Source organism: Micromonospora sp. NPDC047740, from assembly GCF_043204735.1.
Taxonomy (GTDB): domain Bacteria; phylum Actinomycetota; class Actinomycetes; order Mycobacteriales; family Micromonosporaceae; genus Micromonospora.
In genome coordinates this window covers 1-55,732 of record NZ_JBIDCT010000031.1, presented here as the reverse complement: position 1 = coordinate 55,732, position 55,732 = coordinate 1, and the positions used below count along the sequence as shown (strand labels likewise).

The 55,732-nt window shown below is 72.4% G+C and carries 51 protein-coding genes; 34 read left to right on the top strand and 17 right to left on the bottom strand.

Translation table 11 applies throughout. The annotated features are described in order from the left end of the window. Positions 1–160: 160 nt before the first annotated feature. Complete coding sequence (gene recQ / locus ACGF4F_RS35245; RefSeq protein WP_393084587.1) at positions 161–2,014, bottom strand: DNA helicase RecQ; 1,854 nt, start codon at positions 2,012–2,014, stop codon at positions 161–163. 384 nt (positions 2,015–2,398) lie between these two features. On the opposite strand from recQ, the gene rapZ reads away from it, so the two are divergent. From rapZ to ACGF4F_RS35205, 8 genes are all read left to right on the top strand, one after another. Next, entirely contained in the window at positions 2,399–3,307 is a 909-nt protein-coding gene (gene rapZ, locus ACGF4F_RS35240) for an RNase adapter RapZ (protein WP_357445516.1), read from the top strand. Continuing rightward, positions 3,304–4,278 (top strand): uridine diphosphate-N-acetylglucosamine-binding protein YvcK, encoded by a 975-nt coding sequence (gene yvcK, locus ACGF4F_RS35235; protein ID WP_357445513.1) that lies wholly within the window; start codon positions 3,304–3,306, stop codon positions 4,276–4,278. Before rapZ ends, yvcK begins: the two co-directional genes overlap by 4 nt. Before the next feature lie 54 nt (positions 4,279–4,332). Then, complete coding sequence (gene whiA, locus ACGF4F_RS35230) at positions 4,333–5,313, top strand: DNA-binding protein WhiA (protein WP_073837989.1); 981 nt, start codon at positions 4,333–4,335, stop codon at positions 5,311–5,313. Between the two features lie 261 nt (positions 5,314–5,574). Continuing rightward, a complete protein-coding gene (gene gap / locus ACGF4F_RS35225) occupies positions 5,575–6,579 on the top strand; it encodes a type I glyceraldehyde-3-phosphate dehydrogenase (RefSeq protein ID WP_073837988.1) in 1,005 nt (334 codons plus the stop codon). A 52-nt stretch (positions 6,580–6,631) separates the two neighbouring features. Further along, complete coding sequence (locus ACGF4F_RS35220; RefSeq protein WP_393084581.1) at positions 6,632–7,831, top strand: phosphoglycerate kinase; 1,200 nt, start codon at positions 6,632–6,634, stop codon at positions 7,829–7,831. Beyond that, complete coding sequence (gene tpiA, locus ACGF4F_RS35215; RefSeq protein WP_073837986.1) at positions 7,831–8,622, top strand: triose-phosphate isomerase; 792 nt, start codon at positions 7,831–7,833, stop codon at positions 8,620–8,622. The genes ACGF4F_RS35220 and tpiA overlap by 1 nt, the downstream gene beginning before the upstream one ends. Positions 8,623–8,716: 94 nt before the next feature. Further along, positions 8,717–8,977 carry a preprotein translocase subunit SecG gene (secG, locus tag ACGF4F_RS35210; RefSeq protein WP_073837985.1) on the top strand — a complete coding sequence of 87 codons (261 nt, stop codon included), beginning with the start codon at positions 8,717–8,719 and terminating at the stop codon, positions 8,975–8,977. Between the two features lie 131 nt (positions 8,978–9,108). Then, positions 9,109–9,450 (top strand): RNA polymerase-binding protein RbpA, encoded by a 342-nt coding sequence (locus ACGF4F_RS35205; RefSeq protein ID WP_357445504.1) that lies wholly within the window; start codon positions 9,109–9,111, stop codon positions 9,448–9,450. Between the two features lie 126 nt (positions 9,451–9,576). Here ACGF4F_RS35205 and pgl read toward each other — a convergent pair whose 3' ends face one another. The 6 genes from pgl to tkt all read right to left on the bottom strand — a co-directional run bounded on the left by pgl (position 9,577) and on the right by tkt (position 18,079). Next, positions 9,577–10,347, bottom strand: a complete 771-nt coding sequence (pgl, locus tag ACGF4F_RS35200) for a 6-phosphogluconolactonase (RefSeq protein WP_357445501.1) — start codon at positions 10,345–10,347, stop codon at positions 9,577–9,579. An 86-nt stretch (positions 10,348–10,433) separates the two neighbouring features. Next, positions 10,434–11,450: a glucose-6-phosphate dehydrogenase assembly protein OpcA gene (locus tag ACGF4F_RS35195; protein ID WP_387424359.1), complete on the bottom strand. Its 1,017-nt coding sequence runs from the start codon at positions 11,448–11,450 to the stop codon at positions 10,434–10,436. Between the two features lie 22 nt (positions 11,451–11,472). Then, a complete protein-coding gene (zwf, locus tag ACGF4F_RS35190) occupies positions 11,473–12,987 on the bottom strand; it encodes a glucose-6-phosphate dehydrogenase (RefSeq protein ID WP_393084574.1) in 1,515 nt (504 codons plus the stop codon). A 38-nt stretch (positions 12,988–13,025) separates the two neighbouring features. Further along, complete coding sequence (locus tag ACGF4F_RS35185) at positions 13,026–14,672, bottom strand: glucose-6-phosphate isomerase (RefSeq protein ID WP_393084571.1); 1,647 nt, start codon at positions 14,670–14,672, stop codon at positions 13,026–13,028. Between the two features lie 73 nt (positions 14,673–14,745). Beyond that, positions 14,746–15,924, bottom strand: a complete 1,179-nt coding sequence (gene tal, locus ACGF4F_RS35180) for a transaldolase (RefSeq protein ID WP_393084568.1) — start codon at positions 15,922–15,924, stop codon at positions 14,746–14,748. Between the two features lie 16 nt (positions 15,925–15,940). Beyond that, positions 15,941–18,079, bottom strand: a complete 2,139-nt coding sequence (gene tkt, locus ACGF4F_RS35175; protein ID WP_393084565.1) for a transketolase — start codon at positions 18,077–18,079, stop codon at positions 15,941–15,943. Between the two features lie 264 nt (positions 18,080–18,343). Between tkt and ACGF4F_RS35170 the strand changes: the two genes are divergently transcribed. The 3 genes from ACGF4F_RS35170 (at position 18,344) to ACGF4F_RS35160 (ending at position 20,799) form a co-directional block, all read left to right on the top strand. Next, the gene (locus ACGF4F_RS35170) at positions 18,344–19,303 is read left to right on the top strand and encodes a heme o synthase (protein ID WP_357445483.1); all 960 of its coding nucleotides are present in this window, start codon (positions 18,344–18,346) and stop codon (positions 19,301–19,303) included. Between the two features lie 244 nt (positions 19,304–19,547). Next, the gene (locus ACGF4F_RS35165) at positions 19,548–19,880 is read left to right on the top strand and encodes a hypothetical protein (RefSeq protein ID WP_387424353.1); all 333 of its coding nucleotides are present in this window, start codon (positions 19,548–19,550) and stop codon (positions 19,878–19,880) included. Positions 19,881–19,887: 7 nt separating this feature from the next. Next, positions 19,888–20,799 (top strand): RimK family alpha-L-glutamate ligase, encoded by a 912-nt coding sequence (locus ACGF4F_RS35160; protein WP_393084561.1) that lies wholly within the window; start codon positions 19,888–19,890, stop codon positions 20,797–20,799. Positions 20,800–21,022: 223 nt separating this feature from the next. On the opposite strand, the gene ACGF4F_RS35155 is transcribed toward ACGF4F_RS35160, so the two are convergent. Further along, the gene (locus tag ACGF4F_RS35155) at positions 21,023–21,991 is read right to left on the bottom strand and encodes a heme A synthase (protein ID WP_393084558.1); all 969 of its coding nucleotides are present in this window, start codon (positions 21,989–21,991) and stop codon (positions 21,023–21,025) included. Positions 21,992–22,089: 98 nt separating this feature from the next. On the opposite strand from ACGF4F_RS35155, the gene ACGF4F_RS35150 reads away from it, so the two are divergent. The 11 genes from ACGF4F_RS35150 to ACGF4F_RS35100 all read left to right on the top strand — a co-directional run bounded on the left by ACGF4F_RS35150 (position 22,090) and on the right by ACGF4F_RS35100 (position 34,726). After that, positions 22,090–22,890 carry a helix-turn-helix transcriptional regulator gene (locus tag ACGF4F_RS35150; protein ID WP_393084555.1) on the top strand — a complete coding sequence of 267 codons (801 nt, stop codon included), beginning with the start codon at positions 22,090–22,092 and terminating at the stop codon, positions 22,888–22,890. Further along, on the top strand, positions 22,887–24,317 hold the full coding sequence (sufB, locus tag ACGF4F_RS35145) for a Fe-S cluster assembly protein SufB (protein WP_357445468.1): 1,431 nt from the start codon (positions 22,887–22,889) through the stop codon (positions 24,315–24,317). The genes ACGF4F_RS35150 and sufB overlap by 4 nt, the downstream gene beginning before the upstream one ends. Before the next feature lie 138 nt (positions 24,318–24,455). Beyond that, positions 24,456–25,598, top strand: a complete 1,143-nt coding sequence (gene sufD, locus ACGF4F_RS35140; protein WP_393084552.1) for a Fe-S cluster assembly protein SufD — start codon at positions 24,456–24,458, stop codon at positions 25,596–25,598. Then, positions 25,598–25,942, top strand: coding sequence for a non-heme iron oxygenase ferredoxin subunit (locus ACGF4F_RS35135; protein WP_357445462.1), 345 nt, complete (start codon positions 25,598–25,600; stop codon positions 25,940–25,942). Before sufD ends, ACGF4F_RS35135 begins: the two co-directional genes overlap by 1 nt. Then, positions 25,942–26,715, top strand: coding sequence for a Fe-S cluster assembly ATPase SufC (sufC, locus tag ACGF4F_RS35130; RefSeq protein ID WP_357445459.1), 774 nt, complete (start codon positions 25,942–25,944; stop codon positions 26,713–26,715). Before ACGF4F_RS35135 ends, sufC begins: the two co-directional genes overlap by 1 nt. Before the next feature lie 20 nt (positions 26,716–26,735). Further along, on the top strand, positions 26,736–28,040 hold the full coding sequence (locus ACGF4F_RS35125; RefSeq protein WP_393084548.1) for a cysteine desulfurase: 1,305 nt from the start codon (positions 26,736–26,738) through the stop codon (positions 28,038–28,040). Further along, positions 28,040–28,516 carry a Fe-S cluster assembly sulfur transfer protein SufU gene (gene sufU, locus ACGF4F_RS35120; RefSeq protein WP_357445453.1) on the top strand — a complete coding sequence of 159 codons (477 nt, stop codon included), beginning with the start codon at positions 28,040–28,042 and terminating at the stop codon, positions 28,514–28,516. The genes ACGF4F_RS35125 and sufU overlap by 1 nt, the downstream gene beginning before the upstream one ends. Beyond that, positions 28,513–28,929 carry a metal-sulfur cluster assembly factor gene (locus ACGF4F_RS35115; RefSeq protein ID WP_393084545.1) on the top strand — a complete coding sequence of 139 codons (417 nt, stop codon included), beginning with the start codon at positions 28,513–28,515 and terminating at the stop codon, positions 28,927–28,929. Before sufU ends, ACGF4F_RS35115 begins: the two co-directional genes overlap by 4 nt. Positions 28,930–29,267: 338 nt before the next feature. Continuing rightward, the gene (locus tag ACGF4F_RS35110; protein WP_357445447.1) at positions 29,268–29,894 is read left to right on the top strand and encodes a LysE family transporter; all 627 of its coding nucleotides are present in this window, start codon (positions 29,268–29,270) and stop codon (positions 29,892–29,894) included. Positions 29,895–30,266: 372 nt separating this feature from the next. Next, positions 30,267–33,977 carry a M12 family metallo-peptidase gene (locus tag ACGF4F_RS35105; protein WP_393084541.1) on the top strand — a complete coding sequence of 1,237 codons (3,711 nt, stop codon included), beginning with the start codon at positions 30,267–30,269 and terminating at the stop codon, positions 33,975–33,977. 95 nt (positions 33,978–34,072) lie between these two features. Next, a complete protein-coding gene (locus tag ACGF4F_RS35100; protein ID WP_393084537.1) occupies positions 34,073–34,726 on the top strand; it encodes an acVLRF1 family peptidyl-tRNA hydrolase in 654 nt (217 codons plus the stop codon). Between the two features lie 122 nt (positions 34,727–34,848). Here the strand turns inward: ACGF4F_RS35100 and ACGF4F_RS35095 are convergent, their stop codons facing one another. After that, a complete protein-coding gene (locus ACGF4F_RS35095) occupies positions 34,849–35,763 on the bottom strand; it encodes a neutral zinc metallopeptidase (RefSeq protein ID WP_357445438.1) in 915 nt (304 codons plus the stop codon). Positions 35,764–36,009: 246 nt separating this feature from the next. Between ACGF4F_RS35095 and ACGF4F_RS35090 the strand changes: the two genes are divergently transcribed. The 5 genes from ACGF4F_RS35090 to ACGF4F_RS35070 all read left to right on the top strand — a co-directional run bounded on the left by ACGF4F_RS35090 (position 36,010) and on the right by ACGF4F_RS35070 (position 42,641). Beyond that, on the top strand, positions 36,010–37,617 hold the full coding sequence (locus tag ACGF4F_RS35090; RefSeq protein WP_357445435.1) for an ABC-F family ATP-binding cassette domain-containing protein: 1,608 nt from the start codon (positions 36,010–36,012) through the stop codon (positions 37,615–37,617). Between the two features lie 246 nt (positions 37,618–37,863). Beyond that, positions 37,864–38,091, top strand: coding sequence for a helix-turn-helix domain-containing protein (locus tag ACGF4F_RS35085; protein ID WP_007462679.1), 228 nt, complete (start codon positions 37,864–37,866; stop codon positions 38,089–38,091). A gap of 46 nt (positions 38,092–38,137) precedes the next feature. Further along, positions 38,138–38,905: an enoyl-CoA hydratase/isomerase family protein gene (locus tag ACGF4F_RS35080; protein ID WP_393084534.1), complete on the top strand. Its 768-nt coding sequence runs from the start codon at positions 38,138–38,140 to the stop codon at positions 38,903–38,905. Positions 38,906–39,105: 200 nt separating this feature from the next. After that, positions 39,106–40,527, top strand: a complete 1,422-nt coding sequence (locus ACGF4F_RS35075; RefSeq protein WP_393084531.1) for an RNA-guided endonuclease TnpB family protein — start codon at positions 39,106–39,108, stop codon at positions 40,525–40,527. A gap of 131 nt (positions 40,528–40,658) precedes the next feature. Beyond that, a complete protein-coding gene (locus ACGF4F_RS35070; protein ID WP_393084590.1) occupies positions 40,659–42,641 on the top strand; it encodes an ABC transporter ATP-binding protein in 1,983 nt (660 codons plus the stop codon). 31 nt (positions 42,642–42,672) lie between these two features. Here ACGF4F_RS35070 and mug read toward each other — a convergent pair whose 3' ends face one another. The 6 genes from mug to ACGF4F_RS35040 form a co-directional block, all read right to left on the bottom strand. Beyond that, positions 42,673–43,356: a G/U mismatch-specific DNA glycosylase gene (gene mug / locus ACGF4F_RS35065; protein WP_393084528.1), complete on the bottom strand. Its 684-nt coding sequence runs from the start codon at positions 43,354–43,356 to the stop codon at positions 42,673–42,675. Further along, the gene (locus ACGF4F_RS35060; protein ID WP_387278332.1) at positions 43,353–44,114 is read right to left on the bottom strand and encodes an SDR family oxidoreductase; all 762 of its coding nucleotides are present in this window, start codon (positions 44,112–44,114) and stop codon (positions 43,353–43,355) included. The genes mug and ACGF4F_RS35060 overlap by 4 nt, the downstream gene beginning before the upstream one ends. Before the next feature lie 32 nt (positions 44,115–44,146). After that, positions 44,147–44,704: a hypothetical protein gene (locus tag ACGF4F_RS35055; protein ID WP_393084525.1), complete on the bottom strand. Its 558-nt coding sequence runs from the start codon at positions 44,702–44,704 to the stop codon at positions 44,147–44,149. Next, a complete protein-coding gene (locus ACGF4F_RS35050; protein ID WP_393084522.1) occupies positions 44,701–45,546 on the bottom strand; it encodes a DUF692 domain-containing protein in 846 nt (281 codons plus the stop codon). The genes ACGF4F_RS35055 and ACGF4F_RS35050 overlap by 4 nt, the downstream gene beginning before the upstream one ends. Beyond that, positions 45,543–46,463 (bottom strand): TIGR04222 domain-containing membrane protein, encoded by a 921-nt coding sequence (locus ACGF4F_RS35045; RefSeq protein ID WP_357445420.1) that lies wholly within the window; start codon positions 46,461–46,463, stop codon positions 45,543–45,545. Before ACGF4F_RS35045 ends, ACGF4F_RS35050 begins: the two co-directional genes overlap by 4 nt. A 104-nt stretch (positions 46,464–46,567) precedes the next feature. Then, complete coding sequence (locus ACGF4F_RS35040) at positions 46,568–47,140, bottom strand: TetR/AcrR family transcriptional regulator (RefSeq protein ID WP_073837960.1); 573 nt, start codon at positions 47,138–47,140, stop codon at positions 46,568–46,570. Positions 47,141–47,242: 102 nt separating this feature from the next. Here ACGF4F_RS35040 and ACGF4F_RS35035 point away from each other — a divergent pair, with 102 nt between their 5' ends. From ACGF4F_RS35035 to ACGF4F_RS35025, 3 genes are all read left to right on the top strand, one after another. After that, entirely contained in the window at positions 47,243–48,085 is an 843-nt protein-coding gene (locus tag ACGF4F_RS35035; protein ID WP_357445416.1) for a carbon-nitrogen hydrolase family protein, read from the top strand. A gap of 57 nt (positions 48,086–48,142) precedes the next feature. Continuing rightward, positions 48,143–48,787: an HAD family hydrolase gene (locus ACGF4F_RS35030; RefSeq protein ID WP_357445413.1), complete on the top strand. Its 645-nt coding sequence runs from the start codon at positions 48,143–48,145 to the stop codon at positions 48,785–48,787. Positions 48,788–48,964: 177 nt separating this feature from the next. After that, positions 48,965–49,894, top strand: a complete 930-nt coding sequence (locus ACGF4F_RS35025; RefSeq protein ID WP_357445410.1) for an RIO1 family regulatory kinase/ATPase — start codon at positions 48,965–48,967, stop codon at positions 49,892–49,894. A 105-nt stretch (positions 49,895–49,999) separates the two neighbouring features. Here the strand turns inward: ACGF4F_RS35025 and ACGF4F_RS35020 are convergent, their stop codons facing one another. Then, positions 50,000–50,248, bottom strand: coding sequence for a DUF2630 family protein (locus ACGF4F_RS35020; protein ID WP_357445407.1), 249 nt, complete (start codon positions 50,246–50,248; stop codon positions 50,000–50,002). A 363-nt stretch (positions 50,249–50,611) separates the two neighbouring features. Here ACGF4F_RS35020 and ACGF4F_RS35015 point away from each other — a divergent pair, with 363 nt between their 5' ends. Continuing rightward, positions 50,612–50,776, top strand: a complete 165-nt coding sequence (locus ACGF4F_RS35015; protein WP_357445404.1) for a hypothetical protein — start codon at positions 50,612–50,614, stop codon at positions 50,774–50,776. Positions 50,777–50,842: 66 nt separating this feature from the next. Next, a complete protein-coding gene (locus ACGF4F_RS35010; protein WP_357445401.1) occupies positions 50,843–51,268 on the top strand; it encodes a roadblock/LC7 domain-containing protein in 426 nt (141 codons plus the stop codon). Positions 51,269–51,361: 93 nt separating this feature from the next. On the opposite strand, the gene ACGF4F_RS35005 is transcribed toward ACGF4F_RS35010, so the two are convergent. After that, entirely contained in the window at positions 51,362–54,217 is a 2,856-nt protein-coding gene (locus ACGF4F_RS35005; RefSeq protein ID WP_357445398.1) for an aconitate hydratase, read from the bottom strand. A 158-nt stretch (positions 54,218–54,375) separates the two neighbouring features. On the opposite strand from ACGF4F_RS35005, the gene ACGF4F_RS35000 reads away from it, so the two are divergent. Beyond that, the gene (locus ACGF4F_RS35000) at positions 54,376–54,732 is read left to right on the top strand and encodes a glyoxalase (RefSeq protein WP_073837993.1); all 357 of its coding nucleotides are present in this window, start codon (positions 54,376–54,378) and stop codon (positions 54,730–54,732) included. 221 nt (positions 54,733–54,953) lie between these two features. Further along, entirely contained in the window at positions 54,954–55,610 is a 657-nt protein-coding gene (locus ACGF4F_RS34995) for a DedA family protein (RefSeq protein WP_357445396.1), read from the top strand. Positions 55,611–55,732 lie beyond the last annotated feature (122 nt).

The following is a 55,732-nucleotide window of genomic DNA, read 5'->3' as shown; positions in this document are numbered from 1 at the left end:
CTACTCGGCCTCCTGACACATGAGATAACCCGAAGGGCCGGCCCCCACCAGGGGCCGGCCCTTCGACACACCCAGAAACGGCCGACCCCCAACAAGAGGGCCGGCCGTTCGGCGTCTCCCGATGCCGGCCAGTCGAACCGGTGGCGGCGGCGTGTGGCGGTCAGGCAGGTGCGTCGGCCTCGGCGAGCACGGCGAGGATCTGCTCGCCGTACTTCGCGAGCTTGTTCTCGCCGACGCCGTTGATCCGGGACAGCTCGGTCAGCGAGGCCGGCGCCTCGGTGGCGATCTGGCGCAGGGTCGCGTCGTGGAAGATGACGTACGCGGGCACGCCCTGCTCCTTGGCGGTGGCCGCCCGCCAGGCCCGCAGCCGCTCGAACACCGGGGCCGCGGCGGCGCTGAGGTCGGCGACGACGGTGGCCGCGCCCCGCGGTTTCGCCGACCGGGCGGACACCGGCTTCTCCGGCTCCCGCCGCATGGTGACCGTACGCCGGCGGCCCAGCACCTCGGCGCTCGCCTCGGTCAGGGCGAGGGTGCCGTAGTCGCCCTCGACGGCGAGCAGGCCCTCGGCGAGCAGTTGCCGCACCACGCCCCGCCACTCCGCCTCGCGCAGCTCGGTGCCGATGCCGAAGGTCGTCAACGAGTCGTGGCCGTACTGGTCGATCTTGTCGGTGCGCTTTCCGAGCAGGATGTCCACGCAGTGCCCGGCGCCGAACCGCTGGTTGCGTTCCCGGTCCAGCCGGTAGACGGTGGAGAGCAGCTTCTGCGCGGCGACCGTGCCGTCCCAGGACTCCGGTGGTTCGAGGCAGGTGTCGCAGTTGCCGCAGCCGCCCGCGCCGGTCTCGCCGAAATACTCGAGGAGCTGCGCCCGGCGGCAGCGGACCGTCTCGCAGAGGGCCAGCATCGCGTCCAGGTGGGCGGCGAGGTTGCGCCGGTGCGCCAGGTCGCCCTCGGAGGTCTCGATCATCTTGCGCTGCTGGACCACGTCCTGGAGCCCGTACGCCAGCCAGGCCGTCGACGGCAGGCCGTCCCGCCCGGCCCGGCCGGTCTCCTGGTAGTAGCCCTCGACCGACTTCGGCAGGTCGAGGTGGGCGACGAAGCGTACGTCCGGCTTGTCGATGCCCATCCCGAAGGCGATGGTGGCGACCATGACCAGCCCGTCCTCGCGCAGGAAGCGCTGCTGGTTGACGGCCCGGGTCCGGGCGTCCAGCCCGGCGTGGTACGGCAGGGCCGGGACCCCGTTCGCCACCAGGAACTCGGCCGTCTTCTCCACCGACGCACGGGACAGGCAGTAGACGATGCCCGCGTCGCCCGGGTGCTCGTCGCGCAGCAGGCTCAGCAGCTGCCTGCGCGGCTCCCGCTTGGGCACGATCCGGTACTGGATGTTGGGCCGGTCGAAGCTGGCCACGAAGTGTCGGGCGTCGGTGAGCTGGAGCCGGGTGGCGATCTCCGTACGGGTGGCCTTGGTCGCGGTGGCGGTGAGCGCGATCCGCGGCACCCCCGGCCAGCGCTCGTGCAGCATCGAGAGGTTGAGGTAGTCGGGGCGGAAGTCGTGCCCCCACTGGGAGACGCAGTGCGCCTCGTCGATGGCGAACAGCCCGATCCGGCCCCGCTCCAGCAGGCCGACCGTGGCGCGGCCGGCCAGGGCCTCCGGGGCGAGGTAGAGCAGGTCCAGCTCGCCGGCGAGGAAGGCGGCCTCCACCCGCCGCCGCTCCGCCGGCTCCTGGGTCGAGTTGAGGAACCCGGCGCGGACGCCGACGGCGGTGAGCGCGTCGACCTGGTCCTGCATGAGGGCGATCAGCGGCGAGACGACCACCGCGACCCCGTCCCGGACCAGCGCGGGGATCTGGTAGCAGAGCGACTTGCCGCCCCCGGTCGGCATCAGCACCAGCGCGTCTCCGCCGGCCACCACGTGCTCGACGACCTCCTGCTGGAAGCCTCGGAAGGTGTCGTAGCCGAACACCCGGCGCAACACCCGCAGCGCGTCCTCGGTCCGCTCATCGGTGGGGGAGACCATCCGCGCAGTCTACGAGCGGCCTCCGACAGCGGCCCGCTCCGGCGAGCGCGTCGCGGGGTCCGCGGGGCCCGGCCGGCCCGGGCCACGTCGGGCCGGCCCGGTCGGGCGGCCAGGGTGGGCACACTCACCGGTGGCGCGCGAGCGGTCACCGACCGTCAGCAGTGGCTGACGGTGTCGGAAGTGCGACCGTCTCCGGCGGGACCTGGGGAAACCGATACCGAGACGACGACAAACCGGACAAGTAGCTGTTCCGGTCGTCACCCCGTGGAATCCCGGGCCGGGTCGTAGCCGTTAGAGTCGCTGACTGACCACGCGCGGCCGAGCGGCCGCGGCGCCACGGCTTGGGGGTAACGGGTGAGCGAGGCGCGGACGCCGGGAGACCTGGTGCCGACAGGTACGGAGACAGCCCTCGGACGGCCGGCGCCGGCCGAGGTGGACACCACCCTGGTGGTGGTGACCGGCCTTTCCGGCGGTGGCCGCAGCACGGTGGCCCGGGCGCTGGAGAACGTGGGCTACTACGTGGTCGACAACCTGCCCCAGGCGCTCATGCTGGACATGGCCGAGCTGGCCTTCAAGGCCGGCGGCGCGGCCCGGCGTACGGCCATGGTGCTGGACGTCCGCTCCCGCGCCTTCTCCACCGACCTGGCCGGCGCGATCCGGGAGCTGCGGGAGCGCGGCTTCCAGCCCCGGGTGGTCTTCGTCGACGCCGACGACGAGGTGCTGATCCGCCGGTTCGAGAGCGTCCGGCGCTCGCACCCGCTGCAGGGTGACGGGCGGCTGGCCGACGGCATCGCCGTCGAGCGCGCGCTGCTGGAGGAGGCCCGGGACCAGGCCGACGTGATCATCGACACCAGCCACCTGAACGTCAACCAGCTCCGGCGCCGGGTCGAGGAGCTGTTCGGCGGGGAGGACTCCCGTCGACTGCGGATCACCGTGCTCTCCTTCGGGTTCAAGTACGGCCTTCCCCCGGACGCCGACTTCGTGATGGACGCCCGGTTCCTGCCCAACCCGTACTGGGTGTCGGAGCTGCGCGAGCACACCGGGCGCGAGGAGGCGGTCAGCGCGTACGTGCTGGGCCAGGAGGGCGCGGAAGCCTTCGTGACCGGCTACGCCGATCTGGTCAACGCCACCACCGCCGGCTTCGAGCGGGAGGGCAAGCGCTACCTGACCGTGGCGGTCGGCTGCACCGGCGGCAAGCACCGCAGCGTCGCCATCGCCGAGGAGTTGGCCGCCCGGCTGCGTCAGTCCGGCATCGCCGCCCACGCGCAGCACCGGGACCTGGGGCGGGAATGATCCCGACCAGGGTGGTCGCCTTCGGCGGCGGGCACGGGCTCTCGGCGTCCCTGCGGGCGCTGCGGCACTGCGTACCCGAGCTGGACCTGGACATCACCGCGGTGGTCACCGTCGGCGACGACGGCGGCTCGAGCGGCCGGCTGCGGGCCGAGCGCGGCGGGCTGCCGCCGGGCGACCTGCGGCAGGCGCTGGTCGCGCTCGCCGGCGATCACCCGGCCACCCGGCGCAGCGCGGCGCTCTTCCAGCACCGCTTCGCCGCCGGCGATGGCGCGGGAGCGGGCGATTCGCTGGCCGGGCACGCGGTCGGCAACCTGCTGCTCAACGGGTTGACGGAGCTGCTCGGCGATCCGGTGGCCGCGCTCGACCACGCCGGTGCGATGCTCGGCGCGGTGGGCCGGGTGCTGCCGATGTCCTGCCAGCCGGTCGACATCGAGGCCCGGGTGCGCGGCGCCGATCCGGGCCACCCCGACGAGGTACGCACGGTGCGCGGCCAGCATCAGGTGGCGGTCACCTCCGGCCGGGTCGAGTCGCTGCGGCTCACCCCGGCCGCGCCGGCGGCCTGCCCGGAGGCGGTCGCCGCGGTACGCGCGGCCGACTGGCTGATCTTCGGGCCGGGCAGCTGGTACACCAGCGTGCTGCCCCACCTGCTGGTGCCGCAGTTGGCCGACGCGATCGTCTCCAGTCCGGCGCGGCGGCTGGTCACGCTCAACCTGGTGGCGGAGAAGGAGACCCACGGGCTCTCCCTGGCCGACCATCTGGACACCCTGCGGCGCTATCTGCCCGAGCTGAAGGTGGACATGGTGCTGGCGGACTCCACGGCGGTGGGTGACCCCGAGGCGGTTGCGGGTGCGGCAGAATCGCTGGGTGCCCGGCTGGTCCTCGCCCCCGTCGCCGTCCTCGACGGCGCGCCCCGTCATGATCCAGCCGCCCTGGGCGCCGCGCTGGTGCCTGTCCTGGGTGCCGATCGTTAGACACGTACGTAATCAACGGCGACACGCCGGAACCGGTCCGTGAGGGGGCGCACTATGGCGATGACGGCGGCGGTCAAAGACGAGCTGAGTCGGGTCGACGTGCCCAAGCCGTGCTGCCGGCGGGCGGAGATGGCGGCCCTGCTGCGCTTCGCGGGCGGCCTGCACATCGTGTCGGGTCGCGTGGTGGTCGAGGCGGAGCTGGACACCGGCGCGGTCGCCCGGCGGCTGCGGCGGGAGATCGCCGAGGTCTACGGCTACCCGAGCGAGATCCACGTGCTCGCCTCCGGCGGGCTGCGCAAGGGCAGTCACTTCATCGTGCGGGTGGTCAAGGACGGCGAGGCGCTGGCGCGCCAGACCGGTCTGCTGGACGTCCGAGGCCGCCCGGTGCGCGGCCTGCCGCCGCACGTCGTCGCGGCCAACGTCTGCTGCGCGGTCTCCGCGTGGCGGGGCGCCTTCATGGCCCACGGCTCGCTCACCGAGCCGGGCCGCTCCAGCGCGCTGGAGATCACCTGCCCCGGCCCCGAGTCGGCCCTCGCCCTGGTCGGCGCGGCCCGACGGATCGGGATCACCGCCAAGAACCGCGAGGTCCGTGGGGTGGACCGGGTGGTGGTCAAGGACGGGGACTCGATCGCCGCCCTGCTCACCCGCATCGGCGCCCACGCCAGCGTGCTGGCCTGGGAGGAGCGCCGGGTGCGCCGGGAGGTCCGGGCGACCGCCAACCGGCTGGCGAACTTCGACGACGCCAACCTGCGCCGCTCGGCCCGCGCCGCGGTGGCCGCCGCCGCCCGGGTCACCCGGGCCCTGGAGATCCTCGCCGACGACGCCCCGCACCACCTCACCTCCGCCGGAAGGCTGCGGCTGGAGCACCGGCAGGCGTCGCTGGAGGAGCTGGGCGCCCTCGCCGATCCGCCGCTGACCAAGGACGCCATCGCCGGCCGGATCCGCCGGCTCCTCGCGCTGGCCGACAAGCGGGCCCGGGACCTGGGCATCCCGGATACGGAAGCGGCCGTCACGCCGGACATGCTCGTGGTCTGATAGGACGGTGAGGCGTCACCTGCGGCGGGTTCACCACCCGCCGCAGCGCGATGCGGCACGCTCGGATAAGGTCGCTGCGTACGGCAAGGGGGCCGGCACAGGCACCCCTCGCCGTGCTCACCGCCTCGGGCGGTCAGGTCCTCAGGACCGCGGCGGGGTGGCCGAGATGAACCGTCAACGGCCGGCTCCAACGGTCGGCGCACACACCTCCGCCGGCCCTGTTCTGACGCCGGCGGACCAGAACGCGAGGAGATGGGACCTGTGACCATCCGGGTTGGCATCAACGGCTTCGGCCGGATCGGCCGCAACTTCTTCCGGGCAGTGCTGGCGTCCGGCGCTGACGTCGAGGTCGTGGCGGTCAACGACCTGACCGACAACGCGACGCTCGCCCACCTTGTCAAGTACGACAGCATCCTGGGCCGTCTCCCGCACGAGGTGAAGGCCACCGACGACGAGATCAGCGTGGGCGGTCACACCATCAAGGCGTACGCCGAGAAGGACCCGGCCAAGCTGCCGTGGGGCGAGGCCGGCGTCGACGTCGTCATCGAGTCCACCGGTTTCTTCACCGACGCCACCAAGGCGAAGGCGCACATCGACGGTGGCGCCAAGAAGGTCATCATCTCCGCTCCGGCGAAGAACGAGGACGTCACGGTCGTCATGGGCGTCAACCAGGACCAGTACGACCCGGCCAAGCACACCATCATCTCGAACGCCTCGTGCACCACCAACTGCCTCGCCCCGATGGCGAAGGTGCTGCAGGACACGTTCGGCATCCAGCAGGGTCTGATGACCACCATCCACGCGTACACGCAGGACCAGAACCTGCAGGACGCGCCGCACAAGGACCTGCGCCGGGCCCGGGCCGCCGCGCTCAACATCGTGCCGACCTCGACCGGCGCCGCGAAGGCGATCGGCCTGGTCCTGCCGGAGCTGAAGGGCAAGCTGGACGGCTACGCGCTGCGCGTGCCGATCCCGACCGGCTCGACCACCGACCTGACCGTCACGGTCGGCCGGGAGACCACCGTGGACGAGGTCAACGCCGCGATGAAGGCCGCCGCGAACGGTCCGCTCAAGGGCATCCTGGTCTACAACGAGGACCCGATCGTCTCCGCCGACATCGTCACCGACCCGGCGTCCTGCATCTTCGACGCGCCGCTGACCAAGGTGATCGGCAACCAGGTCAAGGTCGTCGGCTGGTACGACAACGAGTGGGGCTACTCGAACCGTCTGGTCGACCTGGTCAAGCTGGTGGGTAGCTCCCTGTGAGTGCGAGGAGTGAGCTTGCGAGCCCCGCAGTCACGAACGGAGGGCTAGCTCTGTGAGCATCCGCAACCTCGACGACCTGCTCGCCGAGGGGGTGTCGGGTCGGCGCGTGCTGGTGCGCGCCGACCTGAACGTCCCACTCGACAAGCAGACCGGTGAGATCACCGACGACGGCCGGATCCGGGCCGTCCTGCCGACGCTGAGCGCGCTGGTCCAGGCCGGCGCGAAGGTGGTCGTCTGCTCGCACCTGGGCCGCCCGAAGGGCGCGCCGGACCCGCAGTTCAGCCTCCGCCCGGTGGCCGGCCGGCTGGGCGAGCTGCTCGGTGCCCCGGTCCAGTTCGCCGAGGACACCGTCGGCGACTCGGCCCGCGCATGCGTGGAGGGCCTCGCCGACGGTCAGGTCGCCGTGCTCGAGAACCTCCGCTTCAACAAGGGTGAGACGAGCAAGGACGACGCCGAGCGGGGCGCCTTCGCCGACCAGCTCGCCGCGCTCGGCGAGGCGTACGTCGACGACGCCTTCGGCGCGGTGCACCGCAAGCACGCCAGCGTCTACGACGTGCCGGCCCGGCTGCCACACTTCGCCGGCCGGCTGGTGCTGCGCGAGGTGGAGGTGCTCAGCAAGCTGACCGGCGACCCGGAGCGGCCGTACGTGGTGGTGCTGGGCGGCTCCAAGGTCTCCGACAAGCTGGCCGTGATCGAGGCGCTGCTGCCGAAGATCGACCGGCTGCTCATCGGCGGCGGGATGTGCTTCACCTTCCTCAAGGCCCAGGGCCTGGAGGTGGGCAGCTCGCTGCTGGAGGAGGAGATGGTCGAGACCTGCCGCAACCTGATGGAACGCGAGCCGGGCAAGATCATGCTCCCGGTCGACGTGGTGGCCGCGGTCGCCTTCGCGCCGGACGCCGAGCACCACACGGTCCGGGTGGACGGCATCCCGAACAAGCGGGTCGGGCTCGACATCGGCCCGGAGACCGTGGCCGGGTTCGCCTCCGCCCTCAAGCAGGCGCGGACGGTGTTCTGGAACGGCCCGATGGGCGTGTTCGAGATGGCCGCGTTCGCGAACGGGACCCGCGGGGTTGCCGAGGCGATCGCGAAGTCCGGTGCGTTCAGCGTCGTGGGCGGCGGTGACTCGGCGGCGGCGGTGCGGACGCTCGGGCTCGACGAGTCGGCGTTCGATCACATCTCCACCGGCGGCGGCGCCTCCCTGGAGTATCTGGAGGGCAAGACCCTCCCCGGCATCGCGGCCCTGGAGAAGTGATGGCGAGCCCCACCCGCCGGCCCCTGATGGCCGGCAACTGGAAGATGAACCTGAACCACCTCGAGGCCAACCTGCTGGTGCAGAAGCTGGCCGCGAGCCTCACCGAGAAGCAGCTCACCGAGGTCGAGACGGTGGTCCTGCCGCCCTTCACCGACCTGCGGACCGTGCAGACGGCGGTGGACGGCGACAAGCTGCTGATCGGCTACGGCGCGCAGGACCTGTCGCCGTACCAGTCGGGCGCGTACACCGGGGACATCGCCGGGTCGATGCTCGCCAAGCTGGGCTGCACCTACGTGGTGGTCGGCCACTCGGAGCGGCGGCAGTACCACAACGAGGACGACGCACTGGTCAACGACAAGGTGAACGCCGCGTTGGCCAACGGGCTCACCCCGATCCTCTGCATCGGCGAGGGGCTGGAGGTCCGGGAGCAGCTCCGGCACGTGCCGCATTGCTGCGACCAGCTTGACGGCGCGCTCCGCGGGCTCACCGCGGAGCAGGTCACCAAGGTCGTCGTGGCGTACGAGCCGGTCTGGGCGATCGGTACCGGCAAGACGGCGACCCCGGAGGACGCCCAGGAGGTCTGCGGCGAGGTGCGCAAGCGGCTCGGCGACACCTTCGACGAGGCCACCGCCCAGCAGGTCCGGATCCTCTACGGCGGCTCGGTCAAGGCGTCGAACATCGCCGCGATCATGGCCCAGCCGGACGTGGACGGGGCCCTGATCGGCGGTGCCAGCCTGGACGCCGAGGAATTCGCGCAGATCTGCCGGTTCCCGGAGCACATCGCTCGCTGATAGCTCGCTATCCTTGACGCTGCCCGTCCGCCGGTCGGTGCCGCCGTGCCCGACAGGACGGGCAGTGATCGCAACGAGAGGACAAACCCCCGCCATGCCGATCTGGTTCGCCTACACGATGATCGTGTTGCTGGTCATCACGAGCGTCCTGCTCACGCTGCTGATCCTCCTGCACCGCGGCAAGGGCGGCGGGCTGTCGAGCATGTTCGGCGGCGGCGTCAGCTCCAGCCTGGCCGGCTCCTCGGTCGCCGAGAAGAACCTCGACCGCTACACCGTTCTGGTCGGGATCATCTGGTTTGCGTGCATCGTCGGGATCGGGCTCTGGCTCCGGCTCCAGCTGAGCAGCGGCGCCTGAGTCAGCGCGTCGAGCGTACAATCTGCGCGCGGTCCGTTACGGACCGCGCGCAGTTTGTTTTTCCGCTGCACCGCGTCGCCCGCCGTCCACCCCCGCGCGGCGGTCCCCTCCGACGACAGGAGCAAGCAGCAATGCCCGGTGACAACGTCGTCCGCGGCACCCGGATCGGGTCCGCCCCCGAGCGCTTCGACCAGCGGTACGAGCCGGCCCCGCGCCGGCCGGTCACCTACTGGTGCGGCAACGCTCACGAGGTCCGGTTCCTCATCGCCGCCGACGCGGAGGCGCCGGCGGCGTGGGACTGCCCACGATGCGGCCAGCCGGCCGGCCCGGACCCGGGAAACCCGCCGGGCCGGCCGCGTTCGGAGCCCTACAAGAGCCACCTGGCGTACGTGCAGGAGCGGCGTACCCCGGAACAGGGGGAGGCCCTCCTCGCCGAGGCCCTGGCCGCGCTACGCCGCCGCCGGGGCGCCTGACCGCGCCGCCTCGCCCTCCGCCCCTGAGAGGCCTGATTCAGGGACCGAGTGGCTCTCCGCCGCGGCACAGCCCCTCGTTCCGGGAAGCTGCGCGCAGCGGGCGGCGAGGAGTGCCGCAACGGAGGTTCAGCGGAGGCTGCGCAGCCGGGGCGGCACGTCGGCCGCCGCCGCCCGGTCGAGCAGCCAGAGGGTACGGGACACCCCGTGCACCCCGGCCGCGGGAAGCTGCACCGGCCCGGCCCCGGCGAGGGCCATGCCCACCGCCCGGGCCTTGTCCGCGCCGGCGGCCACCAGCCAGACCTCCTCGGCGGTGTTGATCGCCGGCAGGGTCAGCGTGACCCGCACCGGCGGGGGCTTCGGGCTGCCGCGTACCGCGCTGACCGGCCGGCTGTCGTGGTGCACCGGGTGCTCCGGAAAGACCGACGCCACGTGCCCGTCCTCGCCGACGCCGAGCATCAGCACGTCGAAGTGGGGGAGCGCGGCGGTGCCGGGCCGCGCCGCCCGGGCCAGCTCCTGCGCGTATCCGGCGGCGGCCGCCTCCGGGTCGTTGCCGGCCGGCCCGTCCGAGGCCGGCATCGGATGGATCCGCGCCGGGTTCAGCGGCACCGCGTCCAGCAGCGCCGCCCGGGCCTGCGTCTCGTTGCGTTCCGGGTCGCCGGCCGGCAGGAACCGCTCGTCGCCCCACCAGACGTCGACCCGGGACCAGTCGACGGCGTCCCGAGCGGGTAGCTCCGCCACCGCCCGGTACACCGCCGCGGCGATCCGCCCGCCGGTCAGCACCACCGACGCCTGGCCCCGGTCCGCCTGCGCGTCGAGCAGCTTCACCACCAAACGGGCCGCCACCGCCTGCGCCAGCAGGTCGGGGTCGGCGTGTACGGCGACACTCGCCTCACTCATCCATCGTGCCTTCGTGCTCCGACCGCCCCACGGCGGTCACCGGTGCTGTCCGGCCGCCGGGCGGCCCGTGCCGCCCGGCGGTCCGTTCACTGGTTGGCGGTCGCGCCGGCGTGCGCGCTGATTCCGGCCTCGGCCCGCTGGGCGGTCGCCGGGTCCTTCCACACGTGCACTCGCTGGGTGGGGCGTTCCTCCAGCCCGGAGATGCCGGCGGTCGCGCCGAGCGCCTCCGCGTACACCTGGTCGGCGTCGAGGCGGCGCAGCTCCTCGGCCAGCTCGTCGCCGAGCGGGCGGCGGACCAGCGGCAGTGTCCGGTCCTGCTGGCCGGTACGCCGGAAGGTCGCCACGTTGTCGTCCCGGGTCAGGGTCAGCTGGTCGCCGTTGGCGCAGCGCAGCTGCACCTCGCGCATCCGCGGGAACTCGTCGGTGCGTACCCAGGCCGGGTCGATGTCGAGCCGCGACGCGAGCCAGCCGCGCATCAGCGCCGCCGTGGGATCGGACCCGGGCCCCACCACGGTCGCCTCGGTGACCTTGGCCTGGGCGGTGTCGAACGCCCCGGCCACCAGGGTGCGCCACGGGGTGATCCGGGTCCAGGCCAGGTCGGTGTCGCCCGGGGCGTAGTCCGCGGCCCGCTGCCGCAGCGCCGCGACCGGGTCGGCGGCCTGCGCCGAGTCGGTGATCCGCCGGTCGGCCACCACGCCGAGGAAGTCGGTCGCGATCTCCTCCGGCGGCTCGCCGTGCCACCAGGTCACCACCGGCACGTCCGGCACCAGCAGCGGCAGCACCACCGACTCGGCGTGCAGGGCGAGCCGGCCGTACATCCGCGTGACCACCGCCTCGCACGGGCCGAGCCGGCCGCCGACGACGATCTCCGCGTCCAGGCGGTTGCGGTCCCGCTCGACGTCGGAGCGGACCACCACGAGCAGCCGGCACGGGTGGGCGGCGGCCGCTATGGTCGCCGCGGCCTCCGCCTCCCGGACCCGCTTCTCGTCCACCACCACGATCAGGCTGAGCGCCATGCCGCTGGCCACCCCGCCCGCGCTGCGCCGCTCGGCGGCGAGCGCCTTGACCACCTCGTTACCGGTGGTGTCCCACAGGCCGATCAACGGAACCTCCCGGTGTGCTCGGTCATGCCCGCCGCCAGGAGCGGTCGTCGCGGGCCAGCATCTCGTCCGCCGCCCGGGGCCCCCACTCGCCGGCCCGGTACGACTCCGGCTTGGTGCCCGCCCAGGCGTGCTCCAACGGGTCGATCACCTGCCAGCTCTGCTCCACCTCGGCGGCGTCCGGGAACAGCGTCCGGTCACCGATCAGCACGTCCAGCACCAGCCGCTCGTACGCCTCGGGGCTGGACTCGGTGAACGCCTCGCCGTACTGGAAGTCCATCGCGATGTCCCGGACCTCCATTGCGGTGCCCGGCACCTTGGAGCCGAACTTCAGCACCACACCTTCGTCCGGTTGCACCCGGATGACGAGCTGGTTGTTGCCGAGCGACTCCACATCGGCCGGGTTGAACGGTAGGTGCGGCGCCTTCTTGAAGATGATCGCCACCTCGGTGACCCGCCGGGGCAGCCGCTTGCCGGCCCGGATGTAGAACGGCACCCCGGCCCAGCGCCGGTTCTGGATGCCCAGCTTCACCGCCACGTACGTCTCGGTGGTGGAGTCCGGCGGGATGTCCTTCTCCTCCAGGTAGCCGACTGCGCGTTCGCCGCCGACCCAGCCGGGCAGGTACTGGCCCCGGACGGTGTCCCGGGCCGCGTCCTTCGGCACCGTGATGGCCTTGAGCACCTTCAGCTTCTCGGTCCGGATCTCGTCGGCGTCGAAGCTGGTCGGCTCCTCCATGGCTACCAGGGCGAGGAGCTGGAGCAGGTGGTTCTGCAGCACGTCCCGGGCCGCCCCGGCCGAGTCGTAGAACCCGGCCCGAGTGCCGATGCCGACGTCCTCGGCCATGGTGATCTGCACCGAGTCGACGTACTTGCCGTTCCACAGCGGCTCGAAGAGGTTGTTGGCAAAGCGCAGGGCGAGGATGTTCTGGACGGTCTCCTTGCCCAGGTAGTGGTCGATCCGGAAGACGTCCTGGCGGGTGAAGACGTCGTCGACCAGGTCGTTGAGCGCCTTCGCCGAGGGCAGGTCGTTGCCGAACGGCTTCTCCACCACCACCCGGCGCCAGCCACCCGACTTGGCGTTGTCCGCCATGCCGGTACGGGCGAGCTGCTTGAGCACCACGGGGAAGGCTGCCGGGGGGATGGAGAAGTAGAAGGCGGCGTTGCCGTCGATGCCGTGCGAGTCGCGCAGTTCGTCCAGGGTGGTGGCGAGCTGGTCGAACGCGGCGTCGTCGTCGAACGAGCCGCCGACGAACTTGATGTTGCCGGCCAGCCGCGCCCACACCTCCTCCCGCCACGGGGTGCGGGCACCGTTCTTCGCCGCCTCGTAGGCCAGCGACTCGAAGTCGCCGTCGCCCCAGTCACGCCGGGCGAAGCCCAGGACCACGAAACCGGGCGGCAGCAGCCCCCGGTTGGCCAGGTCGTAGACCGCCGGCAACAGCTTCTTGCGGGCCAGGTCACCGGTGACCCCGAAGATCACCAGAGCGCACGGCTCCGGGATCCGCGGCAGCCGCCGGTCCTGCGGGTCGCGCAGCGGGTTCATGCCGCCTCCTCGCTCCGCTGATGTCACGTCAATCATCGTCACGTCCCTGTCCGTCCGGCCGCATCCAGTAGCTGGGCGACGCCCGCCGCCCGCTCGGTCAGGTGCAGTCGCAGCACCGGCCGCCCCCGGCCGGCCAGGGCCTGCCGGTCACCGGCGGCCTGGGCCGCCTGCAGCGTCCCGAAGGTGTACGGGCGGCCGGGCACCGGCAGATCGTCGTTGACCGCGCCGGTCACCTGAAGGTAGCTCCCGACCGGCCGGCCGCCCTTGTGGTACTGGCCGGTGGAGTGCAGGTAGCGCGGCCCCCACCCGAAGGTCACCGGGCGGCGGGTCGCCCGCGCCAGCACGGGTCGCAGCCCGGCCACCGCCGCGTCCCCACGGCGGTCCAGGTATGCCGTCACCGCCAGGAACCCGTCGTCGCCCAACCCGTCGAGGAGCCGGCGCAGCATCCCGGCCAGGTCGGCCGGCGCGCCGGGCGGGGCGTACACCTCGATGGCGCCCTCGGTGAACGACGGCGTCTCCGCCGGCGGCCCGGCGGCGAGGATGCGCTCGGTGTTCTGCTTGCTCTCGGCGACGTCGGGCTGGTCGAACGGGTCGACCCCGAGCACCACCCCGGCGATCGCGGTGGCGTACTCCCAGGTCAGGAAGTGGGCGCCGAGGGGCCCGTTGACCGCCACGTCCGCGCTGCCGGCACCGGGCGCCACCCCGGGGCCGAGCGCGCCGCCGTAGCTGACGGTGAGCACGTCCGGGCCGGCGGCGCCGGGAGCGTCCGGGGATTCCACCACCACCGGCAGCAGGCCCACGCCGGCCTTGCCGGTCGACTCGGCGAGCAGCTGCTCGGCCCAGTCGCCCAGCCCGTCGACGCCGGTGCCGTCGGAGGTCAGGGCGACCACGTCCCGACCGGTGGTGGCCGCCGCGCCGAGGGCCGCGCCGAGCGCCAGGCCGGGGTTGTCCCGGTCCCGGCCCAGCGACTCGGCGAGCGCGTCGGCGTCGTCGAGCAGGTCGGTCACCGGTACCCCGGCCAGCGCCGCGGGGACCAGCCCGAACGCGGTGAGCGCCGAGTACCGGCCGCCCACCTCGGGGTCGGCGGGGATGGTGACCAGCCCCGCCTCCGCGGCGGTCGCCGCCAGCGGCGAGCCCGGGTCGGTGACCACCACGAAGTGCCGGGCCGCCTCCGCCTCGGTCATCCCGGCGTCCAGGAACGCCTGCCAGTACGCCCGCCGGTGGCTGTCGGTCTCCACGGTCGTGCCGGACTTGCTGGAGATCACCACCACGGTCCGCTCCAGCCGGTCGGCCAGGGCCGCCCGGACCTGCCCGGGGTCGGTGGTGTCCAGCACGGTCAGCGGGCGGCCGAGGGTGCGGGCGATCACCTCGGGCGCGAGCGACGAGCCGCCCATCCCGGCGAGCACCACGTGGTCGAGGTCGGCCAGTTCGTCCGTCAACTCGGCGAGCTGGGGGAGGAGCTCCCGGCTGCGGTGGTGGGTGTCCACCCAGCCGAGGCGTACCCGCGCCGTCGCCTCCGCGTCGGAGCCCCACAGGGTCGGATCCTTGGCGGCGAGCCGGGCGGGGACGTCTCGGGCGACCAGGTCCGCGCGCACCGACGCCGGCGCGGACCGGTCGACCGCGTCCGCGCCGTGCACGGCCAGCCCGGCGGCGATGTCCGCCGGGCCGGCCAGCAGGTCGCTCACGGGGCCACCTCTGGGGTGACGACGGCGTGGCGTGTCCCGGGGCGGCGCCCCGGGACACGTCGCACACCGTTCGTCACGCGTTGCCCCCGGCCCGCTCGGCGGCCGTCGCGCTGCCCTTGGCCGCCTTGCCCGGCCGCCCGGTGCCCTTGGCCGCCTCGGCGAGCGACTTCTTCACCCCGTCGAGCAGTTCCAGCCAGCTCGCCTCGAACTTCTCCACGCCCTCGCGCTCGAGGACGGCGACCACGTCGGCCAGGTCCACCCCGACCGCCTGCAGGTCGCTGAAGACCTTGCGGGCGTCGTCGTAGCAGCCGGTGACGGTGTCACCCCGGACGTCGCCGTGGTCGGCGACGGCGTGGATGGTCGACTCCGGCATGGTGTTCACCGTGCCGGGGGCGATCAGCTCCTCGACGTACATGACGTCCCGGTAGTCCGGGTTCTTCGTCGAGGTGGAGGCCCAGAGCGGGCGCTGCGGGTGCGCGCCGGCGTCGGCGAGGGCCTGCCACCGGTCGGAGGAGAACACCTCGCCGTACCGCTCGTAGGCGAGCCGGGCGTTGGCGATGGCGGCCTTGCCGCGCAGCGCCTTGGCCTGGTCGGAGCCGATCTTCTCCAGCCGCTTGTCCACCTCGCTGTCGACCCGGGAGACGAAGAACGACGCGACCGAGCCGATCTTGGACAGGTCGTGCCCGTTCGCCTTCGCCTGCTCCAGACCGGCCAGGAAGGCCTCCATCACCTGCGAGTACCGGTCCAGACTGAAGATCAGCGTGACGTTGACGCTGATCCCCTGGGCCAGGGTGGCGGTGATCGCCGGCAGGCCCGCCTCGGTGGCCGGGATCTTGATGAAGAGGTTGGGCCGGTCGATCAGCCACCACAGCGCCCCGGCCTCGGCGACGGTCCGCTCCGTCTCGTGGGCCAGCCGCGGGTCCACCTCGATCGAGACCCGGCCGTCGACCCCCGCGCTGGCGTCGTACGCGGGGCGCATCACGTCGCAGGCCCACCGCACGTCGTACGTGGTGAGCATGCGGACCGCCTCTTCGACGTCCACCCCACGGATGGCGAGGTCCTTCAGTTGCCAGTTGTACTCGTCCGCGTCGCTCAGCGCCTTCGCGAAGATGGTCGGGTTCGACGTCACCCCGACCAGGTGCTTCTCCCGGCGGAGCTGGTCCAGCCCGCCGGAGCTCAGTCGTACCCGGGAAAGGTCGTCGAGCCAGATCGCCACACCCATGGCGCTCAGCTCGCCCAGCCGGTCCGTCATGCCGTCCACGCTCCCCTCAGTTGCCGGTTGGGTTACCGGTGATGTCGCCCACCCGGGTCAGTGCCGCGTGCGCGGCGGCCACGATCCGGTCGGGGGTGAACCCGAACTGCTCGAAGAGCACCGTGTGCGGGGCACTCGCCCCGTAGTGCTCCAGGCTCACGCTCTCGCCGCAGTCGCCGACGATCCCGCGCCAGGACATGGCGATACCCGCCTCCACGCTCACCCGTGCCTTTACCCCGCGTGGCAGGACCGACTCCCGGTAGGCCTCGTCCTGCGCGAAGAACCACTCCTGGCAGGGCATGGAGACGACCCGGGTGGGGGTGCCGTCCGCTTCCAGCCGCTCCCGGGCGGTCATGCAGAGCTGCACCTCGGAGCCGGTGCCGACGAGGATCACCTGCGGCTTGCCGGTCGAGGCGTCGGCCAGCACGTAGCCGCCCTTGGTCACGCCCTCGGCGCCGGCCACGGCGGTGCGGTCCAGGGTCGGCAGCGGCTGGCGGCTGAGCGCCAGCGCGGTCGGCCGGTCGCCGTGCTCCAGCGCCTGCCGCCACGCCCACGCGGTCTCGTTGGCGTCCGCCGGGCGGACCACGTCCAGGCCGGGGATGGCGCGCAGCGCGGTCAGGTGCTCCACCGGCTGGTGGGTCGGGCCGTCCTCGCCGAGGCCGATCGAGTCGTGCGTCCAGACGTAGACCACCGGCAGCTTCATTAGCGCGGCGAGCCGCACCGAGGGGCGCATGTAGTCGCTGAACACCAGGAACGTGCCGCCGTACGGGCGGGTGCCGCCGTGCAGGGCGATGCCGTTGAGGATCGCGCCCATGGCGTGCTCGCGGATGCCGAAGTGCAGGGTGCGGCCGTACTCGTGGCCCGGGAAGTCCTTCGTCGCGTGCACCGCGGGGATGAAGGACGGCTCGCCCTTCATGGTGGTGTTGTTGCTCTCCGCCAGGTCGGCCGAGCCGCCCCAGAGCTCGGGCAGCACCGGGGCGAGGGCCTCCAGGACCTTGCCGGAGGCGGCCCGGGTGGCGATGCCCTTGGCGTCCGCCGGGAAGGTCGGCAGCGCGTCGGCCCAGCCCTCGGGGAGCTTGCGGGCGGCCAGCCGGTCCCAGAGCGCCCTGCGCTCGGGGTTGGCCTTCGCCCAGCCGTCGAACGCGGTGGTCCACGCGGCCTGGGCCGCGGCGCCCCGCGCCATCACCTGGCGGGCGTGGTCCAGCACCTCCTCGTCGACCTGGAAGGTCCGCTGCGGGTCGAAGCCGAGGATCTCCTTGGTGGCCTTCACCTCGTCGGCGCCGAGCGCCGAACCGTGGATCTTGCCGGTGTTCTTCTTGTTGGGCGCGGGCCAGCCGATGATGGTGCGCAGCGCGATGAAGGAGGGGCGGGCGGTCTCCGCCTTGGCGGCCAGCAGCGCCCGGTGCAGCGCCTCGACGTCCTCGTGGTAGTCGCCCTGGTCGGCGTCGCCGCGGCGCCAGTCCACCGTCTGCACGTGCCAGCCGTACGCCACGTAGCGGGCCGCGACGTCCTCGCTCTTGGCGATGCGGGTGTCGTCCTCGATCGAGATCTCGTTGTCGTCGTAGATCACGCAGAGGTTGCCGAGCTGCTGGTGGCCGGCGAGGGCGCTGGCCTCGTGGCTGATGCCCTCCTCAATGTCACCGTCCGAGGCGATGCACCAGATGTCGTGGTCGAAGGGGGAGTCGCCGGCCTCCGACTCCGGGTCGAACAGGCCGCGCTCCCGGCGAGCCGCCATGGCCATGCCGACGGCGTTGCCGAGGCCCTGGCCGAGCGGGCCGGTGGTGGTCTCCACGCCGGGGGTGTGCCCGTGCTCGGGGTGGCCCGGGGTGAGCGAGCCCCACTGGCGCAGCGCCTTGAGGTCGTCCAGGGACAGCGGGTAGCCGGAGAGGAAGAGCTGGATGTAGAGGGTCAGGCTGGAGTGCCCGGCGGAGAGGACGAAACGGTCCCGGCCGGGCCAGTTCGGGTCGGCCGGGTTGTGCCGCATGACCCGGTTGAAGAGCAGGTACGCAGCCGGGGCGAGGCTCATCGCCGTGCCCGGGTGGCCGTTGCCGGATTTCTCCACGGCGTCCATGGCCAGCACGCGGACCGTGTCGACGGCCCTGCGGTCGAGGTCGGACCAGTTGAGAGCGGGAAGCTCGGGTCGGTTGGCAGCCACGTTGGTTGTGCTCCTCGGCAGATGGGCGGAACCCTCACTGATGACCCTATCGAGCGGTCCTAAACGTACGCCCGGGGATCTCCGCATGCTCTTCTGTACTCCTCCGACCGGATCGGTCGGGCACCGCGGACTGTGACGGCCCGCACCGTTGTCGGGTCTCCGGGGCAGCCAAAACGACGACGCGTAGTCTGTGGGTCGGTGTGTGGACCCCGACGGGTCCGGCCCGACCCCGACCTCCCCCGCCAAGCCGGAAGGTGGCAATCCGTGAGCATGATCACCGAGCGCCCCGTCAGCAAATCTGCCGGGCAGCCGCCGGTGGGCGCGGTGGCGGAGGCCTCGGCGGGCGCTCGGCGGGACGTGCGGGCCGTGGTGGCCGCGTACGTGGCCCTGACCAAGCCGCGGATCGTCGAGCTGCTGCTGGTCACCACCGTGCCGGCGATGATGCTCGCCGACGGGGGGCTGCCCTCGCTCTGGCGGATGGCCGTGGTCCTGGTCGGCGGCTCGCTCGCCGCCGGCGCGGCCAGCGTGCTCAACTGCTACATCGACCGGGACATCGACCAGCTGATGCGGCGCACCAAGCGCCGGCCGCTGCCCGCGCACACCGTGTCGCCGCGCAGCGCGTTGATCTTCGGTCTGGTGCTCGCCGTGATCTCGGTCGCGCTGATGGCCGTGTTCACCAACTGGCTGGCGGCCGGGCTCACCCTGGCCGCGATCGCCTACTACGACCTGGTCTACACGCTCTGGCTCAAGCGGACCACGGCGACCAACACCTTCTGGGGTGGTGCCTGCGGCGCCGCGCCGGTGCTGATCGGCTGGGCCGCGGTCACCGGGTCGCTGGCTCCCGCCGCGTGGGGCCTGTTCGCGGTGGTCTTCTTCTGGCAGATGCCGCACTTCTACGCGCTGGCGATCAAGTACAAGGCCGACTACGCGCGGGCCGGCATCCCGATGCTGCCCGTGGTGGCCTCGGTCCGTCGGGTGAACGCCGAGATCCTGATCTTCTCCTGGCTGACCCTGCTCTCCTCGCTGGCCGTCTGGCCGCTCGGGATGAGCCCGATCTACGGGGTGACGGCACTGGTCGTCGGCGGTGTCTTCGTGGTCGAGGCGCACAAGCTCTGCCGCCGCGCGGCGCGGGGCGAGGCGGTCAAGCCGATGCGGCTGTTCCACTGGTCCACCACCTACCTGACCATCCTCTTCGTGGCCGTCGCGCTCGACGCCCTGCTCTGATCCGGCCGTCCGTCGGGGACGGGGATCCCCGGGTCGAGGATTTTTTCCAGAATTTTTTTCGGGGTTCGCCGGGCGGGTTCAACCGGGACAGACCGTGCCGATTCGGCCCGCCCAGTTCGCCCCTCCTTATCCGACATGTCCGGGCGAAAAACCTGTGGTCTTCCTTAAACCCGTAGGTAATTGGCATCACAATTGGTTCATCGTTCTCGCACATGTGGGTGGAAGTCTGCTTAGGCTTCGCGTCATGGCAGATGGTTCCGATACGACGCTGACGGCTGAACAGACCGCCGAGCAGGCCCCAAACGGCCTGGTCGCGGGCATCAAGTCGTTCGCCGCCGGGCACGGCGGGGCGAAGGCGGTCATCGAGTACGTCGGCAAGCGCGGCGCGCGGATCGTCCTCGTGGGTGAGGACGGTGTGTGGGCCGACCAGTTCGCCGACGACACCGACGTCGCACGGCAGGCCTGCGCCAAGGCCGGGGTCGCCGTCGAGAACGCCTGGGAGCGTGAACTGATGGACCAGATGCGTCCGAGCAACGACCTCTGGCGGTCGATGGCCCGGCGCACGATGGCCCGTTGATCGACAGATGACCCACCACCACCAGTCGACCCGGGGGGAACCCCGGGTCGCTCTCGTCACCTGCACCGCGCTGACCGACCTCGACCCGGACGACCGGCTCGTGCTCGCCCCGCTGGCCGCCCGCGGCATCACCGCCGAGGTGGTGGTCTGGGACGACCCGGCCGCCGACTGGTCGGCGTACGACCTGGTCGTGCTCCGCTCGCCGTGGGACTACGCGCTGCGCCGCGACGAGTTCGTCGCCTGGGCGCAGACCGTCCCGCGCCTGGTCAACCCGGCCGACGTGGTCGCCTGGAACACCGACAAGCGCTACCTGGCCGAGCTGTCCGCCGCCGGCGTGCCGACCGTCCCGACCACCTGGGTGGAGCCGGGGCGGGACTGGACGCCGCCCGCCGACACCGGCGAGTACGTGATCAAGCCGGCGGTCAGCGCCGGCAGCCAGGACACCGGCCGGTACGACCTGGCCGACCCGGAGCACCGGGAACTGGCCGTGGCGCACGTGCGGCGGCTCTCCGACGCCGGCCGGGTCGCCATGGTCCAGCCGTACCTGGACGCGGTGGACACCGCCGGGGAGACCGCGCTGCTCTTCCTGGCCGGGCCCGGCGGCCTGGCGTTCAGCCACGCGATCCGCAAGGGCGCCATGCTGGTCGGCCCGGACCTGGGCGTCGCGGAGCTCTACAAGCGCGAGGAGATCGCCGCCCGGACGGCCACGCCCGAGCAACTCGCCGTGGCGGAGAAGACCCTGGCCGTGCTGCCCGGCGGCCCCGGGCGGCTGCTCTACGCCCGGGTGGACCTCATCCCGGGCCCGGACGGGTCGCCCGTCCTGGTCGAGTTGGAGCTCACCGAGCCCAGCCTGTTCATCGGGTACGCCGACGGCGCCCCCGAGCGCCTCGCCGAGGCGATCGCCACCCACCTGAGCTGACCGCCTTCGGGTGCGTTTGTCGTCGCCACGGCGACGACAAACGCACCCGTTCCTTTGTCGCCCCGTCCGCTTACCGACCCCGCCGCCCCCGCCCCGCCCGGCGCGGTCGAGATCCGCACAACTCCAGGGAAGTAGTGGCCACCACGCGCGCGGAGGCCACTACATCCGGGAAATTGCGCGGAACTTGAGCGCGGGGAGCGCGGCCGCCAGGAAGGCGGGCGGGTCAGGCGGCGGCGGCGGCGGTGGCGGGCTCGGGGGCCCGGGTGGGCTGCGGTGCCGGGGCGACCGGGCGGCGCTCCCGGGTCGACCAGAGCACGGCCAGGGTGGCCAGCAGCACCAGGCAGGAACCGAGCATGTGCGCGGCGACCAGCACCGCCGGCAGGTGGGTGAAGTACTGCACGAAGCCGATCAGGCCCTGACCCAGTTCGACGGCCACCAGCACCACGGCGGCCCGGGTGGCCCGCCCGGCCCCCACCGCGCGGAACGCGAAGACCAGCGCGACCGAGAGGCCGATCAGCAGGAAGACCCCGTCGGCGTGCACCTGCGAGATCGACTCCGGGTCGAGCCCGTTGCGCGCCGCGCCCTGGTCGCCGGCGTGCGGGCCACTGCCGGTCACCCAGGTGCCGATCACCAGCACCGCCGCGCTCACCAGCGTGGTGAGCACGGCGAGGGTGCGCAGCGGCGCCGGCACGGTGGGGGTCGCCGGGACGTCCGGCTCGCCGGTACGCCGCCAGAGGGCGTACGCGGCGGCGATCACCACCATCGAGGCGAGGAAGTGCAGCCCGACCACCCACGGGTTGAGGTTGGTCAGCACGGTGAACCCGCCGATCACCGCCTGGGCGGGGATGCCGAACAGCACGCCGACCGCGAGCGGCAGCAGTCCGCGCCGGCGGGGCCGCTGGGCCAGCACCGCGAGCACCACGGCGAGCGCGATGACGCCCACCGCGAAGGTGAGCAGCCGGTTGCCGAACTCGATCACCCCGTGCACGCCCATCTCGGGTGTGGTGGTGTACGACTCGTCCGTGCACCGGGGCCAGGTGGGGCAGCCGAGACCGGAGGCGGTGAGCCGGACCGCCCCGCCGGTGACCACGATCGCCACGTTCGCGATGATCGAGGCGTACGCGAGGCGGCGCAGCAGCACGGGGGAGACCGGGAACCGGACGGAAGGCTTCACGGAGCGAATCCTACGCACCGTAGTGGTCCCCGATCGGGTGACTCCGGTACCCCGGTGTCGGGAATCACCGGGGTACCGGTTTGCAGGCCACCCGCGAATTACGTAACGTTGCCGTTGTGAAAAACGCGGCGGCGCTCTCCGGGCAACCGCCGGCGACCGGGCAGGTCGCCGGCGACGGCCCCAGGTCGCGTCGCGGCCTCGGGCGCGCCGAGCTGGAGCCGTCGCAGGCCGCGTCCACCGATCTCTCCACCCGCGACCGGGTCACCCAGCTGCTGCTGGAGCAGGGCGCGACCACCGCCGCCCAGCTCGGCTCGGCGCTCGGGTTGAGCCCGGCGGCGATCCGGCGGCACCTGGACGCGATGCTCGCCGACGGCGACGTGGTCGCCCGGGAGCAGGTCGTCCGGGGCAGCCGGGGGCGGGGTCGCCCGGCCAAGGTCTTCGCGCTGACCGAGTCGGCCCGGGTGCGTTGCGGCACCCACCACTACGACAACATGGCCACCGCCGCGCTGCGCTGGATCGCCCGCACCGGCGGCCCGGAGGCGGTCGAGGCGTTCGCCGCCGAGCAGGTCTCCGCGCTGGAGGCCCGCTGCCGGGCCGCCATGGAGGACGCCGGCGACGGCCCGCTCGCGCGGGCGGAGGCGCTCGCGGGGGCGCTCACCGCCGAGGGCTACGCTGCCAACGCGTCCACGATCGCCTCCGGCGGCCAGCTCTGCCAGCACCACTGCCCGGTGGCGCACGTGGCCGCCGAGTTTCCGCAGCTGTGCGAGGCCGAGACGGCGGTGATCTCCCGTCTGGTCGGCACCCACGTGCAGCGCCTGGCCACCATCGCACACGGCGACGGGGTGTGCACCACGCACATCCCGGCCCAGCCGCGTAAGTCCGGTAACACCGTCACCACTGTGAGGACAGATAGATGACCGAGCAGATCGTCCAGCCCCTGACCCAGGAGGAGCAGCTCGCCGCCCTCGGTCGTTACGAGTACGGCTGGGCCGACCCCGACGTCGCCGGGGCGTCCGCCCAGCGCGGCCTCAACGAGGCGGTGGTGCGGGACATCTCGGCCAAGAAGAACGAGCCGGCCTGGATGCTCGACCTGCGCCTGAAGGGCCTGCGGCTGTTCGAGCGCAAGCCGATGCCGGCCTGGGGCGCCGACCTCACCGGGATCGACTTCGACAACATCAAGTACTTCGTCCGGTCCACCGAGAAGCAGGCCGCCTCCTGGGAGGACCTGCCCGAGGACATCAAGAACACCTACGACAAGCTGGGCATCCCCGAGGCGGAGAAGCAGCGGCTGATCGCCGGTGTCGCGGCGCAGTACGAGTCCGAGGTCGTCTACCACAAGATCCGTGAGGACCTCGAGGAGCAGGGTGTCCTCTTCCTCGACACCGACACCGCACTGCGCGAGCACGAGGACCTGTTCAAGGAGTACTTCGGCACGGTCATCCCGGTCGGCGACAACAAGTTCGCCGCGCTGAACACCTCCGTCTGGTCCGGTGGCTCGTTCATCTACGTGCCGAAGGGCGTGCACGTGGAGATCCCGCTGCAGGCCTACTTCCGGATCAACACGGAGAACATGGGCCAGTTCGAGCGGACGCTGATCATCGTCGACGAGGGCGCGTACGTGCACTACGTCGAGGGCTGCACCGCGCCCATCTACTCCTCGGACTCGCTGCACAGCGCCGTGGTCGAGATCATCGTCAAGAAGAACGCGCGCTGCCGCTACACGACGATCCAGAACTGGTCGAACAACGTCTACAACCTGGTCACCAAGCGCGCCGTCTGCCACGAGGGCGCGACCATGGAGTGGATCGACGGCAACATCGGCTCCAAGGTCACCATGAAGTACCCGGCGGTCTACATGACCGGCGAGCACGCCAAGGGCGAGGTGCTCTCGGTGGCCATGGCCGGCGAGGGCCAGCACCAGGACGCCGGCGCCAAGATGGTGCACGCCGCGCCGCACACCTCCTCGACCATCGTGTCGAAGTCGATCGCCCGGGGCGGCGGCCGCACCTCGTACCGCGGCCTGGTGCAGGTGCTGGAGGGTTCGCACAGCAGCCGCAGCACGGTCAAGTGCGACGCGCTGCTGGTCGACACCATCTCCCGCTCGGACACCTACCCGTACGTCGACATCCGTGAGGACGACGTGTCGATGGGTCACGAGGCGACCGTCTCCAAGGTCAGCGAGGACCAGCTCTTCTACCTGATGAGCCGGGGCCTGAGCGAGGACGAGGCGATGGCGATGATCGTGCGCGGCTTCATCGAGCCGATCGCCAAGGAGCTGCCGATGGAGTACGCCCTGGAGCTCAACCGCCTGATCGAGCTCCAGATGGAGGGCGCGGTCGGCTGACCCCGACCACCCGACGACTGCTCCGGGTCGCGGCGCGGCGGAAGACGCGCCGAGCCGGAGTGGTCGCCCGGCGGGCCGGTCACACCGGCCCGCCGGACCAAGCACGAAACACCGCCGTCGCAGAACAGCAAGGAAGAGATGACTACCCAGGCTTCCGCGCCGCCCGCCACCAAGTCGCAGGCGCTCCGCTCGTACGACGTCGCCGACTTCCCGGCCCTCACCGGCCTGGAGGAGGAGTGGCGTTTCACCCCGCTCAAGCGCCTGCGCGGCCTGGTCGGCGGGGCACCGGTCGCGACCGGCACGATCCGCCACGAGTACGCCGACCTGCCCGAGGGCGTCACCGTCAGCCGGATCGGCAAGGACGACCCGCGGGTGGGCAGCGTGCTCACCCCGTTCGACCGGGTCAGCGCGCTGGCGTACGGCGAGGCCGAGCAGGCGCTGCTGGTGCAGGTCGCCCGGGACGCGGTGGTGACCGCGCCGGCGCGCCTGCGGGTGGTCGGCGAGGGCACCGACAAGCTTGCCTTCGGCCACACCTTCGTCGAGGTGGGCCGGTTCGCCGAGGTGACCCTGGTGCTGGAGCACGCGGGTTCCGCCGCCCTCGCCGACAACGTCGAGGTGGCGGTGGCCGACGGCGCGAAGCTGACCCTGGTCACCGTCGCCGACTGGGCCGACGACGCCGTCCAGGCGCAGCACCTCAAGGTGCGGCTGGGCCGCGACGCCAAGGTGATCCACGTGCAGGTGAGCCTCGGCGGCGACCTGGTCCGGCAGTACACCTCGGTGGAGTACGGCGACCGGGGCGGCGAGGCCGAGCTGTACGGCGTCTACTTCGCCGACTCCGGCCAGCACCTGGAGCACCGGCAGCTGGTCGACCACACGGTGCCGGACTGCCGCAGCTACGTCGGCTACCGGGGCGCCCTGCAGGGCGACAGCGCGCACACGGTCTGGGTCGGTGACGTGCTGATCCGGGCCGAGGCGACCGGCACCGACACGTACGAGATCAACCGGAACCTGCTGCTCACCGACGGCGCCCGGGCGGACTCCGTACCCAACCTGGAGATCGAGACCGGCGAGATCGCGGGCGCCGGTCACGCCAGCGCGACCGGCCGCTTCGACGACGAGCAGCTCTTCTACCTGATGGCCCGCGGCATCCCGGAGGAGGAGGCCCGCCGCCTGGTGGTCCGCGGCTTCTTCGCCGAGCTGATCAACAAGATCCCGGTCGAGGAGCTGCGCGAGCGGCTCGGCGACGCGATCGAGGCCCGCCTGACCAAGGCCGGCGCCTGATGATCAGGATCTGCGCGACCGAGGACGTGCCGAAGGGCACCGCGATCAGCGCCGACGTCGACGGCACCCAGATCGCGATCGTGCACGGCGAGGACGACAACTTCTACGCCGTGTACGACGAGTGCTCGCACGCCGCTGTGGCCCTCTCCGAGGGCGAGATCGAGGGGTGCACGCTGGAATGCTGGCTGCACGGATCCCGTTTCGACCTGCGTACCGGTGAGCCGACCGGGCTGCCCGCGACCGAACCCGTTCCCGTCTATCCCGTCGAAGTCCGCGACGGCGACATCTACCTTCCTGTGGGCGACGACGGCCGCCCGAAGCCGAGCAATGGAGTGACCCGATAATGAGCACCCTGGAGATCCGCGACCTGAAGGTGTCGGTCAAGCTGCCCGAGGGTGAGCTCAAGCCGATCCTGCACGGGGTCGACCTGACGGTGAGGTCGGGCGAGACCCACGCGATCATGGGCCCGAACGGCTCCGGCAAGTCGACCCTGGCGTACTCGATCGCCGGCCACCCCAAGTACGAGATCACCGGCGGTTCGGTGACCCTCGACGGCGAGGACGTGCTGGCCATGTCCGTCGACGAGCGGGCCCGCGCCGGCCTCTTCCTGGCCATGCAGTACCCGGTCGAGGTCCCTGGCGTCTCCGTCGCCAACTTCCTGCGTACCGCCAAGACCGCGATCGACGGCGAGGCGCCGAAGCTGCGCACCTGGGCCGGCGAGCTGCGCGGCGCCATGGAGAAGCTGCAGATGGACCCGGCGTTCGCCCAGCGCAACGTCAACGAGGGCTTCTCCGGCGGCGAGAAGAAGCGGCACGAGATCGTGCAGCTGGAGCTGCTCAAGCCGAAGATGGCGATCCTCGACGAGACCGACTCCGGCCTCGACGTGGACGCGCTGCGCGTGGTCAGCGAGGGCGTGAACCGGGTCCGCGACACCGGCGACACCGGCCTGCTGCTGATCACCCACTACACCCGGATCCTGCGCTACATCAAGCCCGACTTCGTGCACGTCTTCGTGGCCGGCCGGATCGTCGAGCAGGGCGGCTCGGAGCTGGCCGACAAGCTCGAGGAAGAGGGCTACGAGCGGTACGTCGCCGGGGCCGGTTCGGCACGGGCCTGAGAGCCGGAAGGACCGCGGATATGACCACCATCGCCATCCCGCCGGGAATGCCGCAGTACGACGACGTGCCACGTTACGACGTGGACGCGGTGCGCGCCGACTTCCCGATCCTGGACCGGGAGATCAACGGGCACCGGCTGGTCTATCTCGACAGCGCCAACACCTCGCACAAGCCGCGGCAGGTGCTCGACGTGCTCGCCGAGCACTACGCGCGGCACAACGCCAACGTGTCGCGCTCGGTGCACACCCTGGGCACCGAGGCGACCGAGGCGTACGAGGGAGCCCGCGCGAAGATCGCCGCGTTCATCAACGCGCCGAGCGTGGACGAGGTGGTGTTCACCAAGAACTCCACCGAGGCGATCAACATCGTGGCGTACGCGTTCTCCAACGCCTCGCTGCGCGCCGACGCCGACCCACGCTTCCGGCTCGGCCCGGGCGACGAGATTGTGATCTCCGAGATGGAGCACCACTCGAACATCGTCCCGTGGCAGCTCCTGGCGGAGCGGACCGGCGCCACCCTGCGCTGGTTCCCGGTCACCGACCACGGCCGGCTCGACGAGTCCGGGCTGGCGGACCTCGTCACCGAGCGGACGAAGATCGTCTCGCTGGTGCACACCTCCAACATCCTGGGCACGGTCAACGCCACCGCGCGGATCACCCAGCGGGTTCGCGAGGTGGGCGCCCTGCTGCTGCTCGACTGCTCGCAGTCGGTACCGCACATGCCGGTGGACGTGGTCGACCACGACGCGGACTTCATCGTCTTCACCGGGCACAAGATGTGCGGCCCGACCGGCATCGGCGTGCTCTGGGGCCGGTCGGAGCTGCTCGCCGCGATGCCGCCGGTGCTCGGCGGCGGCTCGATGATCGAGACGGTGACGATGGCCCGGTCGACGTTCGCCGCGCCGCCGGCCCGGTTCGAGGCGGGCACCCCGCCGATCGCCGAGGCCGTCGCGCTCGGCGCAGCCGTGGACTACCTCAGCGGGATCGGCATGCGCGCCGTCCAGTGGCACGAGAAGGAGCTGACGGCGTACGCGCTGGACGCCCTCGCCACCGTGCCGGGGCTGCGCATCTTCGGCCCGAACGTGCCGGTCGGCCGGGGCGGGACGATCTCGTTCGCGCTCGGCGACGTGCACCCGCACGACGTCGGGCAGGTGCTCGACTCGCTCGGCGTGCAGGTCCGGGTGGGGCACCACTGCGCGAAGCCGGTGTGCACCCGGTTCGGGGTGCCGGCCATGACGCGGGCGTCGTTCTACCTGTACACCACGACGGAGGAGATCGACGCGCTGGTGGCCGGTCTCGAGCAGGTGCGGAAGGTGTTCGACTGATGCAGCTCGACCAGCTCTACCAGGAGATCATCCTGGACCACTACAAGCACCCGCACGGCCGCGGCCTGCGGGAGGCGGCGGACCCGGACGCCCGGGTCGGCGAGGCGCACCACGTCAACCCGACCTGCGGCGACGAGATCACCGTGCGGGTGACCACCGACGGCAAGGTGTTCACCGACATCTCGTACGACGGGATGGGCTGCTCGATCAGCCAGGCGTCGGCGAGCGTGCTGCACGAGCTGCTGCGCGGCCGGGCCGCGGACGACGCGGTCGTGGTGCACGAGGCGTTCGTGGCGTTGATGTCCGGGCGTGGCCAGGTCACGCCGGACGAGGAAGTGCTCGGTGACGGGGTGGCGTTCGCGGGTGTCGCGCGCTACCCGGCGCGGGTGAAATGCGCGTTGCTGTCGTGGATGGCGTTCAAGGACGCCGCGGCACGCGCCGGGGTGGGCGTGAGCCCGACGGAGGTGAAGGCATGAGCAGCGACGAGACCACCACGCCGGAGGCCGGCGCCGTGGCGACCGACGGCGCGGCGACGCCGGCCACCGGCGGCGCAGCCCCGCCCGGCAAGGCCGCGATCGCCGACATCGAGGAGGCGATGAAGGACGTCGTCGACCCGGAGTTGGGCATCAACGTGGTCGACCTGGGTCTGGTGTACGGCGTCCACGTCGACGACGAGAACGTCGCCACCCTGGACATGACGCTGACCTCGGCGGCCTGCCCGCTCACCGACGTGATCGAGGACCAGGCCCGGCAGGCGCTGACCACCGGCCCGGGCGGCGGACTGGTCAACGACATCCGGATCAACTGGGTGTGGCTGCCGCCGTGGGGCCCCGACAAGATCACCGACGAGGGCCGGGACCAGCTCCGCTCCCTCGGCTTCAACGTCTGACCCGACCGATCACCGCTGTCGAGCGCGGCGCCCTCCGGGGGCGTCGCGCTCGACGCGTTCTCGCCGCATGTCCACCCGGCCCGCCAAGGTCACGCTCGATCCTGGCTGTGGTGGCCTCGGGCAGATGACCAGGTCACTACATCCAGGAATTAGCGCGATCTCGGGTGCCGGGGCGCGGTGGAGTGTGGGGGCGGAAATCGGGTGGCGGAGCCGGCGGGGTGGACGCAGGATGGCGGGGTGATCGAGGCGCACCCGAAGCAGGTTCCTGTCCGCGCGGCGACCGTCGCGCGTCGACAGCGCACCGCGCCCGGGTCCGCCTCGACCCGCCTCCGACCGTCGTGAGCGGGGCGTTCCTCGCCGGCCTGGTCGCCGGCTACGGCGTCGCCATACCGGTCGGCGCGATCGCGATCCTCATCCTCGGGCTGAGCGCGCGTACCGGGTTCCGGGTCGGCGCGGCGGCGGCGCTCGGGGTGGCCACGGCCGACGGCCTCTACGCCGCGGTGGCGGCCCTCGGCGGCGCGGCGGTGGCCGGCTGGCTCGCGCCGTTCGGCGGGCCGCTGCGGTGGGTCGCCGCCGGGGTGCTGCTCGCCCTCGCCGGGCACGGGGCGTGGCGAGCGCTGCGTCCCGCTGTCCCGGCCCGGGCGGCCGTCGGGCGGGGTGGCCTGGACACCCCGGTGCGGGCGTTCACCGCGATCCTCGCGCTGACCCTGCTCAACCCGGCCACCGTGGTCTACTTCGCGGCCCTGATCCTCGGTCGCGGCGATGTGAGCGGTTCGGGCCCGCGTGCCGCCCTGCTCTTCGTCCTCGGGGCGTTCCTCGCCTCGGGCAGCTGGCAGTTGGTGATCGCCGGGGGTGGCACGCTGATCGGCCGGGCGCTCACCGGTGCGCGTGGGCGCCGGGTGACCGCGTTGCTGTCCAGCGCCATCATCGCGGCGCTCGCCGTCGCCACGCTGCTCAGCGGGTGACGAGTCACCGACCATCATGGACGGTTGGAATATGACAGTCTCATGACGGAACCCCTGCGGGTCTGTGACACGGGCATCGGTCGAACCGGCAGTTCAGCCGACCGAAAGCACGGTTTTTGCTCCCGTCTCCGACCGCCGGTGCTCAGTCGTCGGGCCGCCCGCCCCGGCGCGGGGTGACGGTGACCTGCGCCGATACCCGCCCGCCGGGCGGGCACCGGACGCCGTCCTGGCAGAGCCACATCCGCTTTCCGGGTGATGTTCGGAGTCCGTCGTGCGCCTAGGGTCTCTGACCAATTCGTAAATCACTCGCGTACGCCCGGTCACCCCCGGGGGCGCGGGTCGGTTCCACCCTCCACTGAGCTGGGAGACGACTTGAGGATCACTCTGGTACGTCCGCCGCGCGACCGGAAACCGGACAGCCGGTCGCGGCGCGGGCGGATCGCTGCCCTCCTGGTCGCCGTGCTGGCCGCGGCGGCGCTGCCCGCCCTCGCGGCACCCGCGCCGGCCTCCGCGGCACCGTCCGGCAACGGTCCGTGGCACAAGGTCGACGGCAAGCCGGCGTCGACCAAGGCGGGCCGGAAGGCCAACGTCAACGCGAAGCGGCTGACGGCGTACACGTTGGACCGCGGCAGCATGAAGAGCCTGCTGGACAAGGCACCGGCGGAGCAGCGCCGCGGCCTGGCGCGCGCCGCGCGGCAGGTGGTGTCGCTGCCGGCGCCCGACGGGACGTTCCAGCGCTTCGAGCTGGTCGACTCGCCGGTGATGGAAGGCGGCCTGGCCGCGGCGCACCCCGAGATCACCACGTACGCCGGCAAGGGCCTGGACGACCCGAGCGCGACCATCCGGGCGGACCTGACCCCGCTCGGCTTCCACGCCTCGGTCCGCTCGGTGACCGGCAACTGGTACATCGACCCCTACTACCACCTCGACCAGAGCCTGTACGCGAGCTACTTCGCCCGTGACCTGGAGAACCCGCACGGCGACTTCGTCGAGCGGGAGGACGTGGAGTCCGCGGCGCACGCGCTCGAGGACGAGGTCGCCGCGGCCCAGGCGGAGGTCCCCGCCGGACCACTGGTGAAGCTGCGCACCTACCGGGTGGCGCTGGTGACCGACCCCTCCTACGCCACTTTCTTCGGCGCGGAGAACGTCACCGCCGCCAAGGTCACCCTGATGAACCGGGTCACCCAGATCTACGAGGACGAGACCGCGATCCGGCTCGTCCTGATCAACGACACCGACAAGACCAACCTGAACACCCCGGCGCTGGCCACCGAGCCGAATGGCCCGTGCGGTGCGGCGGCCTGCTTCACCACGGCGCAGCTCAGCTCGTGCGGCAGCAGCACGCTGAGCCGCAACCGGATCGTGCTCGGCCAGCTCGTCGGCGCCAGCAACTACGACGTGGGCCACATCGGCCTGGGCGTGAACGGCGGCGGCGTGGCCAGCCTCGGCGTGATCGGCGGCAACAGCAAGGCGCAGGGCTGCACCGGCCTGCCGACGCCGATCGGCGATTTCTACGCGGTGGACTACGTGTCGCACGAGATGGGTCACCAGTTCGCCGGCAACCACACCTTCAACGGCACCCAGTACAACTGCTCGGGCGGCAACCGCAGCGCGGCGAACTCGTACGAGCCGGGCAGCGGGTCGTCCATCATGGCGTACGCCGGCATCTGCCAGCAGGACAACCTCCAGCCGCACAGCGACCCGTACTGGTCGCACCGCAGCTACACCGAGATCACCACGTACGTCACGTCGAGCCGTCCGGCGATCAGCGAGGTGCAGACCGTCTCGCTGTACGGCTACGACACCAACGGTGACTCGTTCACCGTCAACTACGCCGGCAACGACTCGGCGCCGATCGTGCGGGGAGTCAACTACACCACCGCCGGCATCAAGGCCGCCATCGAGGGGATCGCCGGCTGGCCGGCCGGCGCGACCGTCACGGTGGCCGCCTTCGGCGGCAGCGGCACGCTGAACGACACCGGTTTCCAGGTGACCTTCGGCGGCACGCTGGCCAACACCAACGTGGCCTCGCTCGCGCTCACCAACTTCTCCGGTGCCTCCGGTTTCGTCGGTGAGACGGCCAAGGGCGGCGCCATCGACAACGGCGGCCACGTGGTCGAGGAGACCGCCAACCACGCCCCGGTGGTGACCGTGCCGGGCACCGTCACCATCCCGGTGCGTACCCCGTTCGCGCTGACCGGCAGCGCCACCGACTCCGACGGCGACACGGTGACGTACCTGTGGGAGCAGAACGACCGGGGCGCCAGCGCCGGCACCGCGCTGGTGAACAACACCAAGACCAACGGTCCGCTGTTCCGGGTGTTCGGCGAGGCGGCGTACGTGTCGCCGAGCGACACCCTGAAGTACCACTCGCCGGGCCTGAACGCGGTGACCACCAACTCGACCCGGGTGTTCCCCGACCTGAAGCAGATCCTGGCGGGCAACACCAACGCCAAGACGGGCGCCTGCCCGGCCGCTCCGGCGCCGCCGCCCACCGGGGGCGCCTCGAACGTGCCGGCCGAGCTCGTCGACTGCTACTCCGAGTTCCTGCCCACCCGGGACTGGGTCGGCTTCACCAACGACCGGACCATGCACTTCAAGCTCACCGCCCGGGACGGGCGGCTGGGTGGCGGCGGTGTCGGCAGCGCTGACGTCGCGGTCGTGCTGGCGCCGAACGCCGGTCCCTTCCTGGTCACCTCGCAGGGCACCGCCGCCGTCCTGGACGGTGGCTCGACCCAGACGGTGACCTGGGACGTGGCCGGCACCGACGGGGCGCCGGTGAACGCCAGCCAGGTGAAGATCTCGCTCTCCGCCGACGGCGGGCTGACCTTCCCGTACGTGCTGGCCGGGCAGACCGCGAACACCGGCACCGCGACGGTGACCCTGCCGAACGTGGCGACCAAGCAGGCCCGGATCAAGATCGAGGCGATCGGCAACATCTTCTTCGATGTCAACGACGCCGACTTCACCATCCGATCCGCCCCGGTGGTCTCGAACGACGCCCCGGCCGGTGGCGCCCGCGTCCAGTACAGTGACGCGCTCTCGCCGACGGTCACCGTCACCGCGACCGACGGCGACACCGCCGGCGCGGCGCTGACCGCGTCCGCCGCGGGGCTGCCCGCCGGCCTGTCCCTGGCCGTGTCGGGCACCTCCGCGGCGGACGCCCTTCCCGGTACCCGGAGCTGGACGGTCACCGGCACCACCACGGCGGCCCCGGGTGACTACCCGGTCACCGTTACGGTGTCCGACGACGCCGGCCTGGCCGGCAGCACCTCGTTCACCGTCACGGTCACCGCCGAGGACGCGGCGGCGACCTGGGCCGGCGACACGCTGGTGACCACCGCTACCAGCGGTGCCGCCGGCAAGGCCCTGCTGCGGGCCGTCGTCCAGGACGGCTCGGTGCTGCCCGCGGCGACGGACGCCACCGCGGGTGACATCCGCACCGCCACGGTCACCTTCACCGAGGGTGGCGTGCCGCTCTGCACCGGCGTGCTGGACCTGCTCGGCACGGACACCACCAGCGCATCCGCGGCGTGCGAGGCCACCCTTTCGGAGGGCGCGCACACCGTCACCGCGACGGTCGGGGGCAACTACACCGGCAGCACCACCGCGCAGGTGACGGTTGCCGCCTCCGACGGCGGGTTCCTGACCGGTGACGGCGAGATCACCGCCACCCGCTCGGCGGGGGCGTACCCGGCCGATGCGCAGTCGAAGGTCGCGGTGGACCTGACCGCGAAGCCCGCCACGGCCAACAAGGCCGCCTCGGGCCAGGCTGAGATCGCGTTCCGCTCCGGCGGAAAGTCCTACACGATCAAGGCCGGCACGGTTGACGGGCTCGGCGTCACCTCGGCCGGCAAGGTGGCCCAGGCGCGCTACCAGGCCAGCCTGTACGACAGCAACGGCAAGCTGGTGGCCAGCGGTCTGACGCTGGCGGTGACGGTGACCGACCGGGGCGCCCCGGGCCGGGACGACACCGTCGCGGTCACCCTGTGGAACGGCGGCGCCCTGCTCTTCTCGTCCGACTGGACGGGGAACGGGACCGCCGAGGTCAACCTGACGAGTGGCAACCTCACCGTCCACTGACCGACCGGTAGCGCGGGAGGACGCCGACCTCGGTGTCCTCCCGCGTTCCATTTCCCGCCGTGCCGGGACGATGTCCGATGCCGTACCGTCGTCGCATGAGCAGTCGACCCGCGGCCGGGGGCGGCCGGTGGGTCGAGCTGGACCCGACCCGCGTCGCCCGCTGGGTCGAGGGCTTCGCCGACCGGCACGGCCCACCCACCACCACCGTCCAGGGGTACGGCCTGCTGCTCGCCGCCCCGGACGGCGCGACCGCCGAGCTGCACACCCCGCCCGGCGCCCCGCCGGGCGCCGACGTACCTGGGTTCGTGGCCGCCGCCGGCGCGCCTCGCCGGCTCGGCCTGCTGCTGGCCCGCAAAGGCGCCGTGGCGGTCGGCGTCGCCGAAGGGACCGAGCTGGTCGTCTCCAAGGTGGACACCCGCTACGTGCAGGGCCGCACCGCCGCGGGTGGCTGGTCGCAGCAGCGCTTCGCCCGGCGGCGGGACAACCAGGCCAAGGCGGCCCTGGGCGATGCGGTGGAGCTGGCGGTACGCCTGCTGCTGCCGGAGGCGGCGACCCTGGCCGCCCTGGTCGGCGGTGGTGACCGCCGGGCGGTGGACACCGTGCTGGCCGACCGCCGGCTGGCCCCGCTCGCGGCGCTGCGCGCCGACCGGCTGCTCGACGTGCCGGAACCCCGGCACGCGGTGCTGGTCAACGCGATCGCCGCGGCCCGCGCGGTGCACGTCCTGGTCCGCGACCCCGACCACGACTAACCTGAGCCCGCACCTCGCCGCGCCGGCTACAAGATCGTGCTGAATCCGGGATGTAGTGGCCTCAGCGCGATGCCGAGGCCACTACATCCCGGATCGAGGGTGATCTGGCTCGGGTGCCGACGTCAGAGGGTGCCGCCGAAGGTGTCGCAGGCCTTCGGGTCGCCGGTGGAGTAGCCCTTGGTAAACCACTGCTGGCGCTGCGCGGACGTGCCGTGGGTGAACTCGTCCGGGTTCACCGGCCGCCCGGCCCGCTTCTGAATCGCGTCGTCGCCGATCTTCTCGGCGGTGTCGATCGCCTGCCGGATGTCCTGCTCGGTGATGCTCTTGAAGATCTTCTGGCCCTGCGCGTCCGAGGTGCCGGTGGCGTTCTTCGCCCAGGCGCCCGCGTAGCAGTCCGCCTGCAGCTCCAGCTTCACCGAGAGCGCGTTGGCGTTGTTCGGGTCGCGCTGCTGCTGGCGGCGCATCTGCGCCTCGGTGCCGAGCAGGTCCTGCACGTGGTGCCCGTACTCGTGGGCCAGCACGTACGGCTGGGCGAACTCGCCCTCCGCGCCGAGTTGGTCGGCCAGTAGGCGGTAGAAGGTGAGGTCGATGTAGACCAGGTCGTCGGCCGGGCAGTAGAACGGTCCGACGCCGGAGTCGGCCCGGCCGCAGCCGGTGCTCACCGCCTGGCTGAAGAAGACCGTCCTGGAGGGCTGGTACTGCTCGCCGAAGACCTCCGGCATGGCCGTGCGCCAGTACGCCTGGATCGAGTTCACGTAAAGGGTGTTGCGGCAGTCGAGCTGCTTGAGCGCGTCCTGCGCCGAGCACTTCTGCTCCAGCGCGGTGTTGTCGCCCTGGTCCGAGCCGCCGCCGCTGGTCGCCGCGTTGAGGCCGAAGCCGCCGCCGACCAGGGCCACGAGGACGGCGATGATGATGCCCACGATCCCGCCCCGGCCGCCGCCGATCGGGATCGGAATGCCCATCCCGCCGCCTCCGCCGGACCCTCGCCGATCCTCCACCTGGCTGGTGTCGATCCGCGCGTTCTCGTTCAGCTCCATGTTGACCCCGATCACCGATCGTCCGTGTGTGGTGGTTGCGGTACCGGAATGGGTCCGGACGGCGTTTCCGCTACCCGATGATCTTGCCCGGTAATCCGGCGGGACGGGAGCGCCACGCCCGGTACACTTGCCCCGTGCTGCGCTGCGAAGGCTGAACGGCCCCGCGCCGACGGGAACTGATGACCCGCCGGCGCTTTCGCGTGCCCTGAATCAGCCCTTCCGGACCCCGAGAGCGAGTACCTCGAAATGATCACTGCCACCGGCCTGGAACTGCGCGCCGGTTCCCGGATCCTGCTGTCCGACACCACGCTGCGGGTGCAGCCGGGTGACCGGATCGGCCTGGTCGGCCGCAACGGCGCCGGCAAGACCACCACGCTCAAGGTGCTGGCCGGGGAGGGGCAGCCGTACGCCGGGCAGATCGACCGGCGCAGCGCGATCGGCTACCTGCCGCAGGACCCGCGTACCGGCGACCTGGACGTCACCGGGCGGGACCGGGTGCTCTCCGCCCGCGGCCTGGACGTGCTGATGGCGCAGATGAAGGAGCTGGAGGCGAAGCTCGCCGAGGGCGCCGACGACGAGCGCCTGGTCCGCCGCTACGGCGCGCTGGAGGACCAGTTCGCCTCGCTCGGCGGCTACGCGGCCGAGGCCGAGGCGGCCCGGATCTGCGCCAACCTCGGGCTGCCCGACCGGGCCCTGGCGCAGACCATCGGCACCCTCTCCGGCGGTCAGCGGCGCCGCATCGAACTGGCCCGGATCCTGTTCCGGGACGCGGGCGAGAACGGCGGCGGCATCCTGCTGCTCGACGAGCCCACCAACCACCTGGACGCCGACTCGATCACCTGGCTGCGCGGCTTCCTGGCCAACCACAAGGGCGGGCTGATCGTGATCTCCCACGACGCCTCGCTGCTCGAGGCGGTGGTCAACAAGGTCTGGTTCCTGGACGCCACCCGGTCCGTGGTCGACGTCTACAACCTGGGCTGGAAGGCGTACCTGGAGGCGCGGGAGACCGACGAGCGGCGCCGCCGCCGGGAGCGGGCCAACGCCGAGAAGAAGGCCGGCGCGCTGATGGCCCAGGCCGACAAGATGCGGGCCAAGGCGACCAAGACGGTGGCCGCGCAGAACATGGCCCGCCGGGCCGAGAAGCTGCTGAGCGGCCTGGAGGAGGTACGCGTCGCGGACAAGGTGGCGAAGGTGCGGTTCCCCACCCCGGCGCCGTGCGGCAAGACCCCGCTGACCGCGACCGGCCTGTCCAAGTCGTACGGGTCGTTGGAGATCTTCACCGACGTCAACGTCGCGGTGGACCGCGGCTCCCGGGTGGCCATCCTCGGCCTCAACGGCGCCGGCAAGACCACCCTGCTGCGGATGCTCGGCGGCCTGCTGGAGCCGGACACCGGCGAGGTGCGCCCCGGCCACGGGCTGCGGCTCGGCTACTACGCCCAGGAGCACGAGACCCTGGACGTGGAGCGGACGATCCTGGATCACATGCGCAGCGCCGCCCCGGAGCAGAGCGACACCGACCTGCGCAAGATCCTCGGCGCGTTCCTCTTCTCCGGCGAGGACGTCGACAAGCCGGCCGGGGTGCTCTCCGGCGGCGAGAAGACCCGGCTGGCCCTGGCCACCCTGGTCTGCTCCGGCGCCAACGTGCTGCTGCTCGACGAGCCGACCAACAACCTCGACCCGGTCAGCCGGGAGCAGGTGCTCGACGCGATCGCCCGCTATCCCGGCGCGATCGTGCTGGTCACCCACGACCCCGGCGCGGTGACGGCGCTGAAGCCCGACCGCGCCATCCTGCTGCCCGACGGCGACGAGGACGCGTGGAGCGACGACCTTCTCGAACTCGTCGAACTGGCCTGATCCGACCCCGGGGCAGCCGAGCAGACCGGTCACCCGAGGGAGTGGACGGATCGGCCGGCCGGACGGCTCACCATGATCCAGCCGGGCGGAGCCACCTGACCGGTCAGTAGCATCACTCTATCGGGAAGCTGACATTGCATAGCGTGTCGGTTGGCGATTAGTTGATATCTGGCGCATGATCGTTCGAGGCGGTCTAATAGGTGGGACCGTATCCGAACCGCACAGTCTGGGACGTGAGGGATCAGCATGGCAGCCACCGGCACAGCCACCAGCACTGAGAAAGGTCGCCGGATCGTCGGAGCCGAGCGCCAGACGCTCGCCAAGGACCTGGTAAAGCGGTACACCTCGGGTGAGAGTATCCGTGCGCTCGCGGCCTCGACCGGCCGTTCCTACGGGTTCATTCACCGGGTGCTCACCGAGTCCGGGGTGCAGCTGCGGCAGCGTGGCGGTGCCCGGCGTCGCAAGAAGGCGTGACCCGCTCACCAGCGTCGTCCATCAGCGTTGTACTCCGGATGGTCCCGTGACCTCCGCAACGACCGGAGTGCGACTCGACTGCGACGGGCCGGTTGCGACGGTGACGTTGTGCCGGCCCGACGTGCTCAACGCGCAGACCGCGGCGATGTGGCGCGCGATGAGCGACTTCTCCCGCGATCTGCCCGGCGACGTCCGGGTCGTGGTCGTACGCGGCGAGGGGCGGGCCTTCTCCGCAGGTCTCGACCTGTCGGTGGCCGGCGCCGCCGGCCCGGGCTCCTTCGCCGAGCTCGCCACGCTGCCGGAGCAGGAGTGCGCGGACCGCATCGCCGATTTCCAGGCCGGCTTCACCTGGCTGCACCGCCCGGACGTGATCTCCATCGCGGCCGTGCAGGGGTACGCGATCGGCGCCGGGTTCCAGCTCGCCCTCGCCTGTGACCTGCGGGTGCTCGCCGAGGACGCCGTGCTCTCGATGGCCGAGGTGACCCTCGGCCTGGTGCCCGACCTGGCCGGCACCAAGCGCCTCCTCGATCTGGTCGGCTACTCCCGGGCCCTCGAGGTCTGCGCCACCGGTCGCCGGATGGACGCCGCCGAGGCGGACCGGATCGGGCTGGCCACCCTCGTGGTGCCGACCGCCGAGTTGGACGCCACCGTGCGGGATTTGGCCGCCGGCCTGCTGGCCAACAACCGGGACGCGATCGTGGAGATCAAGGCGCTGCTCGCTGGCGCCGCCGAGCGCAGCCACGCGGAGCAGCAGCGGGCCGAGCGGGAGGCGCAGACCCGCCGACTGCGCGATCTGGCCGGGCGGGGAGAATAGCCCGGACGGGGAAGTGTGACTAGTTGTCGGTTTTCTCTACATGCCTATCTATGGCTGCTTGTCGTGCGTAACGTCTACCGAATCGGTGAGTTTGCCGGGCGGGTGCAGTTGTCCCGGCGGCAGGAACTGGTGGTGGATCCGCTGGCGGGCACGCGTGCTGAGGGACTCGACGGAGCGGACCTGACCGGGGCTGGTCAGCGGTGAAGGTCACACGCATCGCTTACTCGACGGGCATAAATGCGGGTAAGTACGCCGCCTTGGTGGAGCAGGCTCGTCGGTTGGGTCGGGTTCGTAGTGAGGTGTGGCAGCGGTACGGCTCGATCAACGGTGTCGGGTCCGGGTTGCGGGACCGGCAGGTGCGGGAGCGGTGGCTGGCTGACGGCACCCATGCGTCGTTTGGTGTGTTGGCGAATGCGTGGAAGGAAACCGTCCGCGACGCCATGGCTGACATCGCGGCGAGCATGGAGGCGGCGAAGGTCGAGGTCCAGCGGTCGATCACGCGGCGCACCGACGATCCGGGCGAGCGGAAGCGGATGTTCACCGCGTTGAAGGCCGACCGGTGGGCTGACGATCCTTTCCTGGCTCGGCAGATGCGCAAGCACTGGAAGCGAGGCCGCAACCACACACACGATCAGATCGTGGTACGCGCCGACAAGCACAACACCGCCGTTGACCGGCGCGGTCGGCTGTGGCTGGCTGTACCCGGCCTCGAACGCCGCAAGATGGTCAGGATCCCGCTGTCCACGACCGTCGCCCCGACCGGGACGCTGCGGCTGATCCTGCGCGGCGGGCGGGTCGAGGTGCACTATCAAATCGACGCCTCGGGGATGCGGTCGTCGCAGCGGCCGTGCGGCGAGGCGAGGGTCGGTGTGGACAAGGGGTACACCGAAGCCCTCACCGACTCCGACGGTCAGCCCCACGGTGAACAACTCGGCATGCTGCTGACCCGTGAGTCGGACCGGTTGAAAGAGCGCAACCGGCGTCGGGCGAAGCTGCGCTCGATTGCCAACACCGCCGCCGCGCGTGGCGACCATGCGAAAGCGCACCGGATCAAGGTCAACAACCTTGGCACGGTGAAGCGGGAGCGGCAGGCCGCCCGGCACCGGGCGCGGGTGCGCACGGAGATCTTCACCGCCGTGCACGAGGTCGTGGACAAGGCTGCCACTGTCGTGGCCGAAGATCTCACCACATGCTTCACCGGGCGCAAGAAGCTTCCCAAGAACATCAACCGGCGTCTCGCGGCATGGACCAAAGGAGTCACCGCTGAGGCCCTGAAAAGCGTGTCGGAGCGCAGAGGTTCTGCGCACGTTCCCGTCAACGCCGCCTACACCTCACAAACCTGCCACCGCTGCGGCGACTTCGGCCGCCGAAGCGGGGACAGGTTTCACTGCACCCGCTGCGGGGTGGTGTGGCAAGCCGACGTGAACGCCGCGATCAACATCCTGCAAAGAGCCGGCGACCCCGACATCGCCCTGCACACCCCACACCATAGGGTGAAGCAGATCCTGCAGGACCGGACCGATCGCCACCGGACCAGACTGCCGGTCCAGGACTCCAGCCCAGCCACCACGGCCGAGCGGAGAGCGAACCATCCGAACCACTCAACAACGAGCAGGAAGTAGGAAGCAGAATAAGGTAGTAAGGACCGTACGGGAAGATCCGGGTTACTCACGAGGTTGTCGTAGTCGTCGGGAGAATTGACCCGACGGTTCAGGGCTGCTCGACGACCCGGAGGTGACGAGTGTCCAACCCGATGGCCGGTGGCGGCATGGGCGGCTGGAGCATGCTCCGGTCGATGCGTGACCGCGATCAGGTTTCCACCCACCAGCTCAAGCACGGCACCGCCAGGCGGATCGTCGCGTTCGCCCGGCCGTACCGGCGCGACATCGTCGTCTTCCTGCTTACCGTGGTAATCGCCGCGGTGGTCGGGGTGGCCACCCCGCTGCTCGCCGGTGACGTCATCGACGCGATCGCCAAGGGCGGTCCCGACGCGCGCTCGACGGTGGTCCGGCTCGCCCTGATCATCGCCGCGCTGGCCGTCGCCGACGCGCTCTTCTCCCTGGCCCAGCGCTGGTATTCGGCCCGGATCGGCGAGGGCATCATCCTCGACCTGCGGACCCGGGTCTACGACCACGTCCAGCGGATGCCGCTGCAGTTCTTCACCCGCACCCAGACGGGTGCGCTGGTCAGCCGGCTCAACAACGACGTGCTCGGCGCCCAGCGGGCGTTCACCTCCACCCTGTCCGGAGTGGTCAGCAACGTCATCCAGCTGGTGCTCACCGCCGGCGCGATGCTCATCCTCTCCTGGCAGATCACCCTGCTGGCGCTGGTGCTGCTGCCGATCTTCATCATCCCGGCCCGCCGGGTCGGCCGGCGGCTCGCCGAGATCACCCGCGAGTCGTACAACCTCGACGCGAAGATGAACGCGACGATGACCGAGCGGTTCGGGGTGGCCGGCGCGCTGCTGGTCAAGCTCTTCGGCTCGCCCGAGGAGGAGGCACGCCGGTTCGCCGGCCGCGCGGAGCGGGTCCGGGACATCGGCATCCAGTCCGCCATGTACTCGCGGACCTTCTTCGTGGCCATGCTGCTGGTCGCCTCCCTCGCGCAGGCCCTCACGTACGGCCTGGGCGGGTGGCTCGCCGTCACCGGCGCGGTCAGCGCCGGCACCGTGGTCAAGCTCGCGCTGCTGCTCACCCGGCTCTACGGGCCGCTCACCGCGCTCTCCAACGTCCGGGTCGACGTGATGAGCGCGCTGGTCTCCTTCGACCGGGTCTTCGAGGTGCTCGACCTGCGGCCCGGCATCGAGGAGAAGCCCGCCGCGGTGCCGGTGCCCCGGGGCAGCGGCCGGGTCGAGTTCCGGGACGTGCGGTTCCGCTACCCGAGCGCCGCCGAGGTGTCGCTGGCCTCGCTGGAAGAGGTCGCCACGCTGGACCGGACGGTCAACGAGCCGGTGCTCAAGGGCGTCTCGTTCAGCGTCGAGCCCGGGCAGATGGTGGCCCTGGTCGGTCCCTCCGGTGCCGGCAAGTCGACGCTGTCCATGCTGATCTCCCGGATCTACGACGTCTCCGACGGGCAGGTGCTGGTCGGCGGCGTCGACGTCCGGGACGCCACCCTCGCCTCGCTGCGCGACGAGATCGGCGTGGTCACCCAGGACTCCCACCTGTTCCACGAGACCATCCGGGAGAACCTGCGGTACGCCAAGCCGGACGCCACCGACGACGAGATCTGGGCGGCCCTGGCCGGCGCGCAGGTGGCCGACCTGGTCCGCTCCCTGCCCGACGGGCTCGACACCACGGTCGGTGAGCGTGGCTACCGCTTCTCCGGCGGCGAGAAGCAGCGCATCGCCATCGCCCGGCTGCTGCTCAAGGCCCCGTCGATCGTCATCCTCGACGAGGCCACCGCCCACCTCGACTCGGAGAGCGAGGCGGCGGTGCAGCGGGCGCTGTCCGTGGCGCTGACCGGGCGTACCGCCCTGGTGATCGCGCACCGGCTCTCCACCGTCCGGGACGCCGACCAGATCCTCGTCCTCGACGAGGGGCGGATCGTCGAGCGCGGCCGGCACGAGGAACTGGTCGCCGTGGGTGGCCTCTACGCCGAGCTCTACCGCACCCAGTTCGCGGTGGCCGACTCGCCGGCTCCGTACGCCGAGCCGGACCAGCCGGAGCCGGTGGTCACCACCGTGCCGCTGGGCACGTACGTGGCGCAGGAGGCGCTGCCGCCGGCCGCGGCCAACTAGCCGGAGACTCGGCGCCGACCAGCGCGGCTGGTCAGGCGTTCGTCGCCCGGTGCAGCTCGCCGAAGGCGGCGCCGAGCGTCTCCGGCGTGAAGTGCGCGTTCAACCCGCTGGGGTTGGGCAGCACCCACAGCCGGGCGCCGCCGAGTGGCTCCGGCTGCGGGCCGAAGCCGGCCTTCGGCCGCGCGAACCCCACCCGGTACGCGGTCACCCCGACCACCGCCACCCAGCGCGGCCGGTACCGCTCGACCTTGCCGGTCAGCACCTCCGCGCCGCGTACCAGCTCCTCGGCGGTCAGCTCGTCGGCGCGGGCGGTGGCCCGGGCCACCATGTTGGTGATGCCCAGGCCGAGGGCGGGCAGCGCCTCCTGCTCGCTGGGGTGCAGCTGGCGCGGGGTGAAGCGGCCCCGGTGCAGCGCCGGCCAGAACCGGTTGCCCGGCCGGGCGAAGTGCCAGCCGGTGGCCGCCGACCAGAGCCCCGGGTTGATCCCGACGAAGAGCACGTCCAGGCCGGGCGCGATCAGGTCCGGCAATAGCCTGCCGGCGGCCGCCGCGAGCTGCTCCTTCGTCGGGCGGGGATACGGCGGTGCGGCCGGCGGCTCGGCTGTCCGGCCCGGGCTGTCCCCGCCGGCGCGGGATGCCCCCGCCCGGCGCGCACCGGCCGCGGTCCGGGCCCCGTCCGGCGGGCCCGCCCCGGGCCGGCGTCGCCCTGCCGTCACAGCCCGCGCAGCGCGCCGCCGTCGACCGGCACGGTCACCCCGGTCACGTAGCTGGCGGCCGGGGAGAGCAGGAACGCCGCGACCCGGCCGAACTCGGCCGGATCGCCGAGCCGGCGCAGCGGGATGTCGGCCTCCGCCTCGGCCCGGGCGCGCTCGGGGTTGCCGCTGGCCGCCAGGAGTTCCTTGTTGCGGTCGGTCATGATCCGCCCCGGTAGCAGCGAGACCACCCGTACCCCGCGCGGTCCGTACTCGTCGGCGATGTCCTTGGCCACGCCGGCCAGACCGGGGCGCAGGCCGTTGGAGATGCCGAGACCGGGCAGCGGGCTCCGCGCCGAGGTGGAGAGGACCAGCGCGATCACGCCTCCGTCGGGGAGGGCGGCGGCGACTTTACGGGCGGTGCGGACACTGCCCAGGAAGATCGTCTCGAAGGACTCCCGCCACTGTTCGTCGGTCACCCGGGCGGCGCTGCCCGGTGGGGGCCCGCCCACCGAGATCAGTGCCCCGTCGAGTCGGCCGAACCGCTCGCACGCCAGCGCGACCAACCGCTCTGGGGCACCCGGGTCGGTGAGGTCGGCAACCAGGCCGATCGCCCGCTCGGGCCCGCCGAGCGCTTCGACCGCTGCGGTCACCCGTTCCGGGGTGCGGGCGGAGATCACCACCCGTGCCCCGTCGGCGACGAGTTGCTCGGCGGTGGCGAAGCCGAGGCCACGGGAGGCGCCGGTCAGCACGTACACCCGGTCGGCGAGTCCGAGATCCATGTGTCCGATCCTGCCGTACCCGGGACCGGCTGTCAGCGGTGGGCCGGGCGGAGCAGGCGTACCCGACCGGCGAGCTGCACCGCGACGGCGTCGCCGGCCCGGGCGACGGCCGGCAGCCGGCGGGGGCGGGGTGTGGTGCGGCCGTCGTAGCGGGTGGCGGCCTCGCGGCTGGCCAGCTCCTCCGCGCCCAGCGCCGGCAGCCTGTCGTGGTCGCGCAGCTCCCGGGCCAGGTCCCAGCCGTCGCGCAGCGACCCGTTGGTCGGCCGGCCGGCCGCCCATTCGGCGAACGTGGCCGACCAGCCGGCGCCGAGGCCGGCGGCGAGCAGCGGCCAGTGCCGGGCCACGTCGCCCGCGCGTTTGCGCAGCAGGGCCTGGCGGGCCGCCGCCACCGGCCCGGGGGTGAACCCGGGCGGCAGCGGCCCACCGGCGACCAGCGCCGCGACCAGCTCCGCCTGCCGCGCGGCCAGGCCCGCATCGGCCGGGGCGGCACCGGGCGCGGGCGGCGGCCCGGCCGGGGGAGCGGCGGGTCGCGTCGCGCCCGGGGCGGCCGGATCCGCCCCGGCGGCGCGGTCGCGGCGGGTGCGGGTCATGTGACCACCGGGTACCCGGAGGCGGCGGCGAGCGCGTCCAGCTCGCCGCGCAGCTCGGCGGCGGGCGGGTAGTGGCCGTCGCGTTCCAGCAGCAGCGCCGGGGGCCGGCGCCGGGCGCACAGCTCACCGACCAGATCGAGCACCTCGACGGGGATGGGGTCGGTGTGCGTGTCGTGGTAGAAGCCGCCCTGCTCGGCGCCGCCGGCCACGTGGACGTAGGCGACCCGGTCCAGCGGCAGCCGGTCCAGCAGCGCGCGGGGGTCGCCGCCCCGGTTACGGGCGTTGGCGTGCACGTTGGCGAGGTCGAGCAGCAGCAGCGCCCCGGTGGCGTCGAGGATCTCGGTGAGGAAGTCGGCCTCGTCCAGCTCGTCGTCCGGCCAGTCGAAGAGCGCGGCGATCGGCTCGAGGGCGAGCGGCACCGGCAGCTCGGCCTGCGCCCGCCGCACGTTCGCCACCGTCGCGGCGACCGCCTCCCGGCTGCGCGGCAGCGGCAGCAGGTGACCGGCCTCCAGACCGCCGGCCCGGACGAACGCGATGTGCTCGCTGACCAGCGGGGCGTTCACCGCCGCGGCCACGCCGGCCAGGTGCGCCAGCCGGGCCGGGTCGACCGGCTCCGCACCGCCGAGGGAGAGCTTCACCCCGTGGGGTACGACGGTGACCCCGCGCTCGCACAGCTCGGAGAGGCCGTCGGAAAGCGGGCCGGCCGGGTTGACCGTCTCCGCCACCACCTCGACGAAGCGCAGCCCGGGCAGGCCGGCCACGAATCCGGCGATCTCCGGTCGCCACCCGACGCCGACCCCGTACGGCCCGGTCGGGGTGGGGGCCGGCGAGGTGCTGGTCATCCGCCGCACCCGCCGCCGCCGCATCCGCCGCCGCCCCCGCAGGAGCTGCCCCCGCCGCACGAGCTCCCGCTGCTGCAGGAGCTGCTCGAACCGGCCGAGCCGGCGCCGCTCGCGCCGAGCGCCTGGCGCTGGATCTCGGCCTGGTCGGCGAAGCCCGGATCCATGGCCCAGATGGTGGCGGTGCCGAACAGCGCCACGCCCATCGCCGCGGCGGACGGGCCGTACGTGGCGTACGCGGGTGCGGCGGAAGGTCGCAGCCAGGTGTGCCGGTTGCGCAGCTCGTGCAGCGCCCGGTCGGCGGCGCGGGTCCGCCGGGGCGCCCGGGCGAGCAGCAGGAAGGCGATGAACAGCGGTACCAGGCTGAGCAGGAGGAAGCCGGCCGGCCGGCCGTTGGACAGGCCGACGAACGCCCGGATCACCCCGAGCGCCAGGAGGGCGGCGATCAGCATCGGCCCGCGCCGCAGGGCGTTCCGCTGCTCCGGTCCGAGCGCCAGGCCGCGCTGCTGGAGGCCGTCGCGGAGCTGCTCCAGGGCGCGGGTGACCCACTCGTCGTGGCGTAGCTCCCGGGAGTGCACGCCGCGCGCGGCGGCGTTGTAGATGGCCTGGTCGAGCGGGGTGACCCCGGCCGGCAGTGAGCCGGCGGTGGTGAGCCGCCGGTCGGGGGTCACGGTCACCACGCCGGCGTGGCGCAGCCCGCCGAGCGCCGTCCAGACCGCCAGCTGGTCGCCGCCGTTGAGGTGCGCGGCCTGTTGCGGCCCGAGCTGCGCGGCGCCCCCGTCGACCGGAGTGCCGGCCAGGGCGCGGAACCGGTGCACCAGGGTCCCCACGACCAGCACGGCCGCGGCGAGGAGGTACCAGCGCAGGAAGACGGGGCCGGCGATGCCCCAGGTGTCGCCCGGTGCGGCGAGGATGGTCATCTCTGCTCCTGTCGCGAGGGGGTCGCGGCCCATTGTGGAGCAGACCCGCCAGGAGGCAGCCGGCCCGTCGACCGAGTTACCGGACCGAGATACGGCGCGGGCGGTCAGTGGCGGCGGACCGCCTCCTCGACCAGGTCGAGCACCCGCCCCAGGTCGCCGGCCGGGCGGCCCATCGCCAGGTGCAGCACCAACCCGTCGTACGCCAGCTCCAGGAACTGGGCCAGCACGTCGATCGGCACGTCGTCGCGGAGCACCCCCGCCTCCCGCTGGCGGAGCAGGCGTTCCCGGGTGGCCTCCGCGATCGCCGCCGAGCGTTCCGCCCAGCGCTTGGCGAACGCCGGGTCGGTCCGCAGCCGCCGGGAGACCTCCAGCTGGCTGCCGAGCCAGCCGGTGGTGTCCGGGGAGACCGCCCGGGCCAGCAGGTCCCGCATCACCTGGACCAGGCCGTTGCGGGCGACCGTCTCCACCATGACCGCCGCGTCGTCCTCGGCGACGGCGAGGAAGAGCGAGTCTTTGTCGCGGAAGTGGTGGAAGATGGCACCGCGGGACAGCCCAGTGGCCTCCTCCAGGCGGCGGACCGTGGCGCCCTCGTAGCCGTGCCGGGCGAAACAGGCGCGCGCGGCGGCGAGGATCTCCTGCCGGCGCGCGTCGAGCTGGTCCTGGCTTACTCTGGGCACGGACCGATCGTCCCAGGTGGGTCCCGCCGATGCAAACCGTACGTACGGCTTGAGATGCGCCTCCGCATGATCGTTCCGGGGCCCCGCCCGTAGGATCGGCCCATGACCGTGCCCGCCCACCCGCTGACCGTGGCCGCCGTGCAGGCCGAGCCGGTCCCCGGCGACGTCGCCGGCAACGCCGCCACCGCCGCCCGCCTCGTCGGCCGGGCCGCCGGCACCCGGATCGTCGTGCTGCCGGAGCTGTTCCTGCCCGCCTACCACCCGCCGACCCTCGCGGCCGACCCGACCGGCACCCACGTGGCGGCCGACGCGGACGGCCGGGTCGACGACCCGCGGCTCGACCCGCTGCGCCAGGCCGCCCGGGACGGCGGGACGACCGTGGTGGTCGGGGCGGCGGTCCGGCACCCCGACGGGCGGCGCACCATCTCCTCGCTGGTGGTCGACCCGGCCGGCGCGGTGCGGGCGGCGTACGACAAGCAGCAGCTCTGGGGCGGCGAACGCGAGCTGTTCGACCCCGGCCGGCGCGGCGCCACCCTGCTGGTCGACGACTGGCGGTTCGGTCTCGGCATCTGCTACGACGGCTGCTTCCCCGAGCACGGCCGGGCCGCCGCCGCCGACGACGCACACGGCTACCTCTGCCCGAGCGGCTACCTGGCCGGCTCAGAGCACCGCCGCGACCTCTACTACGCCGCCCGGGCCCTGGACAACACCATGTACGTGGTCTTCGCCAACGCGGTCGACGGCGCCGACCCGTGGCGGTTCAACGGCGGCGCCGCGGTGTACGACCCGGAGGGCCGACCTCTCGCCCGGGGCGCGGACACCGGGGAGGACGTGCTGGTGGCCACTCTCGACCCGGCCGCGCTGGCGGCCACCCGCGCCGCGCACACCATGCTCACCGACCGCCCCGCGGACCAGGGGCTTCCGCGGGTGGCCCTGCGCGCCTGACAAGGCGCGGTCGCCGGGCCCTGTCGGCCGGACACCTTGGTCCCGTAAGGTCTCCGCGTGCCGTTGCTCCTGCTCGATCTGGACAACACCGTGCTGGACCGGGATGGGCCGTTCCGCGCCTGGGGTAAGCGCTTCCTGGACGGCATCGGCGCCCCGCCCACCGACCTCGACTGGCTGGTCTCCGTCGACGCGGACGGACTGACCGACCGGTGGGATGTCGCCGACGCCATCCGCGACCGGTACGAGCTGCGGATCCCCTCCATCGACCTGGTCGAGGAGCTGCACGAGGGGGTGGTGGCCCACACCCGGCTGGACCCGCTGGTCGCCTGTGCGCTGCGGATCGCCGACGACGCCGGCTGGGTGCCGGTGGTGGTCACCAACGGCGCGGTACGCCAGCAGGACGCGAAGATCCGCCGCACCGGCCTCGACCGGTACGTCGCCGACTGGGTGATCTCCGAGGAGGCCGGGGTCAGCAAGCCCAACCCGAGGATCTTCGCGCTCGCCGCCCAGCGGGCCCGGATGCCGCTGCGCGGCGCCTGGGTGGTCGGGGACAGCCCGGAGGCGGACATCGGCGGGGCGACCTCGGTCGGCCTGCCCAGCGTCTGGCTGCACCGCGGCCGCCGCTGGTCGGACAACCGGTTCGCCCCCACCCGCACGGTGGACGGGCTGATCGCCGCGGTGGCCGCCGTACTGGCGGGCTGACCGCCGTCACCCGCGCGGCGTAAATCGGTTGACCCGCCCGCGTCCGGTGGTGAGCATGGTGCCGCGCGAGGGCGCAGCCGGGCGGTGCCCGGTCGAGGAGAGGAGGTCGGTCATGGCCGTCTTTGCAGGGTCGTTCCACCTGCCTCCACCAGCCTCGATCGAAGGATCAACCCACCCGTGCGTGATAACGACTTCCCGGCGCCGCAGCGCCGTGGCCGCGGCAAGAGCCGCTTCGACGACGACGAACCGTACTTCCTGAAGCGGGGCCGGCACGCCGAGCCGGCCCTCGCCGAACCCGAGGACGAGCCCGACCCTGAGGACCGCTGGTCCTCCTGGGACGAGGCCGTGCACGGGCCCGAGCCGTATCCCGCGTGGCTGGTCACTGAGCTGGCCGCGAAGGATACCGAACTCGGCGTGCTGAAGACCGGCAAGGAGGCGGACGTCCATCTGGTCCGCCGTGCGGTGCCTGGTACCGACCGCTCCTGCCTGCTGGCGGCCAAGCGCTACCGGGACGCCCAGCACCGGCTCTTCCACCGTGATGCCGGCTATCTGGAGGGGCGCCGGGTCCGGCGGTCCCGGGAGAACCGGGCGATGGCCGGGCGGACCGCGTTCGGCCGGCAGATGATCGCCGGGCAGTGGGCGGCGGCCGAGTTCGCCGCCCTGGCCCGGCTCTGGGAGATCGGCGCCGCCTCCGGGCGGATCGCCGTGCCGTACCCGGTCCAGCTGCTGGGCACCGAACTGATGCTGGAGTTCGTCGGGGACGCCGAGGAGGGGCAGGCCGCGTCGCGGCTGGCCCAGCTCCGTCCCGAGGGCGCCGAGCTGCGCGACCTGTGGGAGCAACTGGTTGACGCCCTGGTCGTGCTGGCCCGGGCCGGGTACGCGCACGGCGACCTGTCCCCGTACAACCTGCTGGTGCACCGGGGGCGGCTGGTCATGATCGACCTGCCGCAGGTGGTCGACGTGGTGGCCAACCCGCAGGGGCCGGAGTTCCTGGCCCGGGACGTCCGGGTGGTCGGCAGCTGGTTCACCGCCCGGGGCCTGCCCGCCGCGGACACCGACCCGGTCGAGCTGACCGAGTTGCTGCTGCAGGAGGCGGGGATCCGCTGAGCGCGCCGCGTCCCGGGCGGGTGCTGTCCCGCCCGGGACGCCGGTGCGTGGTCCGTCGGTCCGGCCGCCGGCGCTGCCACTGCCAGGCGCCGCCGGGACCGCCGATCACTGGAGGTAGCGCTCGACCTCCGGGACCGGGCGTGCGCCCTGGGCGTCCGGGTCACCGTGCGCCTGGCGGGCCGCCCGGCGGCGGCGCAGCAGGTCCCAGCACTGGTCGAGGGACTCCTCCAGGGCCCGCAGCCGCTCCCGGGCCGTGTCGTCGGTGCCGGCCTCGTTCTCCTGCGCGGCCGCGCGCAGCCGGTGCTCCTCGTCGACGAGTTCGGAGATCCGGTTCAGGATGGTCTTGTCGTCCATGCCCCGAAGCTTGGCACAGGGGGCGGTGCCGCGCCCGGGTTCTCCTCGCTGCGCGCCGCCGGGCCGGCTCCCAGCGCCATGATCAGGTTCGCTTGAGCGAAGGTCCGGACGCTGCTACCGTGCGCCGGTGTCGATCGGATGGGTCGATGTACGCCATCGGGCACGTGACCGAAATGGCCCGCCAGGATGGTGTGATGGGTTCCCGTGGTAGGAGTCTCCGTACCAGGTTGTTCGCCCTGCTCGCGTCGCCGGCCGCGCCTCGGGCCTGCCCAGACTCGGCCGGGACGGCGTCGACGTGCTCGGCGCCCGGGCATCCGGGTACGACGCGGTGACCGTGACGCAGGCGCTGGCGGGACCGCGGCCGTGTCCGAACTGCCGGCGGGTGACCGGGAGCGACTGCCGGCGCGGCTGTCGCCGGCCGTCCGCATGGGACGCAGCACGGTGGACGCGCCGTTGACGGTCACCCGCCAGGCCGAGACCGGCGCGGTGGGCCGTGGGCCGGGCATCGCGCACGAGCAGGCGACCTGACGGGAACGCCGCACCGGCGCATCCCAGACGAGCACGGCACACCAGCAGGGGAAAAGAGGACGACGAGTGGGGCAGCAGACGGCTTCGAGCGCGGATCTGACGTGGCTGCTCGATGACCTGGTCGGCCGGGTCAAGCAGGCGGAACATGCCGTGGCGCTCTCCACCGACGGCCTGTTGATGGCCGCGTCCCGGGGGCTGAGCCGGGACGACGGCGAGCACCTGGCGGCGATGGCGGCCGGCATCCAGAGCCTGGCCCGGGGCGCGGGCAAGCGCTTCGGCGGCGGCCAGGTGCAGCAGACGATCATCGAGATGCAGTCGTCGTTCCTCTTCGTCACGGCGGCCGGGCGCAACGCCTGCCTGGCCGTGCTGGCCGCCGAGGACGCCGACGTCGGCCTGATCGCGTACGAGATGGCGATGCTGGTCACCCGGGTGGGCCGGTTCGTCGCCACGCCGACCCGGGAACCGGCCACGGGGGAGAGCCCGGCGCGATGACCGGTCGGACCGCAGCCGACTGACGAGTCCCCGTACGACGTCGACGGGCCCCTCCCCGCACGCGCGGGAAGGGGCCCGTTCTGGGGTACGTCGTCAGCTGGCGATCATGCGACGCAGCACGTACTGCAGGATGCCGCCGTGTCGGTAGTAGTCCGCCTCACCGGGGGTGTCGATCCGGACCACGGCGTCGAACTCCACGCCGGTGTCGGTGGTTACCTTCACCGTACGCGGGGTCTCGCCGTCGTTCAGCGCGGTCACGCCGGCGATGGAGAAGGTCTCCGTGCCGGTGAGCCCCAGCGACTCGGCGGTGGTGTCGACCGGGAACTGCAGCGGCAGCACCCCCATGCCGATCAGGTTCGAGCGGTGGATCCGCTCGTACGACTCGGCGATGACCGCCCTGACCCCGAGCAGCATGGTGCCCTTGGCCGCCCAGTCGCGGGACGAGCCGGAGCCGTACTCCTTGCCGGCCAGGATGACCAGCGGGACGCCCGCCTCCTGGTAGGCCATCGCGGCGTCGTAGATCGAGGTCTGCTCGCCGGTCAGGTGGTTGACCGTGAAGCCGCCCTCGACGCCGGGGACGAGCTGGTTGCGCAGCCGGATGTTGGCGAAGGTGCCCCGGATCATCACCTCGTGGTTGCCCCGGCGGGAGCCGTACGAGTTGAACTCGTGCCGCGGCACGCCGTGCTCGGCCAGGTACTTGCCGGCGGGGGAGTCCGCCTTGATCGAACCGGCCGGGGAGATGTGGTCGGTGGTCACGGAGTCGCCCAGCTTGGCCAGCACTCGGGCGTCGGCGATGTCCCGCACCGGCTTCGGGTCCTTCGCCATGCCCTCGAAGTACGGGGGCTTGCGGACGTAGGTGGACTCGCCGGCCCAGGCGAAGGTGTCACCGGTCGGGGTCGGCAGCGACTGCCACCGCTCGTCGCCGGCGAAGACGTCGGCGTACGCGGAGCTGAAGCCGGTGGCGCCGATCGCCGAGGCGATGACGTCCTGGATCTCGGCGCTGTTCGGCCAGATGTCCCGCAGGAACACCGGGTTGCCCTGGCTGTCCTCGCCGATCGGCTCGTTGGCCAGGTCGATGTCCATGGTGCCGGCGAGCGCGTACGCGACCACCAGCGGCGGGGACGCCAGGTAGTTCATCTTGACGTCCGGGTTGATCCGGCCCTCGAAGTTCCGGTTGCCGGACAGCACCGAGACGACGGCGAGGTCACCCTCGTTGACCGCGGCGGAGACCTCCTCCGGCAGCGGGCCGGAGTTGCCGATGCACGTGGTGCAGCCGTAGCCGACCAGGTTGAAGCCGAGCTTCTCCAGGTAAGGGGTGAGGCCGGCCCGGTCGTAGTAGTCCATGACGACCTTGGAGCCCGGTGCCAGGGTGGTCTTCACCCACGGCTTGCGGGACAGGCCCTTCTCCACGGCGTTACGGGCCAGCAGCGCGGCGCCGATCATGACCTGCGGGTTGGAGGTGTTGGTGCAGGAGGTGATCGCCGCGATCACCACGGCGCCGTGGTCCAGCTCGTACTCGACGCCGTCGGCGCCGGTGACCCGGATCGGGTTGGTGGCGCGGCCACCGGCACCCGCCGCGGCGGTCTCCAGGTCGCGCGGCTCGTCGGCCGGGTCGCTGAACTCGTTGGCCGGCGGGTCGCTGGCCGGGAACGACTCGGCGCTGGCCTCGTCGGCCGGGCCGGCGGCGCCGCGGGGCAGCTGCTCGCGCGCCACGCCCGGCCTGAGCTCCTTCGCCACGCCGGCGGCCTCCTCGGCCACGTAGTCGGTCAGCGCGGAGCGGAACAGCGTCTTGGCGCTGCCCAGCGGCACCCGGTCCTGCGGGCGCCGGGGACCGGCCAGGGACGGCTCGATGGTGCCGAGGTCCAGCTCCAGGCGCTCCGAGTACTCCGGCTCGCGGGCCGGGTCGTGCCAGAGGCCCTGCTCCTTGGCGTACGCCTCGACGAGCGCGACCTGCTGCGGGTCGCGGCCGGTCAGCTCCAGGTAGCGGACGGTCTCGGCGTCGATCGGGAAGATCGCCACGGTGGAGCCGTACTCCGGGGACATGTTGCCGATGGTGGCCCGGTTGGCCAGCGGCACCGCGCTCACGCCCGGGCCGTAGAACTCGACGAACTTGCCGACCACGCCGTGCTTGCGCAGCATCTCGGTGATGGTGAGCACCAGGTCGGTGGCGGTGGTGCCGGCCGGCATCTCACCGGAGAGCTTGAAGCCGACGACCCGCGGGATCAGCATGCTGACCGGCTGGCCGAGCATCGCCGCCTCGGCCTCGATGCCGCCGACGCCCCAGCCCAGCACGCCCAGGCCGTTGACCATGGTGGTGTGCGAGTCGGTGCCGACGACCGTGTCCGGGTACGCCTGGCCGTTGCGCTCCATGACCGTACGGGCCAGGTACTCGATGTTGACCTGGTGCACGATGCCGGTGCCCGGCGGGACGACCTTGAACTCGTTGAACGCGGTCTGGCCCCAGCGCAGGAACTGGTACCGCTCCTTGTTGCGCTCGTACTCCAGCTCGACGTTGCGCTGGAAGGCGTCCTCGCGGCCGAACAGGTCGGCGATGACGGAGTGGTCGATGACCAGCTCGGCCGGGGCGAGCGGGTTCACCTTGGTGGCGTCGCCGCCGAGGTCGCGGACCGCCTCTCGCATGGTGGCCAGGTCCACGACGCAGGGCACGCCGGTGAAGTCCTGCATCAGCACCCGGGCCGGGGTGAACTGGATCTCCACGCTCGGGTCGGCGGTGGGGTCCCAGGCGCCGAGCTGCCGGATGTGGTCGGCGGTGATGTTCGCGCCGTCCTCCGTCCGCAGCAGGTTCTCCAGCAGGATCTTCAAGCTGTAGGGCAGCCGGTCGTGGCCCTCCACCTTGCCGATCTTGAAAATCTCGTAGCTCGCGTCTCCGACGCGTAGCTGGGTCTTCGCACCGAAGGTGTCGAGGCTCGCCACGTCGTACTCCTTCACACCAGCGACCGTGAGTAGTCCTGAGCAGTCTGTCGCACCGGCCCAGGTGTTGCCGTGGTTAGGCGACACTTACCTGCGCCCGGCGCTCAACAAAACCGTACGTCCGTCTTGCTATTCGCGCAACCTCGTGCCAGGGTTCGGGACGAGGAGGTGCCATCATGATCCATCACGTCCTGCTCGCCTGCCCACGGGGCTCCGAGGAGACGTCCCGGGCCTTCTACGTCGGCCTGCTCGGCCTCGTCGAGAAGGCCAAGCCGCCCGTTCTCGCCGCCCGCGGTGGTTGCTGGTTCACCGGGTACGGCGCGGAGCTGCACCTCGGCGTCGAGGACGACTTCCGGCCCGCCCGCAAGGCGCACCCGGCCCTGCTCCGCCCCGACCTCGACGCGCTCGCCGCCCGGCTGGTCGCCGCCGGCCACCCCGTGTTCTGGGGCGACGAGGAGATCCCCGGCATGCGCCGGTTCCACACCCACGACCCGCACGGCAACCGCCTGGAGTTCCTCGCCCCCGCCGCCTGACACGCCCACCGCCCATCGCCGACCGCCCTGCCCGAGCGGACGCGGGTCGGTGGAACGTCATGGCTGTCACAGCGGTCCGGCGACCTCGACGGCACGTCACCGACGAGCGGTGCCCTGCGGCGTCGGGCCGGGTGGCCCGGCCGGGTGGTGGCCGGCTGAGCGGACCGCCGACACCTGGCACCCGGGGGTAGGGTTCGAGGCCGGACCGGAAGGGGTGGCGGGTGCTCGACGTACAACACTGGCTGTCCGCGCTTCCCCCGGGCGTGGTCTACCTGATCGTCGCCGGAGTGATCGGCGTCGAGAGCATGGGCGTTCCGCTGCCCGGCGAGATCGTGCTGGTCAGCTCCGCACTGCTCGCCGCCACCGGGGTGGTGGAGCCGCACTGGGTGGCCACCGCCGCCGCGGCCGGCGCCATCGTCGGGGACTCCGTCGGGTACGCGGTGGGCCGGCGCGGTGGACGCCCCCTGCTCGAACGGCTGGGCCGGCGCTTCCCCCGCCATCTCGGCCCGGCGCACCTCGCCCGCGCCGAGCAGAGCTTCGCCCGGCACGGCGTCTGGGCGGTCTTCTTCGGCCGGTTCGTGGCGCTGCTGCGGATCCTCGCCGGCCCCCTGGCCGGCGCGCTGCACGTGCCGTACCGCCGGTTCCTGCTGGCCAACGCGGCCGGCGGTCTGGTCTGGGCGTTCGGCACCACGTACCTGCTGTTCACCGTGGGCCGGGCGGCCGAGCACTGGCTCAAGGACATCTCCTGGGCGGGCCTGGCGCTCGCCGTGCTCGCCGGCGTGGCCAGCACCTGGTGGCTGCGGCGCCGGGCCCACCGGCTGCAGTCGGCGGAGCCGGCCGCCGAGGCCGCGCCGGTACGCGCTGGCAGCGACCACTGACCCGGAGACGCCGAAGGGCCGGCCCCGTTGTTGGGGGTCGGCCGTTTCTGGGTGTGTCGAAGGGCCGGCCCCTGGTGGGGGCCGGCCCTTCGGGTTATCTCATGTGTCAGGAGGCCGAGTAG

Excerpts from the sequence above, each read along its gene's own strand:
- recQ (WP_393084587.1), bottom strand. The coding sequence starts at position 2,014 with ATGGTCTCCCCCACCGATGAGCGGACCGAGGACGCGCTGCGGGTGTTG.
- yvcK (WP_357445513.1), top strand. The coding sequence starts at position 3,304 with ATGATCCCGACCAGGGTGGTCGCCTTCGGCGGCGGGCACGGGCTCTCG.
- whiA (WP_073837989.1), top strand. The coding sequence starts at position 4,333 with ATGGCGATGACGGCGGCGGTCAAAGACGAGCTGAGTCGGGTCGACGTG.
- tpiA (WP_073837986.1), top strand. The coding sequence starts at position 7,831 with ATGGCGAGCCCCACCCGCCGGCCCCTGATGGCCGGCAACTGGAAGATG.
- secG (WP_073837985.1), top strand. The coding sequence starts at position 8,717 with ATGCCGATCTGGTTCGCCTACACGATGATCGTGTTGCTGGTCATCACG.
- ACGF4F_RS35205 (WP_357445504.1), top strand. The coding sequence starts at position 9,109 with ATGCCCGGTGACAACGTCGTCCGCGGCACCCGGATCGGGTCCGCCCCC.
- pgl (WP_357445501.1), bottom strand. The coding sequence starts at position 10,347 with ATGAGTGAGGCGAGTGTCGCCGTACACGCCGACCCCGACCTGCTGGCG.
- zwf (WP_393084574.1), bottom strand. The coding sequence starts at position 12,987 with ATGAACCCGCTGCGCGACCCGCAGGACCGGCGGCTGCCGCGGATCCCG.
- tal (WP_393084568.1), bottom strand. The coding sequence starts at position 15,924 with ATGACGGACCGGCTGGGCGAGCTGAGCGCCATGGGTGTGGCGATCTGG.
- ACGF4F_RS35165 (WP_387424353.1), top strand. The coding sequence starts at position 19,548 with ATGGCAGATGGTTCCGATACGACGCTGACGGCTGAACAGACCGCCGAG.
- ACGF4F_RS35160 (WP_393084561.1), top strand. The coding sequence starts at position 19,888 with ATGACCCACCACCACCAGTCGACCCGGGGGGAACCCCGGGTCGCTCTC.
- sufB (WP_357445468.1), top strand. The coding sequence starts at position 22,887 with ATGACCGAGCAGATCGTCCAGCCCCTGACCCAGGAGGAGCAGCTCGCC.
- sufD (WP_393084552.1), top strand. The coding sequence starts at position 24,456 with ATGACTACCCAGGCTTCCGCGCCGCCCGCCACCAAGTCGCAGGCGCTC.
- ACGF4F_RS35135 (WP_357445462.1), top strand. The coding sequence starts at position 25,598 with ATGATCAGGATCTGCGCGACCGAGGACGTGCCGAAGGGCACCGCGATC.
- sufC (WP_357445459.1), top strand. The coding sequence starts at position 25,942 with ATGAGCACCCTGGAGATCCGCGACCTGAAGGTGTCGGTCAAGCTGCCC.
- ACGF4F_RS35125 (WP_393084548.1), top strand. The coding sequence starts at position 26,736 with ATGACCACCATCGCCATCCCGCCGGGAATGCCGCAGTACGACGACGTG.
- sufU (WP_357445453.1), top strand. The coding sequence starts at position 28,040 with ATGCAGCTCGACCAGCTCTACCAGGAGATCATCCTGGACCACTACAAG.
- ACGF4F_RS35115 (WP_393084545.1), top strand. The coding sequence starts at position 28,513 with ATGAGCAGCGACGAGACCACCACGCCGGAGGCCGGCGCCGTGGCGACC.
- ACGF4F_RS35100 (WP_393084537.1), top strand. The coding sequence starts at position 34,073 with ATGAGCAGTCGACCCGCGGCCGGGGGCGGCCGGTGGGTCGAGCTGGAC.
- ACGF4F_RS35095 (WP_357445438.1), bottom strand. The coding sequence starts at position 35,763 with ATGGAGCTGAACGAGAACGCGCGGATCGACACCAGCCAGGTGGAGGAT.
- ACGF4F_RS35090 (WP_357445435.1), top strand. The coding sequence starts at position 36,010 with ATGATCACTGCCACCGGCCTGGAACTGCGCGCCGGTTCCCGGATCCTG.
- ACGF4F_RS35085 (WP_007462679.1), top strand. The coding sequence starts at position 37,864 with ATGGCAGCCACCGGCACAGCCACCAGCACTGAGAAAGGTCGCCGGATC.
- ACGF4F_RS35070 (WP_393084590.1), top strand. The coding sequence starts at position 40,659 with ATGGCCGGTGGCGGCATGGGCGGCTGGAGCATGCTCCGGTCGATGCGT.
- ACGF4F_RS35060 (WP_387278332.1), bottom strand. The coding sequence starts at position 44,114 with ATGGATCTCGGACTCGCCGACCGGGTGTACGTGCTGACCGGCGCCTCC.
- ACGF4F_RS35055 (WP_393084525.1), bottom strand. The coding sequence starts at position 44,704 with ATGACCCGCACCCGCCGCGACCGCGCCGCCGGGGCGGATCCGGCCGCC.
- ACGF4F_RS35050 (WP_393084522.1), bottom strand. The coding sequence starts at position 45,546 with ATGACCAGCACCTCGCCGGCCCCCACCCCGACCGGGCCGTACGGGGTC.
- ACGF4F_RS35045 (WP_357445420.1), bottom strand. The coding sequence starts at position 46,463 with ATGACCATCCTCGCCGCACCGGGCGACACCTGGGGCATCGCCGGCCCC.
- ACGF4F_RS35035 (WP_357445416.1), top strand. The coding sequence starts at position 47,243 with ATGACCGTGCCCGCCCACCCGCTGACCGTGGCCGCCGTGCAGGCCGAG.
- ACGF4F_RS35020 (WP_357445407.1), bottom strand. The coding sequence starts at position 50,248 with ATGGACGACAAGACCATCCTGAACCGGATCTCCGAACTCGTCGACGAG.
- ACGF4F_RS35000 (WP_073837993.1), top strand. The coding sequence starts at position 54,376 with ATGATCCATCACGTCCTGCTCGCCTGCCCACGGGGCTCCGAGGAGACG.